This is a genomic window from Micromonospora sp. RTP1Z1 (assembly GCF_033804685.1).
Lineage (GTDB): Bacteria > Actinomycetota > Actinomycetes > Mycobacteriales > Micromonosporaceae > Micromonospora.
In genome coordinates this window covers 1-57076 of record NZ_JAPFQV010000020.1, presented here as the reverse complement: position 1 = coordinate 57076, position 57076 = coordinate 1, and the positions used below count along the sequence as shown (strand labels likewise).

The following is a 57076-nucleotide window of genomic DNA, read 5'->3' as shown; positions in this document are numbered from 1 at the left end:
CGGGGCGGCCGGCGCCTCGCTCGGCCTGCTGGCCGGCGGCTTCCTCACCGAACTGGCCGGTTGGCGGTCGATCTTCCTGATCAACCTGCCGATCGGGCTGCTGATCGTCGCCGGGGCGCTGCGGCGGGTACCCGCCGACCGGGGCCTCGGGCTGGCGGCGGGGCTGGACCTGACCGGCACGGTGCTGGTCACCGCCGGCCTGATGGCCACCGTGGTCGCCGTCGTCGGCACCGGCGAGCACGGCTGGACCTCGCCCCGGACCCTCGGCGCCGCCGGACTGGCCGTCGCCCTGCTCGGGGGGTTCGCGTTCCGGCAGGCGGTCGCCGCCGTCCCGCTGTTGCCGCCCCGGATCCTGCGGACGCCGGACCTGGTCGCCGCCAACCTGGTGCAGTTCCTGACCGTCGCCGCGTTCTTCGGCTTCCAGTTCCTGCTGGCCCTCGACCTGCAACTGGTCCTCGGCCTCGGCCCGGCCGCCACCGGGCTGGCCTTCCTGCCCACCCCGGTGCTGATCGCGGTGGTCTCGCTCGGCCTGGCCGGCCGGCTGATCGCCCGCTTCGGCGGGCGGGCGGTGCTGCTCACCGGACTGGGGCTCGCCGTCGTCGGCTTCCTGCTGCTGGCCCGACTGCCGGTTGACGGGCACTACCCGACCGAGGTGCTCCCCGCGACGCTGGTCTTCGGCGTGGCCGGCGGGCTGGCCCTGCCGGCGGTCACCACGCTCGCCATGGCCGGCGCGGCCCCGGCCGACGCCGGACTCGCCTCGGGGCTGGCCAACACCACCCAGCAGGTCGGCGGCGCGCTCGGGCTGGCCGCGCTGGCCACCCTCGCCGCCCACCGGGCTGGCGGGCTACGCGGCGCCGGCTGGTCCGAGGTGGAGGCCCTGGCCGGCGGCTACCGGGCGGCGTTCGGCGCGGCCGCCGCGCTGGTCACGGTCGCGTTGCTGGTCGCCGTGGCCACCCTGCGCCGGGCATCCGTGCCGGCGCCCGCCCCGGCGCCCAGCCCGGCCCGCTGATCTGCCCGGCGCGGTCAGGCCGGAGCCCTGGCGGCACCCAGCACCGCGGCCAGCGCCGCCAGGGCCGCCGGATAGGCGAACGAGGGCCCGCCCGCGCCGAGCAGCTCGGTGCGGACACCGCGGTCATCCACCGGCAGCGGCACCACCCGGCCGCCCTGGCGGCGCACCACCTCCCGGTGGAACGGCAGCCCCGGGTCCTCCATCGCCAGCACCGGCCGGCCGGCGTCCCGGAGCACCGTGGTGAGCAGGACGAGGGCCTGGACGTACCCGGTGGTGACCACGATCCGCTCCGGGTCGGCCAGCACGCCCCGGGCCCGACAACGCCGAAATCGGCCCGGTCCATCGGCACGGGATTGGAGCTTGGGGGCGGGCCGCCCGCCGGCCGATAATCGGGGTCATGACCGACTCCCGTCCCGCTGCCGCGCTGCGTGCCCTGCACCGCCCCGGCGACCCGTTGATCCTGCCGAACGCCTGGGACGCCGGGTCGGCCCGGGCGGTCGCGACCGCCGGTTTCCCGGCGGTCGCCACCAGCAGCGCCGCCGTCGCCGAGTCGCTCGGCCACGCCGACGGCGAGGCCACCCCGGTCGACGAGATGCTCGACGCGGTGGCCCGGGTGGTCCGATCGGTCCCGGTCCCGGTCACCGCCGACCTGGAGCGCGGGTACGGGCTGCGCCCGGTGGAGCTGGTCGACCGGCTGCTCGCCACCGGGGCGGCCGGGCTCAACCTGGAGGACTCCGACCCGCGTACGGGGGAGCTCTGCGACGTGGACGAGCAGGCCGGGCTGCTCGCGGCCGTCCGGGCGGCGGCCGGGCCGGACCTGGTGGTCAACGCCCGGGTGGACGTCTTCGTGCGCGCTGCCGGCGACCACGCCGCGGGGTTCGACGAGGCGGTCCGCCGGGCCCGGCGCTACCGGGCGGCCGGCGCCGACTGCGTCTACCCGATCGTGCTGGCCGACCCGGAGCTGATCGGGCGGTTCGTGGCGGCGGTCGGCGGCCCGGTGAACGTGCTGCTGCGCCCCGGCACGCCCGGGGTGGCGGAGCTGGCCCGGCTCGGGGTGGCCCGGGTCAGCCTCGGCTCCGGCGTGTACGCCGCCGCCCGCCGCCGCGCCGCCGCGATGCTGACCGCGCTGGCCGCCGGCGACGACCCGTTCGCCGGCTGACCGCCGCGTCGGGTTGCCCCGGACCGGTACGGGCGGCAAGGTGGGCGGATGAGCGGGGCGGACGAGACCCGGGACGGGGTCGCACTGACCAACCTGGACCAACCGCTGCTCGCCGGCGGCGACGTCAGCAAGCGGGACCTGGTCGACTACCTGGACGGGGTGCGTGACCGGATCCTGCCCGGCCTGCGGGACCGGCCGCTCTCGGTGATCCGGCTGCTGCGCGGGCAGGACCCGTTCATGCAGAAGAACCTGCCGAAGTACACCCCGGAGTGGGTCCGCCGCACGTCGGTCTGGGCGGAGGCGTCGCGCCGGCAGGTGTCGTACGCGCTCTGCGACGACCGGCGCACCCTGCTCTGGTTCGCCAACCAGCGGGCGATCGAGTACCACCCGACGCTGGGCACGGCGAGCCACCTCGACCGTCCGACCCATCTGGTGCTCGACCTCGACCCGCCGGAGGGGGACGCGTTCGGCACGGTCGTCCGGGCCGCCGAGCTGGTCCGGCGGGCGCTCGCCGGGGTCGGCCTGACCGGAGCGGTGAAGACCAGCGGCGCGAAGGGCCTGCACGTCTTCGTGCCGGTCGTCGGGGAGACCACCGCGGAGGAGACGGCCGCGGCCACCCGGGCCCTCGCCGTGCACACCGAGCGGCTCGACCCGGCGCTGGCCACCACCGCCTTCATCCGGGAGGACCGGGGCGGCCGGGTCTTCGTCGACCCGACCCGGGCCGGCGGGGCGACGGTGGTCGCCGCGTACAGCCCCCGGATCCGGCCCGGACTGCCGGTCTCGTTCCCGGTGGCCTGGGACGACCTGCCCGCGGTGACGCCGGCCGACTTCACCGTGCGGACGGTCCCGGCGCTGGTCGCCGAGCAGGATCCGTGGGCCGCGGCGATGCCCGCGCCGCAGCGGCTCCCCGACGACCTGGTGGCCGAGGGGCGAACCATCCCGGTGGCCCGGGTGCAGGCCATGCACGAGGGCAGGCGCCGGGCCCGGGCCCGCCGGGAGGGCGGCTGAGAACCCGCCCCACCCGAACTGGTCCTCCCGGACGACCGAACCGCGCCGGCCGGGGCGCTGCCGAGGTCAGACCGGCGGGCCGGGCGGCTCGATCCCCGGCTGGCCCGCGACGCTGGCGTTGAGCGGGTCCGCGAGCAGTTTGTCGAAGGCCAGTTCGGCGGCGCCGATCAGGGGGGCGTCGCCGCCGAGCGCCGCCGCCCGCAGCCGTACGTGCTCGCGGGAGGCGGGCAGCGCCATTTCGTCCAGGCGGCGGCGGACCGTGTCCGCGCCGGCGGTGTAGACCTCGCGCAGGTAACCGCCGAACACGACGGTGTCCGGGTTGACCACGTTGACCAGGTTGGCCACGCCGAAGCCGAGCCAGTCGGCGACCTGCTGGACCGCCGCCCGGGCGGTGGGCTCGCCGTCGGCGGCCGCGTGCAGGACCTCGGCGACCGCGCCGCGCTCCGCCGGGTCCCGGCCGGCGTGCCGCAGCAGCGCCGCCTCGGCGATCTCGGTCTCCCAGCAGCCGCGTGAGCCGCACCCACAGGGCAGGCCGTCCCGGTTGACCACCATGTGGCCGACCTTGCCGCTGTGCCCCCGGTGGCCGACGACCAGCCGGCCGCCGATGATGATGCCGGCGCTGACGCCGAGGTCCCCGTGCAGGTAGATGAGGTCGTTGATGCCGGCCGCCACGCCTCGCACGTGTTCGGCGAGGCCGGCGAGGTCGGCCATGTCGGCGGCGACGAAACCCGGGCCGGCGGCGAACTCGGCCCCGAGCGCGGTGCCGAGCGTCTCGTCGGCGCCCCCGACGCGGATCCGTCCGTCGGGGTCGCGGGTGGTGTCGGTCACGGCAACCACGCCGCCCACGAACACGGCGTCCGGGGCGACGGAGCGTTCCATGTCGCGGACCATGTCGGCCAGTGGGCCGACGGCGTCGAAGGACGACATGCCGCAGGGGCGGCCGACCGCGCGCAGGTCGAGGATGCGACCGCCGAGGCCGATGCGGGCGGCACGCAGCCGGTCCGCCTCGATGGTCAGCGCGTGCGCGTAGACGCGGTCGGAGCGGGGGCTCACCACCAGCGAGGGACGCCCGGCGCGGCGGGCGGTGGTCGGCGCCTCCTCGGTGACGAGGCCGGTGGCGGCGAGGTCGGCCGCCAGCGCGCCGATGGTGCTGCGGTTGAGGCCGAGCCGGCTGGTCAGCTCGGCCCGGGAGGTCGGACCGTGCACGTGGACGTGGCGCAGCAGGGCACCGAGGTTCTGCCGGCGGATCTCCTCCTGGCTGGCGCCGGGCACCGACGGCTCGGGGAACGCCGGGTTGCGGCCGGGCCGGGGGACGCCGGACCGCACGGGTGTCGCCACGGTCGGGCCTCCTTCCGGGTCGGTCGTCGGGCGCCATGACGACGAAGGGTCCCGGAATGAGGATTCCGGGACCCGACGGTCGTTGCTAACCAGCCTGTGGTGCTTACTTGGTGAGCGGCGAGAGCTTCGGGTCGTTCGCGTACGCCTCAGCCGCGTTCGCCTTGGTGACGGCGACCGGCGGGAGCAGGTACGTGTCCACGACCTTGCTGCCGTTGTTGTAGGACTTGGTGTCGTTCACCTCGGGGGCGTTACCGGCCTGCAGGGACTTCACCATGGTGATGGTCTGCTTGACCAGGGTCCGGGTGTCCTTGTTGATCGTCATGTACTGCTCGCCAGCCATGATCGACTTGACCGACTCGACCTCGGAGTCCTGGCCGGTGACGACCGGGACGGTCTTGCCGGCACCCTTGATCGAGGTGATGATCGCGCGGCCCAGCGTGTCGTTCGGGGAGAGCACGCCGTCCAGCTCCTTGCTGCCGTAGGTCGAGGTCAGCAGCTGGTCCATGCGGGCCTGCGCACCCTCGGCCTTCCAGCCCTGGATGGCGGTCTGCTTGACGTCGGTCTGCTTCGAGGCGACGACAACGTTGCCCTTTTCGATCTCCGGCTTGAGCACGCTCATCGCGCCGTTGAAGAAGACACCGGCGTTGTTGTCGTCCGGCGAGCCGGAGAAGAGCTCGATGTTGTACGGGCCGTTCGGCTTCTTGGCCTTCATGCCGTCCAGCAGGGCCTGGCCCTGGAGCTGGCCGACCTTGAAGTTGTCGAACGCGACGTAGTAGTCGAGGTCCGGCGTGTTGGTGATCAGCCGGTCGTACGCGATGACCTTCACGCCGGCGGCGTGCGCGGCGGCGACCTGGGTCGACAGCTGCGCGGCGTCGGTCGCGCCGATGACGATGACCTTGGCGCCCTTGGTGACCATGGCGGTGATCTGCGCCTGCTGGTCGGCGACGGTGGTCGACGCGCCCGCGTACTGCACGTCGCTCTTGAAGCCGGCCTCCTTCAGGCCGTTGGTGAACAGGTCACCGGCGAGAACCCAGTTCTCGGAGGTCTTGGACGGCAGGGCGACACCGATCAGGGAGTCCGCCGCGAAGCCCTTGGCCTGGGCGCCCGAGTCGCCGGACTTTGCATCACGGCCGGAGCCGCAGGCGGTCAGAGCCAGCGCCGCGATGGCGCCAACGGCCACCGACTTGCCAATGAGATTGCGCATAACTAGGCAGTGCCCTTCTAAAGAGAGGTGATACGGGGGAGAGGTCGGTGGCCGTCAGCCGGGCACCGACGTCCGGGCGGGCTCGTGGTCCGCTGCGGACGATGACGTGGGCCTGGCGGGTGCGTCACGGCGGAACGTTCGGGTGATGCTGCCGATGACGGAGAAGCGTCCCTGGCTCTTGTTGTAGACGTCGAGCGCGACGGCCAGCAGCAGGACCAGGCCCTTGATGATCTGAACGCGGTCGGTGCCGACGCCCAGAAGCTGCAGGCCGTTGTTGAGCACGGCCATGACCAGACCACCGACGATCGAGCCGCTGATGGTGCCGATACCGCCGGAGACGGCCGCGCCACCGATGAAGACCGCGGCGATCGCGTCCAGTTCCCAGCCGTTGCCGTCCTGCGGCCCGGAGGCCGCCGAACGGGCCACGAAGATCATGCCGGCCAGTGCGGCCAGGACCGACATGTTCATCATGACGAGGAAGTTGACCCGCTTCAGCTTCACGCCGGAGAGCTCGGCTGCCCGGGAGTTGCCGCCGACCGCGTAGATGTGCCGGCCGCCCGGGGTGTTGCGGGTGTAGAAGGAGTAGGCGATGACCAGCGCCACCAGGATGATCCCGGAGACCGGGAAGCTGGTGCCGACGCGGCCGCTGGCGAAGCGCAGGGCGGCGAAGACGATCACGCCGACCATGACGGCCATCCGCAGCACCGAGATCCACATCGGGGCGGGATCGGCGTCCATCTCCCGGCGGGTCTTGCGAGACTGGAACTCGCGCCACACCACGGCCACGCACGCCGCCAGGCCGAGCAGCAGCGTCAGGTTGTTGTAGCCCGTGCTCGGCCCGACCTCGGGCAGGAACCCGGAGCCGATCACCCGGAAGCCCTCGGGCACCGGGATCGTGTTCGCGTTGCCGATGAACTGGTTGCCGCCGCGGAAGAGCAGCATGCCGGCCAGGGTGACGATGAACGCCGGCACCCCGATGTAGGCCACCCAGAAGCCCTGCCAGGCGCCGATCACCGCGCCGATCGCGAGGCCGAAGAGGATGGCGACGGGCCAGGGCAGCGACCATTCCGCCATCGACTTGGCCACCAGGATGCCGGCGATGGCGGCGACCGAACCGACCGACAGGTCGATGTGCCCGGCGACGATCACCATCAGCATGCCGATGGCCAGGATGAGGATGTACGAGTTCTGCTGGAACAGCGCGATCAGGTTGTCCGATCGCAGGGTCAGGCCGTCGGTCAGGATCTGGAACAGGACGACGATCGCGACCAGGGTGAAGATCATCCCGAACTGACGGGCGTTGGACGTGGTGCCTCCGAAGAGGTTCTTCTGCAGGTCCTTGAATCGGCTCATCGTGTCTGCATCTTCTTCGTCGAGGTCATCTGCTTCATGAGGGTCTCCGGGTCCGCGTCCTCCCGGGCGATCTCGCCGGTGATGGAGCCTTCGAACACGGTGTAGATGCGGTCGCAGAGCCCGATCAACTCAGGCAGTTCCGAGGAGATGACGACGACGCCCTTCCCCTGGTCGGCGAGCCGCTGGATGATGCCGTAGATCTCGTACTTCGCGCCCACGTCGATGCCGCGGGTCGGTTCGTCGAGGATCAGCAGGTCCGGGTCCGTGAACATCCACTTCGCCAGCACGACCTTCTGCTGGTTGCCGCCCGAGAGCTTGGAGACGCTCTCGTCGACCGTCGGGGCCTTGGTCCGCAGTTCCCTGCGGTACGCCTCGGCCGCCTGGTACTCCTCGACCTGGTCGAGGACGCCGTGGTGCGTGATCTTGGACAGCTTGGCGGCCACCGTGGACGCCTTGATGTCGTCGAGCAGGTTGAGGCCGATCGCCTTGCGGTCCTCGCTGACGTACGCGAGCCCGTGGGCGATCGCGTCCGCCACCGACTTCAGCACGATCTGCTTGCCGTCCTTGACGACCGTGCCCGACTCGTACACGCCGTACGAGCGGCCGAAGACGCTCATCGCCAGCTCGGTGCGGCCCGCACCCATCAGGCCGGCGAAGCCGACGATCTCGCCGCGGCGGACGACGAAGTTCTCGTTCTTGCAGACCTGCCGCTCGGCGGAGATCGGGTGCCGGACGTTCCAGTCGCGGACCTCGAAGAAGACCTCGCCGATCTTCGGCGTGTGGTCCGGGAACCGGCTGCTCAGCTCGCGGCCGACCATGCCCCGCACGATCCGGTCCTCGTCGACGCCGTCCGCCTTGATGTTCAAGGTCTCGACCGTCCTGCCGTCGCGCAGGATGGTGATCTCGTCGGCGATCGCCTCGATCTCGTTCAGCTTGTGCGAGATCATGATCGAGGTGATGCCGCGCGAGCGGAAGCCGCGCAGCAGGTCCAGCAGGTGCCGGGAGTCGGCCTCGTTCAGCGCGGCGGTCGGCTCGTCCAGGATGAGCAGCTTCACGTCCTTGGCGAACGCCTTGGCGATCTCCACCAGCTGCTGCTTGCCGACACCGATGTCCTTGACCAGCGTGTCCGGGTTCTCCTGCAGGCCGACCCGGGCCATCAGGTCCAGCGCCATCCGGTTCGCGGACTTCCAGTCGATCGCACCGCGCTTGCGCGGCTCGTTGCCGAGGAAGATGTTCTCGGCGATCGACATGTGCGGGATGAGTGCGAGCTCCTGGTGGATGATCACGATGCCCGCGTGCTCGCTCGCCCGGATGTCGGAGAAGCGGGTCTCTTTGCTCTGGTAGAAGATCTGACCGTCGTAGGTGCCGTACGGGTAGACCCCGCTGAGGACCTTCATCAGCGTGGACTTGCCGGCACCGTTCTCACCGCAGATGGCGTGGATCTCGCCGGCGCGCACCAACAGGTTGACGTCGGAGAGGGCCTTGACTCCGGGAAACTCTTTGGTGATGGAACGCATCTCCAAGAGGATGGGCGCGTCGTTCATCGGTCGCACCACCTCGCCAACGTCATGGATGCCTCCGGGGGGATGGCTTCAACGTTTTTGTTGTCGACGGCAACGTATTCCGGTCTGAAGGCCATTCGCAAGTGCTGGGAGGCGTACGCAGGTAACAATCCGGCAATGTTGGTGTGCGCTGCGTCACCAAGCCGTCACGCAGCCCTCACCAGCCACTGCGGCATCCCACGCCCCGTCCGCCGGGCCCCACCGGCGTGCGGGCGGCGGGGACCGGGCGCATCGTCCGGCGGTCGGGCAGACGTGTCACACGAGAAACGCCCCGGCGTTCGCCGGGGCGTTTCTCGTTCGTTTTGTTGTGCCCCCGGCAGGATTCGAACCTGCGCCACCGCCTCCGGAGGGCGGTGCTCTATCCCCTGAGCTACGGGGGCTCAGCGACCCGAGAAGAGTAGCAAACCCCCTCCGGGATCGCCCAATTGGTATCTGGCGGCCCGCGATGCGTCGCTACGGGGTGCCGAACTCCGCCCGGCACCCCTCCCGGCACCGATCGCCGGCCCGGTCGGGCGGAGCTGGTCAGGCGGCGACCAGGGCGCGGCCGCAGCTGGGCAGCGGGTGCAGGACGATTCTGCGGGGCAGCCGGCGCGGCCACTCGTTCCTCGGCCAGGAGCCGTCCACGATCAGGTGCACCGTCCGCTCCTCGGCGCCGCTCAGCCGCAGCACGAAGTCGCGGGGGAGCGGCGGGTCGACCGAGGGCGTGGTGATCATGAAGCGCACCCGGCCCCGGGACGAGACCGCGGAGACCACGTCCGCCGCCGGCATGGTGCCGCGCAGCCGTACCCGGCCGATCCAGTAGACCTCGGCGAGGTGTTCCTGGGCGGCACGGGTGATGACCGCGTACTCGCCGCGTACCCACCGCTCGACTGCGCCGACGCAGAGCCCGCAGGCACGCTCCCGGGGCTCCCGCGGACCCAACCCCCAGGCCCGCAGGTACGCCCCGACCGTGCCGGCGTCCATGGTCAGGTCGAACCGGCGCTGGATGAGGGTGGTCAGGCTCTGTCGCGTCCAGAGCTCCTCGTCCAGGCCGACCTCGTCGGGGTGGACGCCCCGCAGCACGTCGATCAGTTCGAGTTCCTGTTCGCGGCTGAGCGTTCCCGACTCGCCCTGCCGCTGTCCGCGACGGACGGCTGCCACCGCCCCGTCACCGCCGATGGTGTGGCGCCGGCACCAGCTGGTGACCGAACGCCCTGCGTCTCTGAGTGCAACCCCCACGTCCTGCGCAACGAGCCCGAATCGCAACTGGTCACGATATGTGTGGAGAAAAGTATCCAAGCAACGTAATCGGTCGGACAACCCAAACCGTTATAAAGCGGCATAACTGGACGCGTGCCCGCTGGAGACGCCGAGGCCCGCGTCGCGGACGACGCGGGCCTCGGTGCGGGACGTACGACGGGTCAGCCGCCCAGGCGCTTGAGCGCCGCCTGGAGGTTCGTGAGATCCGTCTGCTGGGTGTTCTTCATGGTCTGCGCGACCTTCAGCACGTCGTCGTCGTGACCCTCGTCGAGGATGCCCTGGATCATGTGGATCCCGCCGAGGTGGTGCCGGATCATCATCTGGAGGAAGAGCAGGTCGAACTCGTGCCCGCGCGCCTCGCTCAGCTTCGTGATCTCCGCCGGGGTGGCCATGCCGGGCATCAGCCCGTCCTTCACCGACCCGGCGCCGTCCGGCATCCAGGCCATCGCCGGCTGGTCGCCGGTCGGGTCCAGCTTCCACAACCGCAGCCAGGTCTGCATGGTGCCGATCTCACCCTGCTGACCGGTGGCGATGTCGCCACCGACCTGGCGTACCTCGGTGTCCTGGCCCTGCTGGAAGGCCATCAGCCCCATCTGCACCGCCTGGGCGTGGTGGGTGCTCATGTCCCGGGCGAAACCCGCCTCGGCCGAGTTCTGGCCCGGCCGGGTGACGGTCGGGGTGAGCAGGCCGCCCGCGTACCCGAGGAGGAGGCCGACCACGACGGCGGCGGCCAACGCCAGCGTGCCGAAGCGGCGCGCGGACCCCCGGCCGCCGTCGGCGGTGACCGGGGTCTCGTCGGGCGCGGTGTCCGTCGTGACGGGAGCAGTCATCGGTGTCCTTACTGAGTCGGCTGCTCAGGCGTCTGCTGGCCGAGGTCACGCGGCGTGGTGCCGGTCGCGGTGACGCCCTGGGCGCAGTTGGCGTTCGGGCCCTCGATGGAGGCGTTGACCCGCAGCGTCTTGATGAACTCGTCGATCCGGCTGTCGTCGGCGTTGTCCACCTTGAGCTGGTAGCCCCAGGCCTGCAGCGAGATCGGCTTGTCCAGCCCGTCGAACGGGCTGAGCATCAGCTTCTCCTTGCCCTGGACCTTGGACTTGAGCTTGGCCACCTGGTCCGCCGACAGGTCCGGGCGGTAGGTGATCCAGACCGTGCCGTGCTCCAGGCTGTGCACCGCGTGCTCGTTGGCGATCGGGGCGTCGTAGACGTCGCCCATGCAGTTCTGCCAGGCCGGGTTGTGCGGTCCGGCGACCGGCGGGAGGACGTCGTACTTGATCACGCCCTGCTGGTGCTTGCCACCCTCGACGAGCGCCTTGTCCTTCTTGCGGAAGTCGACGATGCCGCTGATCGCGTCCGCCCGCTTGTCCCACGGCTTGGAGCCCTGGATCGACGCGTACGCGCCGTAGCCGATGATGCCGGCCGCGAGTACGCCGACGGCGACGAAGAGCGCGATCGGACCCCACGAGCGGCCCTGGCTCACCTTGACCGGCGCGATCGGCTTGCGGCCCTTGCCGCCGGCGGTCTGCCGCGGGGTGCCCTTGCCGGCCCCGGCCTTGCCGCCGGACGGCTTGTCGGCAGCGGCCGGCCGGCCGGCGGCCGGCTTCTTGCCGGTGCTGACCACGGTCGGACGGCGTTCCGGGCCACCCGGGGTGCTGATGCTCATCGTTCCTCGTCAGGTCGGTCGGGCAGGGAGCCGGCGGGCAGGTTCACATGCTGGGTCGCCGCCGCGGTGCCCGAGTCTACCCCCGATAACATGGTTCGGTGACTCCCGCAGAACTCGCCGAGGTCGTCCTCTCCGCAGCCCACGCCGTCTTCATCGACCGGGGGCTGGATCCGTCCGCGCTGCCCGCGCAGACCGTCGTCGAGCGACCCCGCAACCCCGAGCACGGCGACTACGCCTCGACGCTGGCGCTGCAGCTCAGCAAGAAGGTGGGTGTGCCCCCGCGGGAGCTGGCCGCCGCCCTGGCCGAGCGGCTCGGTCGGACGCCGGGCATCAAGTCGGTGGAGATCGCCGGCCCGGGCTTCCTCAACATCCGGCTCGACGCGGCCGCCGCCGGGCAGCTCGCCAAGGTGATCGTCGAGGCCGGCCCGGAGTACGGCCGCAGCGACACCCTCGCCGGTCAGAAGATCAACCTGGAGTTCGTCTCGGCGAACCCGACCGGCCCGGTGCACATCGGCGGGGTCCGCTGGGCCGCCGTCGGCGACGCGCTCAGCCGGCTGCTCCGCGCCACCGGGGCGGAGGTCGGCACCGAGTACTACTTCAACGACGCCGGCTCCCAGATCGACCGGTTCGCCCGGTCCCTGCTCGCCGCCGCCAAGGGCGAGCCGGCCCCGGAGGACGGCTACGGCGGGGCGTACCTCGCGGAGATCGCCGACGAGGTGGTCGAGCGCCGGCCGGACGTGCGGGAAAAGGACGACGCGGCCGCTCAGGAGGTGTTCCGGGTCGAGGGCGTCGCGCTGATGTTCGACGAGATCCGCTCCTCGCTGCGGCAGTTCGGGGTCGAGTTCGACACCTACTTCAACGAGAAGGACCTGCACGACCGGGGCGAGCTGGACCTCGCCCTCAACCGGCTGCGCGAGCAGGGGCACGTCTACGAGGCCGACGGCGCGACCTGGCTGCGCACCACCGACTTCGGCGACGACAAGGACCGGGTGCTGCGCAAGTCCAACGGCGAGTGGACCTACTTCGCCGCCGACTGCGCGTACTACCTCGACAAGCGCGAGCGCGGCTTCGAGCGCGTCGTGATCATGCTGGGTGCCGACCATCACGGCTACCTCGGCCGGATGAAGGCGATGGCCGCCTGCTTCGGCGACGACCCGGAGCGCAACCTGGAGATCCTCATCGGCCAGCTGGTCAACCTGGTCCGGGACGGCGTCCCGGTGCGGATGAGCAAGCGGGCCGGCACCGTGGTCACCCTGGAGGACCTGGTCGACGCGATCGGGGTGGACGCCGCCCGGTACGCGCTCGCCCGCTACTCCAGCGACTCGCCGATCGACATCGACGTCGAGCTGTGGACCCGGGCCACCCGCGACAACCCGATCTACTACGTGCAGTACGTCGCGGCGCGGACGGCCGGCGTGGCCCGCAATGCCGCCGAGGTCGGCCTGACCCGGGGCGACGCCGACGACTTCCGGCCCGAGCTGCTGGCCCACGAGAAGGAGAACGAGCTGCTCAAGGCGCTCGCCGAGTTCCCCGCCGTGGTCGCCACCGCCGCCGAGCTGCGCCAGCCGCACCGGGTGGCCCACTACCTCGAGGAGAGCGTGGCGCAGTCGTACCACCGGTTCTACGACAACTGCCGGGTGCTGCCCCAGGGCGATGAGGAGATCACCGACCAGCACCGGGCCCGGCTCTGGCTCAACGACGCCACCCGCACGGTGATCGCCAACGGCCTGCACCTGCTCGGCGTCTCGGCCCCCGAGAGGATGTAGCTTCCCCATGCGTGCTCATGAGGCCGGTGCCCTGCACGGTGACATCGGCAGCCGGCCACCCTGGCTGCGTCCGCCGGGCGAGGTCAACGCCCTGGTGCCGCAGCTCTGGCCGCGCAACGTCACCCGGGCCGCCGACGGCGCGCTCGCCGTCGCGGGGCTCGGCGTCCGCGACCTCGCCGCGGAGTACGGCACCCCGGTGTACGTGCTGGACGAGGACGACCTGCGGTCGCGCTGCCGGGAGTTCCGGGCCGCCTTCCCGGACGCCGACGTCTACTACGCCGGCAAGGCGTTCCTCTGCCGGGCGGTGGTCCGGATGATCGCCGAGGAGGGCATGTTCCTCGACGTCTGCACCGGCGGCGAGCTGGCCACCGCACTGTCGGCCGGGATGCCGCCGGAGCGGATCGGCTTCCACGGCAACAACAAGTCCGTGGCCGAGCTGGGCCGGGCGCTGGACGCCGGGGTGGGCCGGATCATCCTCGACTCGTTCGCCGAGATCGACCGGCTCACCGCGCTGGCCCGCGCGCGGGGGGTACGCCCCAGGGTGCTGATCCGGGTCACCGTCGGCGTGGAGGCGCACACCCACGAGTTCATCGCCACCGCGCACGAGGACCAGAAGTTCGGCTTCTCCCTCGCCGGCGGGGCGGCGGCCGCCGCCGCGTTCCAGGTCATCGACGAGGACGTGCTGGAGCTGCGCGGGCTGCACTCGCACATCGGCTCGCAGATCTTCGACGCCAACGGCTTCGAGGTCTCCGCCCGCCGGGTGCTCGGCCTCCAGGCGCAGATCCGCGACGCCCGCGGGGTGGAGCTGCCCGAGCTGGACCTGGGCGGCGGCTTCGGCATCGCGTACACCACCCAGGACGACCCGGCTTCCCCGCCCGACCTGGCCAAGCGGCTCCGCAAGATCGTGGACGGGGAGTGCGCGGCCGAGCAGCTGGCCGTGCCGCACCTCTCCATCGAGCCCGGCCGGGCCATCGTCGGGCCCGCCGTCTTCACCCTCTACGAGGTCGGCACGGTCAAGGACGTCGATGGCATCCGGACGTACGTGAGCGTGGACGGCGGGATGAGCGACAACATCCGGACCGCGCTCTACGACGCGTCGTACTCGGCGACGATGGCGAACCGGGCCTCGACGGCGGAGCCGATGCTCGCCCGCGTGGTGGGAAAGCACTGTGAGTCCGGGGACATCGTGGTGAAGGATGAATTCCTGCCCGCCGACGTGCAGCCCGGAGATCTTGTCGCGGTGCCCGGCACCGGGGCCTACTGCCGGAGCATGGCCAGCAACTACAACCATGTCCCGCGGCCCCCGGTCGTCGCCGTCCGCGACGGCCGGGCCCGTCTGGTCGTTCGACGGGAGACCGAAGAGGACCTGCTCGCATTGGATGTCGGATGAGCTCACCTGTGCGCCTGGCGCTGCTCGGCTGCGGCACCGTCGGCAGCAACGTGGTGCGGCTGCTGCACGAGCAGTCGGCCGACCTCGCCGCCCGGATCGGCGCCCCGCTGGAGATCGCCGGCATCGCCGTCCGCCGGCTCGGCCGGGACCGCGGCGACCTGCCCGTCGACCCCGCCCTCTTCACCACCGACCCGCTCGGCCTGATCAAGCGGGACGACGTCGACATCGTGGTGGAGGTCGTCGGCGGCATCGAGCCGGCCCGGGGCTGGCTGGTCGAGGCGTTGCGCGCCGGCAAGAGCGTGGTCACCGCCAACAAGGCGCTGCTCGCCGAGGACGGCGCGACGCTGCACGACGCGGCCGCCGAGGGCGGGGCCGACCTCTACTACGAGGCGTCCGTCGCGGGTGCGATCCCGCTGCTGCGCCCGCTGCGCGAGTCGCTGCACGGCGACCGGATCAACCGGGTCACCGGCATCGTCAACGGCACCACCAACTTCATCCTCTCCGCGATGGACGCCACCGGCGCCGGCTTCGCCGAGGCCCTGGAGGAGGCCACCGAGCTCGGGTACGCCGAGGCGGACCCGACGGCCGACGTGGAGGGCTTCGACGCCGCCGCCAAGGCCGCCATCCTCGCGTCGCTGGCGTTCCACACCAGGGTCGGCGCCGCCGACGTGCACCGCGAGGGCATCACCGAGGTGACCGCCGCCGACGTGGCCAGCGCCAAGGCGATGGGCTGCACCATCAAGCTGCTCTGCATCGCCGCCCGGGGCGCGGACGCCGCCGGCCGGGAGTCGGTCAGCGTCCGGGTGCACCCGGCGATGATCCCGCTCAGCCACCCGCTGGCCGGCGTCGGCGACGCGTTCAACGCGGTCTTCGTCGAGGCGGAGGCGGCCGGGCAGCTGATGTTCTACGGCCGTGGGGCGGGCGGCGCGCCGACCGCCAGCGCCGTCCTCGGCGACCTGGTGGCCGTGGCCCGCAACCGGCTCGCCGGGGTGCACGCGGCCAGCGAGTCGGCGTACGCGGACCTGGCCGTGCGGCCGATGGGGGAGGCGCTGACCCGCTACCACATCAGCCTCGACGTGGCCGACCGTCCCGGTGTGCTGGAGGCGGTGGCCGGGGTGTTCGCCCGGCACGAGGTCTCCATCGCCACGGTGCGGCAGGGCCCGGCGGGCGGCGGCCCGGCCGGCCGGGGCCAGGACGCCGAGCTGGTCATCGTCACGCACGTGGCGCCGGACGCCGCGCTCGCGGCCACCGTCCGCGCGCTGCGCGGGCTGGAGATCGTCCGCTCGGTGACGAGCGTGCTGCGGGTCGAGGGCGGCCAGTAGGCCATGTCCCGTCAGGTGGTTGAGGGCGGGTGCGCCGGGCGGCGGCCCGGGACGCTGGTCCAGGCTTGACGGGCGACAGGGCCGGTAGAGGCGAGGAGAGCGACATGTGGCGGGGTCTGATCGAGACGTACCGGGACCGGCTGCCGGTCACCGACGCCACCCCGGTCGTCACCCTGCACGAGGGGAACACCCCGCTGCTGCCGGCGCCGGTGCTCTCCACCCGGCTCGGCGCGGACGTCTGGCTCAAGGTCGAGGGGGCCAACCCGACCGGCTCGTTCAAGGACCGCGGCATGACCCTCGCGGTCTCCAAGGCGGTCGAGGCCGGTGACAAGGCGATCATCTGCGCCTCCACTGGCAACACCAGCGCCTCCGCCGCCGCCTACGCGGCCCGCGCCGGGATCACCTGCGCCGTGCTGGTACCGCAGGGCAAGATCGCGCTGGGCAAGCTGGCCCAGGCGCTGGTGCACGGCGCCAAGCTGCTCCAGGTCCAGGGCAACTTCGACGACTGCCTGGCGTTGGCCGGGAAGCTCGCCCAGGACTACCCGGTGGCCCTGGTCAACTCGGTGAACATCGACCGGTTGCACGGGCAGAAGACCGCCGCCTTCGAGATCGTCGAGGCGCTCGGCGACGCCCCCGACATCCACTGCCTGCCGGTGGGCAACGCCGGCAACGTCTCCGCGTACTGGATGGGCTACTCGGAGGAGCTGCGCGACGGCAACGCCACGAGGGCTCCGAAGATGTACGGCTTCCAGGCGGCCGGCGCGGCGCCCATCGTCACCGGGCAGGTGGTGCCGGAGCCGTCCACCATCGCCACCGCCATCCGGATCGGCAACCCGGCGAGCTGGAGCAAGGCGGTCGACGCCCGGGACGCCTCGGACGGCCTGATCGCCGCGGTGACCGACCGGGAGATCCTGTCGGCGTACCGGCTGCTGGCCCGGGAGGTCGGCGTCTTCGTCGAGCTGGGCAGCGCGGCCAGCGTTGCCGGGCTGCTCCAGCAGGCGGCGGCCGGCCGGGTCCCGCCCGGCTCCACGGTGGTCTGCACGGTCACCGGCCACGGCCTCAAGGACCCCGAGTGGGCCATCTCCACCGCGCCGGCCCCCGTCACCATCGCCAACGACCCCCTCGCCGCCGCCCGCTCCCTCGACCTCGCCTGACCCACCCCGCCGCGTCGCCGCGGGGGTGGGTGGGGGAGGGGATGATCGGTCGGGCAGACTTTGCCCACCCCGCAACCCTTCCTCAAAAGTGAGCCACGCCGATGTCGCTGCTCGCCAGATTCAGCCTCGCCAACCGGGGGCTGGTGCTCCTCATCGCGCTGGTGACCACGGCGTTCGGGGCGTACGCCGTGCCGTCGCTGAAGCAGCAGCTGCTGCCGTCGCTGGAGTTCCCCGCCGCGTTCATCGTGGCGGCGTACCCGGGCGCCGCGCCGGAGATCGTCGAGTCCCAGGTCACCGAACCGATCGAGAGCAGCCTCCAGGGCATCCCGGGGCTGGACAAGGTCACCTCCACCTCCCGCGAGGGCTCCACCACCATCCAGGTGCAGTACGAGTTCGGCACCGACCTGGACGACGTGGTGAACAAGATGCAGACCGCGCTGAACCGGATCGACGCCCAGCTGCCCCAGGGGGTGGACCCGCAAGTCCTCGCCGGCAGCACCGACGACCTGCCCGCCGTGGTGGTCGCCGCGACCGGTGCCGACGACGAGCGGGCCCTCGCGGAGAAGCTGCGCCAGACCGTCGTACCGGAGCTGGAAGGCCTGGACGGGGTCCGCACGGTCGCGGTGACCGGCACCCGCGACCAGGTCGTCCTGATCACCCCAGACCCGGCGAAGCTGGCGGCGGCCCGGCTGGCGCCTACCGCGATCGCCCAGGCGCTGAAGACCAACGGCGTCGCGGTGCCGGCCGGCGCGGTCGCCGACGGGAGCCGGTCGCTTCCCGTCCAGGTCGGCACCCCGGTCCGGACGGTCGAGGACCTGCGCGGCATCGTCCTGGCCACCGCCCCCGCCCTGCCGGTCCGCCTCGGCGACGTGGCGCGGGTCGAGCAGCAGCTCGCCCCGGCCACCGCGATCACCCGGACCAACGGCAAGCTCAGCCTGGGCATCGCCGTCACCGCCAGTCCCGACGGCAACGCCGTGGCGATCTCCCACGAGATCCGGGACCGGCTCGACGACCTGAAGGCGGCCTCCGGCGCGGACCTGACCGTCGTCTTCGACCAGGCCCCGTTCGTCGAGCGGTCCATCGACAGCCTGACCACCGAGGGCCTGCTCGGCCTGCTGATGGCGGTGGTGGTGATCCTGGTCTTCCTGCTGTCCGTCCGCTCCACGCTGGTCACCGCGGTCTCCATCCCGCTGTCGGTGCTGGTCGCGCTGATCGCGCTCTGGGCCGGCGACTACTCGCTCAACCTGCTCACCCTCGGCGCGCTGACCATCGCCGTCGGCCGGGTGGTCGACGACTCCATCGTGGTGCTGGAAAACATCAAGCGGCACCTGGAGTACGGCGAGCCGAAGCGGGAAGCCATCCTCGGCGCGGTCCGCGAGGTGGCCGGGGCGGTGACCGCCTCCACGCTCACCACGGTCGCCGTCTTCGCGCCGATCGCGCTGGTGGGCGGCTTCATCGGGCAGCTCTTCGCGCCGTTCGCGATCACCGTGACGGTCGCCCTGGTCGCCTCCCTGCTGGTCTCGCTCACCGTGATCCGGGTGCTCGCCTACGGGTTCCTGAAGCCGCGCCGGGGCGGCGCGGACGACGCGGCGGCGCGCCGCGCCGCCGAGGAGAAGGAGCTGCGCAGCCCGCTGCAGCGGGCGTACCTGCCGGCGATCGGGTTCGCCACCCGGTCCCGGAAGACCCGCTGGATCACCGTCGGGTTGGGGCTGCTCGTGCTGCTCGGCACCTTCGGGCTCGCGCAGAAGCTGGAGACCAACTTCCTGGACGACTCCGGCCAGGACACCCTGAACATCACCCAGGAGCTGCCGGCCGGCACCGGCCTGGCCGGCACCGACCAGGCGGCCGCGAAGGTCGAGGCGGTGCTGGCGCGTACCGAGGGCGTGCGGACGTACCAGGTGAGCGCGGGCGGCAGCGACCAGCCGTGGGCGGGCGGCGGTGGCAACAACACCGCCACCTTCTCGGTCGCGCTCGACGCGGGCACCGACGCGGCGAAGGTCAAGCGGACCCTGCGCGGGGAGTTCGACGCCCTCGGCCCCGACGCCGGCGAGCTGAGCTTCGGCGCCGGGCAGAGCACCTCCGCCAACCAGCTCGAGGTGGTCGTGCAGGCCGCCGACGCCGAGGCGCTTACCCGGGCCGCCGAGGCCGCCCGCGACGCGATGGCCGGCACGCCGGGGGTCGAGGACGTCTCCACCAGCCTGGCCGAGCGGGTGCCCCGGATCGAGGTCACCGTCGACCGCGTCGCCGCGGCCCGCGCCGGGCTGACCGAGGCGGCGGTGGGGCAGCTCGTCGCCCAGGCATATCGGGGCGCGCCGCTGGGCCAGGTCAGCCTCGACGGGGCGCAGCAGGACGTGGTGCTGAGCACCGGGGCCCGCCCGCCGGTGAGCGTGGCCGAGCTGCGGGCGCTGCCGGTCGGCCGGGTCAGGCTGGACGACGTCGCCGACGTCAACCAGGTCGAGGGGCCGCAGCAGGTCACCCGGATCGACGGTGAGCGCAGCGTCTCCGTCACCGGTACGGCCACCGGCTCCAACCTGGGCGCCACCACCCAGGAGCTGCAGAAGCGGCTGGACGCGCTGGACGTACCCGGCGCGACGTTCACCGTGGGTGGGGTCAGCGCGGACCAGAAGGAGGCCTTCGCCGACCTGGGGCTGGCCGTGCTGGCCGCGATCGCGATCGTCTTCCTGATCATGGTGGGCACGTTCCGCAGCCTGACCCAGGCGCTGATCCTGCTGATCTCCATCCCGTTCGCCGCCACCGGCGCGATCGGGCTGCTGCTGGCCACCGGGACGCCGCTGGGCGTGCCGGCGCTGATCGGCGTCCTGATGCTGGTCGGCATCGTGGTCACCAACGCGATCGTGCTGCTCGACCTGATCAACCAGTACCGGGCCCAGGGGAGGGGCGTGACCGAGGCGGTCGTCGAGGGGGGTCGGCGCCGGCTGCGCCCGATCCTGATGACCGCGGTCGCCACCATCTTCGCGCTGCTGCCGATGGCCTTCGGGCTCACCGGCGAGGGCGGCTTCATCTCGCAGCCCCTCGCGGTGGTGGTGATCGGCGGCCTGCTCAGCTCGACGCTGCTGACCCTGATCCTGGTGCCGACGCTGTACACGATGGTGGAGCGCACCAAGGAGTCGCTGCGGGAGCGGCGGGCACGCCGTACCGGTGGCACCGAAGTAGGCGGGCCGGCTCCGGACGTGGCCCCGGCCACCGACGGGGCCGTCGCCGACGACCAGCGGGCGGGGGCCGGGGCGGACGCGCCGGCCCGGCGACCGTCGGCGGCGTTGATCGGCGGAACGGACCAGTTCGAGGTGCTGCGTCTGCCGAAGAGCCGCCGGTCGCCGCTGCCGCCCACCGATTGAGCGGGTGACCTGGAGACGCCCCCGGCAGGCCAGCCTGCCGGGGGCGTCGCCGTGTCCGGGTCCGGCGGGTGGATCACCCCCTGTGGCGACCTGCGTCGAATGTGTGACGCTGTGCCGTCGGTGGGTTGTTGCATACTGAGTATCGGATCGCTCCGGGTGGGGCGACCGTCCGGAGCGGGGGCGGGGGCCATGGCGGAAGGTGCGGGCCGATGGGGCCGGCGGGCCGTGCTGCGCCGTACCGCCCTGCTGGCCGGTGGCGCCGCGCTGGGCGCCGCCGCCACCTCCCAGACCAGCCGGATCGCCGACCGGCGGCTCCCGCTCGCCGGCGGCCCGGCCAGCGCCACCCTCGGCAGCGGGCACCAGCAGGTCGGCTCCGGCGCGGTCGAGGTCATCTGGGGGGTACGCACCACCGACCGGCTGGTCGCGCTCACCTTCGACGACGGCCCGCTGCCACAGTGGACGCCGATGGTGCTGGACGCGCTGGACCGGCTCGCCGTGCCGGCGACGTTCTTCCTGGTCGGGGCGCGGGTCCGGGAGCACGCCGCGCTGCTGCGTGGCCGGCTGGGCCGGCACGAGGTGGGCAACCACAGCTGGGCCCACCACGATCTGGCCCGGCTCGACGCGCACGCCGCCTACGACGACCTGCGGCGCAGCCACGACGCGATCGCCGAGGTGGCCGGGGTGGCGCCCCGGCTGGTCCGACCGCCATGGGGGCACCTCGGCGGGGCGGTGCTGCACGCCGCCGCCCGGCTCGACTACCGGCTGGTGCTCTGGACGCTGCAGATGGTCGAGGGCGAGTTCCCGCACGACCCGGCCGGCCACGCCCGGCGGATCGTCGCCGACGTGCAGCCCGGCACCATCCTGCTCGGCCACGACGTGGGGACGGAGCGGCGGTTGGTCGCGCTCCGCGGGCTGCCCGACATGATCACCGGACTGCGCGCCCGCGGCTACACCTTCGTGACGGTCTCCCAGCTGCTCGGTCACGCCACGGTCGTCTGACCGGCCCGATAGGGTTCCGGCGTGTCACCCACGCTCGCGGTCCTCGTCCGCAACCGCGACTTCCGCAACCTCTTCCTCGCCGAGCTGGTGGTCTTCGGAGCCGACTGGTTCGTCATGGTGCCCCTGCTGGTGCTCCTGCCCCAGCTGACCGGCAGCGGGGTATGGGGCGCGCTGGTGCTCGCCGTGGACACCGGCACGGTGGCGCTGCTGCTGCCGTACACCGGCACCATCGCGGACCGGTTCGACCGCCGGAAGATCATGATGGTGGCCAACGTCGCCGCCCTGGTCGGCGTCCTGCTGCTGCTCGGCGTCCACAGCGCCGGCACGGCGTGGCTGGCGATGGTGGCGATCGGTGCCGTCGCGGTGGCGAAGGCCTTCTACTCGCCGGCCGCCCAGGCCGCCCTGCCCAACGTGCTCGACCCCGACGATCTCGCCGCCGGCAACGCCGTCGCCGGTTCCGCCTGGGGCACCATGACGGTCGTCGGCGCATCGCTCGGCGGCATGCTGAGCGCGGCCGCCGGCCCGTACGCCTGCTTCTGGGTGGCGGCGGTCGGCCTGGCGCTCGCGGCGTGCCTGGCCGCGCTGATCCGCCGGCCGTTGCAGTCCGCCCGCGAGCCCGGCGGCCCGGTGCAGCGCACCTGGCCGGCGATCCGCGAGGCGCTGCGCTACATCGGCCACCGGCCCCGGGTGCTGGCGCTGGTCACCGTGAAGTCGGCGGTCGGGCTTGGCAACGGGGTGCTGACCGTGTTTCCGCTGCTCGCCGGCGTGTACGGGGTCGGCGCGGTCGGCACCGGCCTGCTCTTCGCCTCACGGGGCGCGGGCGCCCTGGTCGGGCCGATCCTGATGCGGCGGGTGCTCACCAAGCGCGCCTGGCTGCTGCCGGGCCTGGCCCTGTCGATGTCCCTGTACGGCGTGGCCTATCTGGGCGCCTCGGCGGTCAGCTGGTTCCCGCTGGTGCTGGTGCTGGTCTTCCTCGCCCACTTCGGCGGCGGCAGCAACTGGGTGCTGTCCAACTACGCCCTCCAGGGCGAGGTGCCGGACCGCCTGCGCGGCCGGGTGTTCGCCACCGACATGATGCTGGCGACGCTGGCCATCTCGGTCAGCCAGCTGGTGGTGGCCCTGGTGGTGGACACCGTGAACGAGCGGACGGTGCTGGCGGGCTGTGGCCTGGTCACCCTGGTGTACGCGCTCGGCTGGCGACTGGCCACCCGGCGGCTCTCCCTCACCGATCCGGCGACCGAGCCGGAGTCCACCCCCGCCTCCTGACCGCTCCGGCCCGCCGCCCCGGGTCAGTCGCGGTCGGTGCCCGCCGACGCCGGGGCGGGGACGTCCGGCCCGCCCCACTGCTGCGGCGCCGGGTCACCGGCCCCCGGCTGCCAGCCGCTCCACGGGGTCGCCGGCGCGGCCGTCGCCCGCCGTCCGGCGAGGACGGCGGCGACGAGCAGGCCCAGCCCGGCCGGGTGCAGCAGCGCACCCAGCGGCCCGATCACCAGGGTCAGCCGGCTCGCCTGGACGGCGCTCCAGCCGCCGGCGACCAGGTGGGGCAGCGCCAGCACCCAGGCCAGGTTGAGCAACGCCCCGAGCAGGAGCACCGCCGTTCCGGCGAACAACAGCCCCCGTGGGCCGCGGGGCAGCCGCCGGTTCACCAGCGCCAGCACGAGGCCGGTCGCCAGCACGAGCAGGGTGGGGAGCTGGGCGAGCAGCTGCCAACCCGAGTAACCCAGAAACCGCATGTGGCCTCCCGCCGTCGGTGGATCGGCGTCAGGCTAATGGAATCGCGCGATTCCCATGGGTCGGGCGGTCCGCCGTGATGTCGGTCCCGAGCCATAGCATGAGCCGGTGCCGACGACTTTCACCTCCGGTCCCGTCCGGGTCCGGGTGCCCGCGACCAGCGCGAACCTGGGCCCGGGTTTCGACGCGCTCGGCCTGGCCCTCGGGCTGTACGACGACGTGGCGGCCGAGGTGACCCCGGGCGGCGTCCGCGTGACGGTGACCGGTGAGGGCGCCGGTGAGCTGCCCGAGGGCGAGCGGCACCTGGTCGCCACGGCCATGCGGGCCGCCTTCGACGTACTGGGCGGGCAGCCGCCGGGCCTCGCGCTGGAGTGCGTCAACCGGATCCCGCAGGCCCGCGGCCTGGGCTCTTCCTCGGCGGCCATCGTCGCGGGTGTGCTGCTGGCCCGCGCGCTGGTCGCCGACGGTGCCGAGCGGCTCGACGACGACGCGGTGCTGCGGCTGGCCGCCGAGCTCGAGGGGCACCCCGACAACGTGGCGCCCTGCCTGCGTGGCGGCTTCACCATCGCCTGGACCGAGCCGTCCGGGGCACGTGCGGTGTCGCTGGCGGTCGCCGACGGCGTCCGGCCGACCGTCTTGGTGCCCGCGCAACGCGGCTTGACGGCCACCGCCCGGGCGGCGCTGCCGGCCACCGTGCCGCACGCCGACGCCGCGCTGAACGCCGGCCGGGCGGCGCTGCTGGTGCACGCGCTGACCGTGGCGCCGGCGCTGTTGCTGCCGGCCACCGTCGACCGGCTGCACCAGGAATACCGCGCCGAGGGGATGCCGGGGACGGCGACGCTGGTCAGCGCCCTGCGTGGGGTCGGTGTGGCGGCTGTGGTCAGTGGGGCCGGGCCGACCGTGCTGGCCCTGACCGAGGTGTCGGAGGGCTTCGACCCGGGAACAGACTGGCGGCTCTGGCAGTTGCCGATAGACGTCAGCGGTGCACGGGTTGCCCGGGGTAGACTTGGACACGCCGAGCGGGACCCTGTTGCCGCAGGTCGTAAGAGTTGATTACGCTCTAGACTCAGCACAGCCGCGAAGCATGCGATCTCCTGCGGGTCGGCGCACCCCCGAAGCTCTCGGCGGTCAGCCCGTCACCCCTGCCAAGGCCCACGCCGCACCGCAGTTTCCACAGGTCGCCGCAGACGGCGAGACCTGCTCACCGACGTTGGTGAGTCGGGAAACCGACCGGCTGCTGTGTCACAGACTCCCGCGACGCGTCAATGCGAGGCGGGTGCACCGAGGCCGCCCGGCCACCTGGTTTTCGACTCCGGGCAGTCCCGGCCTATCGAGGGAAGGAATCCATTGAGCGACACCACCGACGTGACGTCGGATGTTTCCAACGTCGCTGGCGATGCCACCACCGCCGCCCCCACACGCCGTCGGCGCAGCGGTACCGGCCTGTCGGCGATGCTGCTGCCGGAGCTGCAGAGCCTGGCCGCGTCGCTCGGTATCTCGGGTACGGCTCGCATGCGTAAGGGCGAGCTGATCAGCGCGATCACCGAGCGGCAGGGCGGCGCCGCCGCCGGGACCCCTCGACCGCGGGCCGAGGTCGCTGCTGCGGCCGCTCCCGCCCGGGAAGAGGTGCACGCCGAGGTGCGGGAGGAGCGGGCCGACACCGAGCGCCGCCCCGCCGAGCAGGCTCCGGCGGCCGAGGCGACCGAGGGTCGCACCCGGACCCGTCGTGGCCGAGCCGCGACGACGACCGAGGCGCGCACCGAGGAGGTTCCGGCCGAGACCGGCGAGCGGGTCGAGCGCGGCGAGGGCCGCGGCGGTCGCGAGCGCGGTGCCGAGCGGACCGAGCGCGGTGCCGAGCGGACCGAGCGCGGTGCCGAGCGGACCGAGCGCGGTGCCGAGCGGACCGAGCGCGGTGCCGAGCGGACCGAGCGTGGCGGCGAGCGTGCCGAGCGGACCGAGCGCGGTGCCGAGCGGACCGAGCGGACCGAGCGCGGTGCCGAGCGGACCGAGCGCGGTGCCGAGCGCGGCGGCGAGCGGGGCGGTGACCGGACCGAGCGCGGTGAGCGCGGGGGCGACCGGGCCGAGCGCAACGAGCGGGGCGAGCGCGCCGAGCGGGGCGACCGTAACGAGCGCAACGACCGGGGCGACCGCAACGACCGTAACGACCGTGGCCCGCGGGCCGAGCGGGACAACGACTCCGACGACGACGGCGAGGGCGGCGGCCGGCGCGGCCGGCGCAGCCGGTTCCGGGACCGTCGACGCGGCCGGGGCGACCGGGTCGACGGCGGCGGCGACAGTGGCGGCCGCGAGCCGCAGGTCAGCGAGGACGACGTGCTCGTCCCGGTGGCCGGCATCATCGACGTGCTCGACAACTACGCCTTCGTCCGGACCACCGGCTACCTGGCCGGCCCGAACGACGTCTACGTCTCGATGTCCCAGATCAAGAAGTACGGCCTGCGCCGCGGTGACGCCATCACGGGCGCCGTGCGGGCCGCCCGGGACACGCGGGACGGCGAGCAGCGTCGCGACAAGTACAACCCGCTGGTCCGGCTGGACACCATCAACGGGATGGAGCCGGAGGAGGCGCGGCGTCGGCCGGAGTTCTACAAGCTGACTCCGCTGTACCCGCAGGAGCGGCTGCGGCTGGAGACCGAGCCGCACATCCTCACCACCCGGGTGATCGACCTGGTCATGCCGATCGGTAAGGGCCAGCGGGCGCTGATCGTGTCGCCGCCGAAGGCGGGTAAGACGATGGTGCTGCAGGCGATCGCGAACGCGATCACCCGCAACAACCCGGAGTGCCACCTGATGGTGGTGCTGGTCGACGAGCGGCCGGAAGAGGTCACCGACATGACCCGGTCGGTGAAGGGCGAGGTCATCGCGGCCACGTTCGACCGTCCGCCGCAGGACCACACCACGGTGGCGGAGCTGGCGATCGAGCGGGCGAAGCGTCTGGTCGAGCTGGGACACGACGTCGTCGTGCTGCTCGACTCGGTGACCCGGCTCGGTCGGTCGTACAACCTGGCGGCGCCGGCCAGCGGCCGGATCATGTCGGGTGGTATCGACTCCACCGCGCTCTACCCGCCGAAGCGGTTCCTCGGTGCGGCCCGCAACATCGAGAACGGTGGCTCGCTGACCATCCTCGCCACCGCGCTGGTGGAGACCGGGTCCATGGCGGACACGGTCATCTTCGAGGAGTTCAAGGGCACCGGTAACGCCGAGCTCAAGCTGGACCGGAAGATCGCCGACAAGCGGGTCTTCCCGGCGATCGACATCAACCCCTCCGGCACCCGCAAGGAGGAGGTCCTGCTCGCGCCGGAGGAGCTGGCGATCATCCACAAGCTCCGGAAGGTGCTCCACTCGCTGGATTCGCAGGCGGCGCTGGACCTGCTGCTGGACCGGCTCAAGCAGTCCCGGACCAACATCGAGTTCCTGATGCAGATCGCGAAGTCCACGCCGGGGGAGTGACACCAGCCCGGTAGGAGCGATGAGAAGGGCACGGCCTTGCGGCCGTGCCCTTCTCCGCGTCCGGGCCGCCGAGATGCGGCGGCCCGATGGCACGCGCGGGTCCGCCGCCGAGCGGCCCCACTGTGGATCGTCTCGGGCCTGAACCGGCAGGGCGACACCGGCGGCGGCCGGTCAGAAGTCGCCCTCGGCGACCTGGAACACGGTCAGGCCGAGCGACCGCCACATCCGTACCACCTGCATCCGGTCGTCGAAGACGCCGACCACCCGGTACCGCTCCCTGATCTCCCGTTCGTAGATCTCCCGCTTGACGATCGCGTCCTTGCGGTGGTCGCCGATCGCCCGCAGGTGCAGCACCAGGTAGGGGATCCGGACGTGCCGGGCCAGCCAGGCCTCCGTGTCGGCCCGGGCCGAGGCGTCCCGCCCGGAGCAGAAGACCACCCCGTGGCCGGCGGTGTGCATCGCCCGCACCGCCGCGATCACCGCCTCGTTCGGTGCGTCCTCGCCCACCCGGGCCATGTCGTACGGGCTGCGGGAGACGTTCAGCGCCACCGTGCCGTCGATGTCCACCAGCACGATCGCCGGCGGCTCGGGGTGGGGCGGGTGGACCGCGGCCGGCGTGCCCGTGCGGGCCGTCGGCACCGGCAGCGGCAGCGGGCGGTTGGCCAGGTAGCGGTCGTGCAGCCGGCGGATCGCCGCCTCGCCGACCCGGTCGGACTCCGGCCGCTCGGCGTCCCGGCGCAGGCACTCCTCCAGCGGTACGTCGGTGAAGTCGTGCACCTCGAACGCGGCGCCGAACCGCTCGGCCAGCTCCGCCCAGTCCCGCAGCGTCCGGGCCCGCAGGTTGGTGTCGTCCACGCAGACGCTCACCCGGGCCGCCAGGAGCGCCTCCACCTGGGCCCGCTGGGCCTTGGTGACCTGCCCCTCGGCCCACTGGGTGAAGAGTCGCTCGCCGTGCATCATCCGGCGCAGGTCGTCCCGGTTGACCCGGACCACACCGGGCTGGAGCCGGCGGGCGAAGGTCGTCTTGCCGGAGGCCGGCAGGCCCCGGGTCGCGATCAGGCGAAACATCCCTCCCACCCCCGGTTCGTCCGGTCCCGGTCCCGCGCCGGGGTCTCACGGTACGACCTGGCGAATGCCCGCGGGCGGGGCGGGAATGCGTACGGAGAGGCGAGCGTTACGCCTGCCGGACCACGTGTGCGGCCCGCTCGCCGGGTCGGCCGACGCCCATGGCACACTGGTCAATCGGCCACCGGTTCCGGTTCACGCCCGAGCCCGTCGTGTACGACGGGGAGAGATCGACGGCGACCCGGCGACCATCCACGAAAGGACCGAGGCGACATGAAGCCCAACATCCACCCGGAGTACGTGACCACCGAGGTTACCTGTTCCTGCGGTAACGTCTTCACGACCCGCAGCACCGCCAAGGGCGGCGCCATCCACGCCGAGACCTGCAGCGCCTGCCACCCGTTCTACACCGGTAAGCAGCGCGTTCTCGACACCGCCGGTCGGGTCGCGAAGTTCCAGCAGAAGTACGCCAAGGTTCAGGCCAAGAAGGCCAAGTAGCTTCACCGACGACGCCCGTGTCCGGCTCCGTGCCGGGCGCGGGCGTTCGTCCGTCTTCGCTGGTTTCCGCCCGTCCCGCCCGTGTCGTCGAAGGAGCACCCGCAGCATGAGCAGTGAGCGCCTGGCCGCCCTCCTCGACGAGTACGCCGAGCTGGAGAAGCGGCTCGCCGACCCGGCCATCCACGCCGACCAGGGCACCGCCCGGCGGGTGGGTCGCCGCTACGCCGAGCTGGTGCCCCTGTACAAGGCGGCCGACGAGCTGGAGCAGGCCCGGGCCGACCTGGTCGCCGCCCGCGAGCTGGCCGCCGAGGACCCGGCGTTCGCCGTCGAGGCCGAGTCGATCGCGGTGACCCTGCCGGCGCTGGAGGAGCGGCTGGCGGAGCTGCTGATCCCGCGCGACCCGCACGACGCCAAGGATGTGATCGTCGAGATCAAGGCCGGCGAGGGCGGCGAGGAGTCGGCCCTGTTCGCCGGCGACCTGCTGCGGATGTACACCCGCTACGCGGAGCGGCACGGCTGGCTCACCGAGGTGATCGACGCGCAGGACTCCGACCTCGGCGGCGTCAAGGACGTCTCGCTGGCGATCAAGACCAAGGGCGTGCCCGAGGGCGGCAACGGCGTCTGGTCCCGGCTCAAGTGGGAGGGCGGCGTGCACCGGGTGCAGCGGGTCCCGGTCACCGAGTCGCAGGGCCGGATCCACACCAGCGCGGCCGGCGTGCTGGTGCTGCCGGAGGCCGAGGACGTCGACGTCACCGTCGACCCGAACGACCTGCGGATCGACGTGTTCCGCTCGTCGGGGCCGGGCGGCCAGTCGGTCAACACCACCGACTCTGCGGTCCGGATCACGCACGTGCCCACCGGGATCGTGGTCTCCTGCCAGAACGAGAAGTCCCAGCTGCAGAACCGGGAACAGGCGATGCGGATCCTGCGCGCCCGGCTGCTCGCGGCGGCTCAGGAGCAGGCCAACGTGGCCGCCTCGGACGCCCGCAAGGCGCAGGTCAGGACGGTGGACCGCTCGGAGCGGATCCGCACCTACAACTACCCGCAGAACCGGATCACCGATCACCGGATCGGCTACACCGCGTACAACCTCGACCTGGCTCTCGCCGGCGAGCTGGACGGCGTGCTCGACGCCCTGGCGGGGGCCGACCGCACCGCCCGCCTCGCCGGGGAAACCGAACTCACCCGCCGCTGACCTCCGGCCCGCCCCGGACCGGGGCGGGTGAGGAAGCGCGGAGGCGGGACTTGGCCCGGAGCATCTCCCGGTCGGCCAGCTCGAAGGCGCTGCCGAGGGACTCCCGCAGGCTCGCGCCGGAGCCGCTCACCTCCGCGAAGCCGATGCTCACCCCGACCGGCGTGCCGGGCACCAGGGACTCCCAGTCCTCGGTGCGGACCGCCGCGTCGATCCGGCGGGCCACCTCGGCCGCCTCCGACATCCCGGCCCCGGCCAGCACCACCACGAACTCGTCACCGCCGTAGCGGGCGACGAAGTCACCCCGCCGCATCACCCGGTTGATCACTCCGGCGATCCGCTGGAGGACCAGGTCACCCGAATGGTGGCCGTGCCGGGTGTTGACCGCCTTGAAGCCGTCCAGGTCGCAGATGCCGATCACCACCCGCTCACCCCTGGCCACCACCGCCCCGATGTACCGCTCCAGGCGACGCCGGTTGGGCAGCCCGGTCAGCGGGTCGGTGAGCGCCTCGCCCTCGTACCGGGCCGCCTCCCGGCGCATCTCCTCGTGGTCGATCCGGGCGGCGATCCCGTCGATGTAGACGTCGCGCAGCCGGTCGTTGCGTTGCGCCGCCAGCCGGAACGCGTGCCGGTCGGCCCGGTGCGCGGCGGCGTGGTCGCCGGCCCGGGCCAGGGCGATGCTGCGCAGCCGGGCCGGTTCGGCGGCGCCGAGCGTCTCGGCCGAGACCTGAGCGGCCTCCAGCCGGGTCACCGCCTCGATTGGCCGTCCGTCGGCGACGGCCAGACAGATCTGGCCGAGCTGGCGCATGTCCCGTGCCCGGGCGCTGTCGGCGCCGTGCCCGAGCAGCCGGACCGGGTCGGCGTCCGTGCCGGACTCCACCCGGTCGCCGAGGGCCGCCCGGCGGGCCGCCGCGTAGCCGTACGCGGCCAGGCTGCTCGGCCGCAGGTTGCCGGCGCGCCCGGCGCGCTGGAACCGGTTGAGGTCCCCGGCGACGTCCCGGAGCACCCGCAGGCAGCCGTCGCTGTCCCCGTTGTGGTCCAGCGCGACCGCGTTGCGCAGCCGGATGCCGGGGGCGGCGAACGTCTCCTCCGGGATGCCGGCGGCCAGCCCGACCTGGCGGGCCCGCTCGATCGCCCCGAGGGCATGACCGTGGAAGCTGAGGTAGGAGTAGGCCATCGCCAGGTCGTGCCAGCCCCAGGCGATGTCCCGGTCCGGGTCGTCGACGGTGCCCAGCCAGCGGGAGGCCTTGACCAGGTGGGTGACGCAGCGGTCCAGTGCCCCCTGGTGGTGCGCGGCCAGCGCGGCCAGCGCGTTGAGGTGCCCGCGCAGGTAGGGCTCGGCCAGGTCGCGGGTGGCGTTGGACGCTTCCTCGATGGCCCGGGTGAACTCCGCCGTCCGGCCGAGATTGATCAGGGCGGAGAGGCGCTGCACCAGGGCGTCGGCGCGGGTGGTTCGGGTCGCTGGTCGTGCGGATGACCCGGTCGAGCAGGGCGCAGGCCTCCGCCGAGCGGCTCACCTCCTGCAACGCCCGGGCATGCCTGAGGGCGTCAACCTGGTCGTCGACCCGGTCGAGCCAGCCCACCCGCGACCTCCCTGTCGGTGTGCGTCCGGCCGCACCCGCTCGTGATGTGTCCCGCGACGCTTCATGATTATGTCGTGACCTCTTTCCCGCAACACCCGTCCGAAGGGACAGAACGCGAGCGGCCCTCGCCGGCGATGGCCCGGGCGGCCCGCACCCTGGCCGAGGCGGGGGTCGAGGCGCCCCGGGCGGAGGCCGAGATGCTCGCCGCGTACGTGCTGGGAGTGCCCCGGGGTGGGCTGGCGCTGGCCGACGGGTTCACCCCCGACGACCTCGGCCGATTCAACGCGCTGGTCGGCCGGCGGGCCGCCCGGGAGCCGTTGCAGCACCTCACCGGAGTCGCCGGCTTCCGGCACCTGGAGCTGGCGGTCGGTCCGGGGGTCTTCGTGCCCCGGCCGGAAACCGAGCTGCTCGCCGGCTGGGGCGTCGAGCAGGGGCGAGGGCAGAGCGCGCCGCTGGTGGTCGACCTCTGCAGCGGCTCCGGCGCGATCGCCCTCTCCGTCGCCCAGGAGCTGCCGGACGCCCGGGTGGTGGCGGTGGAGCGGTCCCCGGCGGCGCTGGCGTGGCTGCGGCGCAACGCCGCTGAGCGGGCCGCCGCGGGGGACACCCCGATCGAGGTGGTGGACGCCGACGTCACCGACCCGGAGCTGCTGGCCGAGCTGGTCGGCCGGGTAGACGTGCTGCTCTGCAATCCGCCGTACGTGCCCCGGTCGGTGGCGGTGCCGCCGGAGGTGGCCGGGCACGACCCGGACCAGGCGGTCTTCGCCGGGGCGGACGGGCTGGCGGTGATCCGGCCGGTGATCGGCCGGGTGGCCGAGCTGTTGCGCCCCGGCGGGGTGCTCGGCGTCGAGCACGACGACACGCACGGCACGGCGGTGCCCGAGCTGCTCGCCGCGGACGGCCGGTTCGCCGGCGTGGAGGAGCACCGGGACCTGGTCGACCGGCCCCGATTCGCCACCGCGTCCCGGCGGGCGGACGGCCGGCACGCCGTTGGCGGCCCGGCGTGGCAGACTGGCTCCTCGTGATGCTCTACGACTGTCGGTCGCCCGCCGACCGGGACCGCGGCATCGCCGCTGCCATCGAGGCGGTCAAGAACGGTGAACTGGTCGTCCTGCCGACCGACACGGTCTACGGGATCGGCGCGGACGCGTTCACCCCGTACGCGGTGAAGGCGCTCGCGGACGCCAAGGGCGGCTCGCGGCAGGCGCCGCCGGTGCTGATCGGATCGCGGCACACCCTCGACGGCCTGGTCTTCTCGCTGCCCCGCTCGGCCCGGGAGCTGGTCGAGGCGTTCTGGCCGGGCGCGCTGACCATCGTGGTGGAGCATTCGCCGAGCCTGTCCTGGGACCTGGGCGACTCCAGCGGGACGGTGGCGGTGCGGATGCCGCTGCACCCGGTGGCGCTGGAGGTGCTGCGGGAGACCGGCCCGATGGCGGTGGCGTCGGCGAACAAGGTCGGCCAGCCGGCCGCGGTCACCGCCGAGGAGGCGCGGGAACAGCTGGGCTACACGGTCCGCGCCTACCTGGAGGCCGGGCCCGCCCCGGACCCGGTGCCGAGCACCGTAGTCGACCTCACCGGCGAGGTGCCCCGGGTGCTGCGTCAGGGCGCGGTCCCGTTGGAGAAGCTGCGCGACGTGGTGCCGGACATCCTCGACGAGCGGGGGGTCTGAGTGCCGCCGTTCACCGTCCTGCACGTCTGCATGGGCAACATCTGCCGTTCCCCGATGGCCGAGCGGTTGCTGGTGCTCGCCGTGCGGGAGCGGCTGGGCCGGCTGGGGGTCGACCCGACCCGCGCCGACGAGGTGCTGCACAGCCACAGCGCCGGCACCGGGGGCTGGCACGCGGGCGAGGGGATGAATCCGCCGGCTGCCCGGCAGGTGGTGTCGCGCGGCGGTGACGTGGACGGGTTCGCCGCCCGCAAGCTCCGGTCGGACCTCATCGACGCCGCCGACCTGGTCCTCACCGCCACCGCCGACCAGCTGGAGTACGTGGTGGCGCTGCGACCGGACGCGGCTGAGCGCACCTTCGTGCTCGGCGAGTTCGGCCGGCTGCTGGCCGCCGTGGACGCCGCCGGGCTGCCCCCGGTCGAGGCCACCCCGGACGCCGTCTACGCCCGCGGGGTGGCCCTGGCGGCCGCCGCCGACGCGGCTCGGCAGGGGGCCTCCCCGCTGCCCGCCGACGACCTCGACGACCCGTGGGGTCGCGGCGACCAGTGCTTCAGCCGGGTCGCCGACGAGATCGAGGAGACGGTCCACCCGCTGGCCGGCGCGCTGCTGCCCTGAGCCGTCCGGACCCCGACCGTTGGGGTTTCTGTCCACCTTCATCCTTCTCCGCGAAATTCCTGCGTGTTTTGGGGAAGAAGGCGGCATAACCGCTGTTTCCGGTCATTCTGAACGGGTCCGAACGTGGCCGGCTCCTGCGGGGAGAGCTGATGAACCGGGCCCATCTCGACAAGTTGTTCACCGTCATGCTCGCCGGCGCACTCGCCGGGCTGGTCCTGGCGGCGGCCGCGCTGCCGCTCGCGCTGGTGTTCGGGCTCGGCTTCAAGGGACTGATGCCCTACTCGGAGCTGCCCGAGTCGCTGCGCACGCCGCAGCCGGCGCAGCGGTCCAACCTGTACGCCAACGACGGCCGCACCCTGATCACCTCCTTCTACGTGGAGGACCGGATGGACGTGCCGGTGAGCGAGGTGGCCCCGGTGATGCGACAGGCCATCGTGGCCGCCGAGGACGTCCGCTTCTACCAGCACCACGGGGTCGACGTCCGCGGCGTGGTCCGGGCCTTCACCGTCAACCAGCGCGACGGAAAGACCCGGCAGGGCGCGTCCACGCTGACCATGCAGTACGTCCGCAACGCGCTGGCCAGCGACCCCCGGTTGACCGAGGAGCAGCGGTCCCGGGCCACCGAGATCAGCGCCGGTCGCAAGATCCGGGAGATGCGCTACGCGCTGACCCTGGAGCGCGAGCTGAACAAGGACCAGATCCTCACCCGGTACCTGAACATCGCCTACTTCGGCGCCGGCGCGTACGGCGTCGCGGCGGCCAGCAAGCGGTACTTCTCCACCGACCCGGCGAACCTCACCCTGCCCCAGGCGGCGCTGCTCGCCGGGCTGGTCCGCTCGCCCGACGCCGACGACCCGATCAACGGGGACGCCGACGCGGCACTGCGTCGCCGGGCGTACGTGCTGGACCGGATGGTGGCGACCGGCCAGGTCGCCGCCGCCGACGCCGCCGGGGCCAAGGGCGAGCAGCTCAACCTGGTGCCCAGCGCGACGCCGAACGACTGCGCCGCCGTGCCCGCGGCGCACAACGACTGGGGCTACTTCTGCGACTGGTTCACCCAGTGGTGGAAGGCCCAGCCGGCCTTCGGCGGGTCCGCCGACGAGCGGCAGCGGACGCTGCGCCGCGGCGGCTTCCGGATCGTCTCCTCGCTCGACGCGGACGTGCAGCGGAAGGCCACCGAGCAGGTGCTGCGGATCTACCCCGTCGACAACAAGCGGGCCGCGCCGACCGCGGTGGTCCAGCCGGGCACCGGCCGGGTGCTGGCCATGGCGGTGAACCGGAGGTTCAGCGTGGCGGCCAACCCGCCCGGTCAGCCGAACTATCCGAACACCGTCAACCAGCTCGTGGCCGGCGGCGGGGGCATCGTCGGCTACCAGGCCGGCTCGACGTTCAAGCTCTTCGCCCTGCTGGCCGCTCTGGAGTCGGGGCTGCCGCTGGCCACCACCTTCGACGCGCCGGCCCGGATCGTCACCGACTACTCGGTCGACGGCGGTTCAGCCAGCTGCGGCGGCTACTGGTGCCCGAGCAACGCCAACCCGGCGTGGATGGACGGCGACCGCACCATGTGGAGCGCCTTCGGCCGCTCGGTGAACACCTACTTCGTCTGGCTGACCGAGAAGGTGGGCGCGGAGCGGGTGGTGGAGATGGCGGAGCGGCTCGGCATCGTGCTGCGCGCGAAGGAGGACGCCGGGCTGGCCCGCTACGGGGCGAAGGGGTGGGGGCCGTTCACCCTCGGCGTCGTCGCCACCACCCCGCTCGACCTCGCCAACGCGTACGCCACCGTGGCGGCCGAGGGGACCTGGTGCGCGCCGACGCCGGTCACCTCGATCAGCGACGGCGCCGGCCGAAAGGTGGCAGCCGGGGACCCGGACTGCCGGCAGGTGCTCGACACCGAGGTGGCCCGGGCGGCGGCGGACGCGGCCCGCTGCCCGGTCGGCGACCAGTCGATGTACCGGCGCTGCGACGGCGGCACCGCCGAGGAACTTCAGCCGGGGCTGCGCCGGCCGCTGGGCGGCAAGACCGGCAGCTCGGACCGGAACGCCACGGAGACGGTGGTGGCCTTCACCCCGCAGCTCGCGGTCGCCACCATCGCCGCCAACCCGGACGACCCCCGGGACGCGGTCGGCGGCGGGGTGCAGACCCGGCAGATCGCCGCCGTGGGTCAGCTGCTCGCCTACGCCCTCCGCGACCAGCCCGTCCTCGACTTCGTCCCCCCGAGCCAAACCACCGCCTACCAGCGAACCGCCCCCCGCGCCGGCAACTAACCCCCACCCCCACCCCGCGCCGATCTTGCACTTCGTGTCCCGGCAAAAGGGGCAGAAAGTGCGAATCCGCCCACGGTCCGCTCCCGGACGTCGGTGTAGGCGGTGCCACCACTCAGGGTCGCTGGGCAGCGGCTCGGCCGGGGCGTCCGCCCGCTCGCCGTCGACCAGCGGGTCTCCACCTCCGCGTCGCGCACCTTGGCCAGTGCCAGCGCGGCCTCGAAGCCGGCCTGGCCGAGCGAGTGCAGCAGGACCCGTGGCTCCGGTGACGAGGCATTGCACGACTCCCGGTGTGCGGCCCCATAGACTCCTTCGCTGTGGAGAACGCGAGCGACACCTTCTGGGGACCGGACTTCCAGCAGCTCAGCGCCGTCGATCCGGAGATCGCCGGGGTGGTGCTGGGCGAGCTGGAGCGGCTGCGTGGCGGCCTGCAGCTGATCGCCAGCGAGAACCTGACGTCCCCGGCGGTGCTCGCCGCGCTCGGTTCGACGCTGACCAACAAGTACGCCGAGGGCTACCCGGGCCGGCGCTACTACGGCGGTTGCGCCGAGGTGGACCGGGCCGAGGAGATCGGCATCGCCCGGGCGAAGGAGCTCTTCGGCGCCGAGCACGCCAACCTCCAGCCGCACTCGGGCGCCAGCGCCAACCTGGCCGCGTACGCGGCGCTGGTGCAGCCGGGGGACACCGTGCTGGCGATGGACCTGCCGCACGGCGGGCATCTCACCCACGGCAGCCGGGTGAACTTCTCCGGCAAGTGGTTCCACCCCGTCGGCTACACCGTCCGGCCGGACACCGAGCTGATCGACTACGACGAGGTGCGCGACCTGGCCCTGGCGCACCGGCCGAAGATGATCATCTGTGGCGCCACCGCCTATCCGCGGCTGATCGACTTCGCCCGGTTCCGGGAGATCGCCGACGAGGTCGACGCGTACCTGATGGTGGACGCGGCGCACTTCATCGGGCTGGTCGCCGGGCGGGCCATCCCGTCGCCGGTGCCGTACGCCGACGTCGTCTGCTTCACCACCCACAAGGTGCTGCGCGGCCCGCGTGGCGGCATGATCCTCTGCCGGGAGTCGCTGGCGCCCCGGATCGACAAGGCGGTCTTCCCGTTCACCCAGGGTGGCCCGCTGATGCACGCCGTCGCGGCCAAGGCGGTCGCGTTGCGCGAGGCCGCGCAACCCGATTTCCGGGCGTACGCCTCCCAGGTGGTGAGCAACGCCCAGGCGCTCGCGGACGGGCTGGCCGCCGAGGGCATGCGCGCGGTCTCCGGCGGCACCGACACCCACCTGGCCCTGATCGACCTGCGCGAGGTCGGGGTGACCGGCGCCGAGGCGGAGGCCCGCTGCGACGCCGCGTCGGTCACGCTGAACAAGAACGCGATCCCGTACGACCCGCAGCCGCCGATGGTCGCCTCGGGCATCCGGGTGGGCTCCCCGAGCGTCACCACGCAGGGCATGCGCGAGGGGGAGATGCGGCAGGTGGCCGCGCTGATCGCCCGCGCGGTCCGGACCGATCCGGCCGGCCCCGGGGCCGCCGACGAGCTGACCCGGATCGCCGCCGACGTGGCCGAGCTGGTCGCCGCCTTCCCGGCGTACCCCCGTGGCTGAGCCCGGCGCGCGCGCGCCGGAGGCGACCGCCGACCGGGGCTGGCGGCTGCGCCACCTGCCGGTGCTGGTGATCGCCTCGGCGGTGCTGGGCGCGCTGGCCGCGGTGGTCGGCGGGGTGACCGGCGGGGCGGACGCGGCGCTGGGCGCGGCGGCCGGGGTGGCCGTGACCGCGGTCAGCTACACCCTCACCACGGTCGTGCTGGCCTGGGCCGACGCCCGCGACCCGCAGCTGGTGCTGCCGTTCGGACTGGGCCTGTACGCGGCCAAGTTCACCCTGCTCGGGGCGGTGATGGTCGGGGTGGCGTCGACCGGTTGGTCGGGGCTGATCCCGCTGTGCCTGGGCATCGCCGCCGGGGTGGCGGTCTGGACCGCCGTGCACATCTGGTGGCTGACCACTGTGCACGCCCGGCGGGTCCGGCACTGATCCGACCACCGCCGTCCCAACTTTCGGAAGGCGCGCCGGTTTGTCCGCGGTCGGTCATTCTCTCAGTGGCGGGAGGGGAGTAGCGTGCCTCCAGACGACTTCGCCCGCCCGTGTCCCACACAACCATGTTGTGCGGGGGGTGAGGCACAACCTCGTCCCCCCGGCTGATATCGTTCGCCCCGTCATGGCCGGTGACCAGAAACCCCCCAACACTGGCGGCACGGACGACATTCCGTCCGGTGCCGGTCAGGGTTGGACCGCGCTCAGCTACCTCATCGGAGGCATGCTCGTGTGGGGTTTCATCGGCTGGCTGGTCGACCAGTGGCTCGGTTCCGGAGGCATCGCCACCGGGATCGGCGTCGTGCTCGGCATGGCCGGGGGGATCATCCTGGTCGTCCGCCGACTCGGCACGCCTACTTAGGAAGGGACGCGGTGTTCGGACAGGCGAACGTCCTGGCAGCGGGCCAGGCGGAATTCCCACCCAGTGTGGAGGACTTCTACCTGCCCAGCATCCTGCCCTGGGGTGCGCACGACTCGTTCTGGTTCACCAAGATCACGGCCATGGTCTGGATCGCCGTCGGCGTTCTGATCATCTTCTTCCTGGCCAGCTACCGGAACCCGCAGCTGGTGCCGACGAAGAAGCAGTGGTTCGCCGAGTCGATCTACGGCTTCGTGCGGAACAACATCGCGGTCGAGATGATCGGGCACGCGGGGGTGCGGTTCGCGCCGTACTTCACCACGCTCTTCTGCTTCGTCCTGCTGACGAACGCGTTCGCGATCATCCCGTTCTTCCAGATCTCGCCGAACTCGCACATCGCCTTCCCGGCCTTCCTCGCCGTGATCAGCTACGTGCTCTTCAACTACATCGGCATCCGGCACCACGGCTTCGTGAAGTACTTCAAGAACTCTCTGATCCCGCCGGCGCCCTGGTACATCCTGCCGCTGCTGATCCCGATCGAGTTCTTCTCGACCTTCCTCGTCCGGCCGTTCTCGCTGGCCGTCCGTCTCTTCGCGAACATGTTCGCCGGCCACATGCTCCTGCTGGTCTTCACGCTCGGCGGCTTCGCGATGCTCAGCGCCAACGCCTGGCTGGCGCCGGTCTCGGTGCTCTCCTGGGTGATGACCATCGCGCTCACCTTCCTCGAATTCCTGGTGATCGTCCTGCAGGCGTACGTCTTCACCGTGCTGACCGCGAGTTACGTGCAGGGCGCGCTCGCCGAGGAACACTGATCCACTTCGCACCAACCGTTGTCGTCCCCGCGTGACCGTCACGCGTGATAACCAGGAGGAACCAACCAATGGACGTTCTCGCCGCGCAAGGTGTAGTTGGCAGCACCGCCGCCATCGGCTACGGTCTCGCGGCCATCGGCCCGGGCATCGGTGTCGGCCTGGTCTTCGCCGCCTACATCCAGTCGACCGCCCGTCAGCCGGAGTCGTCCCGGATGACCCTGCCGTACGTCTGGATCGGCTTCGCCGTCATCGAGGCGCTCGCGCTGCTGGGCATCGCCTTCGGCTTCATCTGGCAGGGCACGCTTTCCGCCTAATCCCGCCCTTAGACCGGGAGGTTTTACATGTTCTTCCTCGCCGCTGAGGGTGGTGGAGCGACCCACAACCCGATCATCCCTGCCTGGCAGGAGATCGTGGTCGGTGGGATCGCCTTCATCCTGCTCTGCTACGTGCTGATGAAGTTCGTCTTCCCGCGCATGGAGCAGACGTTCCAGGCCCGGGTCGACGCGATCGAGGGCGGCATCAAGCGTGCCGAGGCCGCCCAGGCCGAGGCCAACCAGCTGCTCGAGCAGTACCGGGCGCAGCTCGCCGAGGCACGTACCGACGCCGCCAAGATCCGCGACGACGCCCGGGCCGACGCCGAGGGCATCCGTCAGGACGTCCTCGCCAAGGCCCGAGAGGAGTCCGACCGGATCATCGCGGCCGGCAAGGAGCAGCTCGCCGCCGAGCGGGCCACCATCGTGCGCGAGCTGCGCACCGAGGTCGGCACCATCGCGGTGGACCTGGCCAGCAAGATCGTCGGCGAGTCGCTCGCCGACGAGGCGCGGCGCAAGGGCACCGTGGACCGGTTCCTGAGCGGTCTCGAGAGCGCGGGGGCCCGCTGATGCAGGCCGCCAGCCGGGAGTCGTACAGGGTCGCGGCCGAGCGCCTCGACGCGTACGTCCGCGGCGCGGAGCCGTCGGCGGTGGCCTCCACCGCCGACGACATCCTCTCCGTCGCCACCCTGCTGCGGCGTGAGCCGCGGCTGCGCCGGGCGCTGTCGGACCCGGGCCGCTCCGGCGAGGACCGTGCCGGGCTGCTGGCGGGCGTCGTGGGCGGCAAGGTCGGCGCCGACGCGCTCGACCTGCTGACCACGCTGGCCTCCGGCCGTTGGTCGGCGCCGTCGGAACTGCTCGACGGCACTGAGCGGCTCGGCGTCGAGGCGCTGCTGGCCAGCGCCGACAAGGCCGGTGACCTCGGCGAGGTCGAGGACGAGCTGTTCCGCTTCGGTCAGGTCGTCTCCGGTCAGTCGACGCTCTCCAACGCGCTCTCCGACCCGATCGCCCCGGTCGAGCGGCGGGCCACCCTGGCCCGCGACCTGCTTGCCGGCCAGGCCCGCCCGGTCACCGTCCGTCTCGTCGAGGCGGCGCTCGGCGGCTTCGGGGGACGCTCCTTCACCGGAGCGCTCACCCGGCTGGTCGAGCTGGCCGCCGACCGGCGGGACCGTCAGGTCGCGTACGTGACCGTGGCGGCTCCGTTGAGTGACGAGGAGGAGCGACGCCTCGGTGCCCGCCTCTCCGGGATGTACGGTCGAGAGGTTTCCGTCAAGCAGACGGTCGACCCCCAGGTGCTCGGTGGGGTGAGCGTGCGGGTCGGTTCCGACCTGTACGACGGCACCGTCCTGCGCAGCCTCAACGAGACCCGCAACGCGCTCGCGAAGCGCTGACCAGCGTCTCCGCAGCCCTGATTCGACGCCATCGGACCGGTCGGTACTAGGTATCCCGGGCCCCTGATACTTAAGGAAGCAGAGGATGGCCGAGCTGACCATCTCGACGGAGGAGATCCGCGGCGCCCTGGAGCGCTACGTCTCTTCCTACTCGTCCGACGTCTCTCGCGAGGAGGTCGGGACCGTCTCCGACACCGGCGACGGAATCGCCCACGTCGAGGGCCTGCCCTCGACCATGACCAACGAGCTCCTGGAGTTCGAGGACGGCACGCTCGGCGTGGCGCTGAACCTCGACGTCCGGGAGATCGGTGTCGTCGTTCTCGGTGACTCCGCGAAGCTCGAGGAGGGGCAGCGCGTCAAGCGCACCGGCCGGGTGCTCTCCGTTCCGGTCGGCGACGCCTTCCTCGGCCGCGTGGTCAACGCCCTCGGCCAGCCGATCGACGCCCTCGGCGACATCTCGAACGAGGGCTTCCGCGAGCTCGAGCTCCAGGCCCCGAACGTGATGTCCCGGCAGTCTGTCTCCGAGCCGCTGCAGACCGGTATCAAGGCGGTCGACGCCATGACCCCGGTCGGTCGGGGCCAGCGGCAGCTGATCATCGGTGACCGCAAGACCGGTAAGACCACGGTCGCCCTGGACACCATCCTCAACCAGCGGGACAACTGGCGCTCCGGCGACCCGAAGAAGCAGGTCCGCTGCATCTACGTCGCCATCGGCCAGAAGGCCTCCACGATCGCCTCGATCAAGGGCATCCTGGAGGAGGCGGGCGCGATGGAGTACACCACCATCGTCGCCTCCCCGGCTTCCGACCCGGCCGGCTTCAAGTACCTCGCCCCGTACACCGGCTCGTCCATCGGGCAGCACTGGATGTACGGCGGCAAGCACGTCCTGATCGTCTTCGACGACCTGAGCAAGCAGGCCGAGGCGTACCGCGCCGTGTCACTGCTGCTGCGTCGCCCGCCGGGCCGCGAGGCGTACCCGGGTGACGTCTTCTACCTGCACTCCCGCCTGCTGGAGCGCTGCGCGAAGCTCTCCGACGAGCTGGGCGGCGGCTCGATGACCGGCCTGCCGATCATCGAGACGAAGGCCAACGACATCTCGGCCTTCATCCCGACGAACGTCATCTCCATCACCGACGGCCAGATCTTCCTCGAGACCGACCTGTTCAACCAGGGCGTCAGGCCGGCCATCAACGTCGGCACCTCGGTCTCCCGGGTCGGTGGCGCCGCGCAGGTGAAGCCGATGAAGAAGGTCGCCGGTTCGCTCCGCCTCAACCTGGCCCAGTTCCGCGAGCTGGAGGCGTTCGCCGCCTTCGCCTCCGACCTGGACAAGGCCTCCCGCGCCCAGTTGGAGCGCGGCTCCCGCCTGGTCGAGCTGCTCAAGCAGCCGAACTACTCGCCGTACCCCGTGCAGGAGCAGGTCGTCTCCGTCTGGGCCGGCACCGAGGGCAAGCTGGACGACATCCCGGTGGGCGAGGTCCGGCGCTTCGAGTCGGAGTTCCTCCAGTACCTGCGCCACAAGCACGAGGGCGTCCTGGCGGCGATCGCCGACAACACGTGGGGCGACGACATCATCGGCTCGCTGGACTCGGCCATCACCGAGTTCAAGCAGATCTTCCTGGGCAAGGAGGACGAGCGTCGGGTCAACGAGGCGCCGGCCAAGCCGCTGGAGGGCGAGGAGAACCGCGAGACGGTGACCCGCTTCCGGGACGGCTCGACCGACCGCCCGGTAGAGAGCTGACCCATGGCGGCCCAGGTTCGCGTTCTTCGTCAGCGCATCCGCTCGGCGAAGGGGATGAAGAAGATCACCAAGGCGATGGAGCTCGTGGCGACTAGCCGGATCGCCAAGTCCCAGGCCCGGGTCCAGGCGTCCCTGCCGTACGCCCAGGCCATCACCGGCGTGCTCACGGCGCTGGCGTCCAACGCGCGGATCGACCATCCGCTGCTCACCCCGCGCGAGCGGGTGCGGCGGGCGGGCGTCCTGGTCGTCACCAGCGACCGGGGCCTGGCCGGCGGCTACAGCTCCAACGCGATCAAGACCGCGGAGTCGCTGGTCGCCCGGCTCAAGGCCGACGGCAAGGAGCCCGCGCTCTACGTCATCGGCCGCAAGGGCGTCACGTTCTACCGGTTCCGCAACCGGGAGATCGCGGCGAGCTGGACGGGCTTCTCGGAGCAGCCGTCCTTCGCCGACGCCCGCGAGGTGGGCGAGACGCTGATCAAGGCGTTCTCGGCCGGCGCGGACGACGCGGATGGCCGCGCCGGGGCGGACGGGGTGCTCGGCATCGACGAGCTGCACATCGTCTACACCGAGTTCCACTCCCTGATGACCCAGACGCCGGTCGCGAAGATCATCGGCCCGATGCAGGTCGAGGACCGTCCGCGGTCCGAGGGGCTGCTGCCGGCGTACGAGTTCGAGCCGGAGGCGGAGGCGCTGCTCGACGCGCTGCTGCCGAAGTACATCAACACGCGGATCTACGCGGCGTTGATCGAGTCGGCGGCCAGCGAGTCGGCGGCCCGGCGGCGGGCGATGAAGGCCGCCACCGACAACGCCGAGGACATGATCGAGAAGTACACGCGTGAGATGAACACGGCCCGCCAGGCCGGGATCACCCAGGAGATCAGCGAGATCGTCGGCGGCGCGAACGCGCTGGCCGCGTCGGGAAGTGAAGTGTGATGACTGCACCAGTGGAGACCAAGACGGCCACGGGTCGCGTGGTCCGGGTCATCGGCCCGGTCGTCGACGCCGAGTTCCCGCGCGACGCCATGCCGGCCCTGTTCAACGCCCTGAAGGTGGACGTGAAGCTGGCCGGCGGCGAGAAGGTGCTGACCCTGGAGGTCGCCCAGCACCTGGGAGACAACCTGGTCCGCGCCATCTCGATGCAGCCGACCGACGGCCTGGTCCGCGGCACCGAGGTCAGCGACACCGGCTCGCCGATCAGCGTGCCGGTGGGTGACGCGGTCAAGGGTCACGTGTTCAACGCCATCGGCGAGTGCCTCAACCTGACCGAGGGCGAGGTGCTCCAGGCCGACGACCGGTGGGGCATCCACCGCAAGGCCCCGGCCTTCGCGGACCTGGAGCCGAAGACGGAGATGCTGGAGACCGGCATCAAGGTCATCGATCTGCTCGCCCCGTACGTCAAGGGCGGCAAGATCGGCCTGTTCGGTGGCGCCGGCGTGGGCAAGACGGTGCTCATCCAGGAGATGATCACCCGGGTCGCGAACAACTTCGGTGGCACGTCGGTCTTCGCCGGCGTGGGTGAGCGGACCCGTGAGGGCAACGACCTCATCGCCGAGATGACCGAGTCCGGCGTCATCGACAAGACCGCGCTGGTCTTCGGCCAGATGGACGAGCCCCCGGGTACCCGGCTGCGGGTCGCCCTCTCCGCGCTGACCATGGCGGAGTACTTCCGGGACGTCAAGAAGCAGGAGGTGCTGCTCTTCATCGACAACATCTTCCGCTTCACCCAGGCCGGTTCCGAGGTCTCCACCCTGCTCGGCCGCATGCCGAGCGCGGTGGGTTACCAGCCGACCCTGGCCGACGAGATGGGCGAGCTCCAGGAGCGGATCACCTCCGTCCGGGGTCAGGCCATCACCTCGATGCAGGCGATCTACGTACCGGCGGACGACTACACCGACCCGGCGCCGGCCACCACGTTCGCCCACCTCGACGCCACCACCAACCTGGAGCGGTCGATCTCCGACAAGGGCATCTACCCGGCGGTGGACCCGCTGGCGTCCTCGTCCCGGATTCTCGCCCCGGAGTTCGTCGGCGCCGAGCACTTCGAGGTGGCCACCGAGGTCAAGCGGATCCTGCAGCGCTACAAGGACCTGCAGGACATCATCGCCATCCTCGGTATCGAAGAGCTTTCCGAGGAGGACAAGATCACCGTGGCCCGGGCCCGGCGGATCGAGCGCTTCCTGTCGCAGAACACCTACGCCGCCGAGCAGTTCACCGGCGTGCCGGGCTCGACGGTTCCGATCGCCGAGACCATCCAGGCGTTCAAGAAGATCAGCGAGGGCGAGTACGACCACTTCCCCGAGCAGGCGTTCTTCATGTGCGGCGGTCTCGAGGACCTCGAGGCCAAGGCCAAGGAGCTGATGGCGGGTTAGACCTCGGTCACACCCAATGGAGGCCATCCCGGCGTTAGCCGGGGTGGCCTCCATCCTTTTGGGGGCAGGTAATAGCAGATGTCCGCTTCGGCGGCAAGCGGTTCCACGAGACCCGGGGTACCGTTCGTGGCACGACGCTCACATCCTGGGCGTCGATATATGCAACGAAACGGTCCCGTGCGCCCGTCTTCCAGTCGTGGGCGTGACGAATGGAGATGCTCGTGGGTAAGGCCGGCACGGACGGCGACGGCAAGCGGTCCTTCTGGCGGGGCGTTCCCCGGTGGGCCCGGGTGTGCACCGTCTTCGGCGTGGTCCTCATGCTGCTGAGCGGTGGCGTGCTGGCGGGCTACGAGGCGCTGCTGTCCCGCTACGAGGGGGCGGTCGGCAAGGGCGACCTCTTCGGCGACCAGGCGGCCGGCGCCCGGGAGCGCAAGAGCAACGTCAAGGGTCCGTTGAACATCCTGCTGGTGGGCATCGACCCCCGCAACCCGACGATGCCGCCGCTGGCGGACTCGATCATGATCCTGCATGTGCCGGCCGGGATGGACCGGGGCTACCTCTTCTCGCTGCCCCGGGACCTGCGGGTGGAGATCCCGAAGTTTCCCAAGGCGAACTACCCGGGCGGCACCGACAAGCTGAACGCGGCCATGTCGTACGGCAGCCGGATCCCGGGGCAGAACCCGGATGCCGCGCGCGGCTTCGAGCTGCTCGCGCAGACCGTGCAGCAGGTCACCGGAATCCCGCGCTTCGACGCCGGCGCGATCATCAACTTCACCGGCTTCAAGAAGATCGTCGACGCGATGGGCGGCGTCGACATGAACATCGAGCGGGACGTGCGCTCCGAGCACCGCAAGCCGGACGGCACCATGCGCGAGCTCAGGCCGGGCGGCGGGGGCTACCTCGGCCCGCAGGCGGAGTACAAGAAGGGCGACGCGCACCTCAACGGCTGGCAGGCGCTGGACTACGTGCGCCAGCGCTACCCGAAGAACGGCGTGCCGGACGCCGACTACGGCCGGCAGCGGCACCAGCAGCAGTTCATCAAGGCGATGGTCAACCAGGCGTTCAGCGCCGACGTGGTGACCAACCCGGTCAAGCTGGACCGGGTGATCCGGGCCGCTGGCCAGTCGCTGATCTTCAACGGCCGGGGCAACAGCGTGGTCGACTACGCGCTGGCCCTGAAGAACATCCGGTCCGACTCGATCGAGACCATCAAGCTGCCCGGCGGGGGCATCGGCACCGGCTCCGCGTACAAGGGTGAGCGGCTGCTGCCGACGGCGCAGGACTTCTTCACCGCCATCCGCACCGAGCGGGTGGACGCGTTCATGCTCGAGCATCCCGACTTCAAGCAGAAGAACAGTTAATTTGAGCGCGAGTGGGCCCCGGCGCACGCCGGGGCCGGCTGGCGTGGCACCGCAAGGCTCCCCGTGGTGCAGCTCTCGCCACCCGCGTTGGGTGGCCCTCAGGTACGCGACTAGACTTTCGGCAATTCGCCGCCGCAGCAAGGAGACAGCGTGGCACAGCAGCTTCACGTCGAGCTCGTAGCCGTCGAGGAGAAGGTCTGGTCCGGCGAGGCCGAGATGGTCGTCGCCCGGACGACCGAGGGTGAGCTGGGTGTGCTTCCGGGCCACGCTCCGCTGCTCGGCCAGCTCGCGGAGCCCAGCCAGGTCCGCATCAAGCAGGCCGGCGGCCAGCAGGTGGCGTACGACGTCGCCGGCGGTTTCCTCTCCGTGTCCGGTGAGGGCGTCACGGTCCTCGCCGAGAGCGCTACCCCCGCTACTCCGGCCCGCTGAGCCGACCCGCCGATGGAGATCGTGGAAGGGATCGGAATCGGCGTCGCGGTCGTGCTCGCCGCGCTTCTGATCCTCTTCATTCGGCGGACCCTCTTCACCCGCAGCGGAGGCATCATCCGGCTCAGCGTCCGGGTCTCCACGATCCTCGACGGCCGGGGCTGGTCGCCGGGCTTCGGCCGGTTCGCCGGCGATCAGCTGCGGTGGTACCGCATGTTCAGCTTCGCCCTCCGCCCCAAACGGGTGCTCTCCCGCAAAGGGCTGGCTGTGGAGCGCCGCCGGCTCCCGGAGGGGCAGGAGCGCCTCTCCATGCCCGCCGACTGGGTGATCCTCCGCTGTACCAGCAACCATGCGCCGGTGGAGATCGCGATGGCGCGGTCCACGGTCACCGGCTTCCTCTCCTGGCTCGAGGCCGCCCCGCCCGGGGCGGTCTCGCCGCGTATGGCCTCCCAGGACTGGCCCGCCGCCTGACTTCTGCTGGCTTCCCCTTCTAGTCCGCCGGCCGGATGTCGCTTGCGGTTCGTGGGTGGTTGCGGTGGGGGGTGTGGCCCGCCGTGCCCGGCTCCGGGCGGTCAGGGTCTGGTGGGTGTGGTTGCCGGCGGGTCGGGTCTCTGGTGTGGGTTGTCCGGTTTCTGGGTGTGACCGGTGGCATGCTGGCGGCGGAATGGTGGGGGGCCGGGGGTCGTTACATATCGCGTACGACCGAGTACCTGGCCCGCTCGACGGGCTGGTGGACGGGCCCCGGAATGATGGCGGGCCGGCGGTCGTTACATATGGTCCCGGCGCCGTGAAGAGGCCCCCGCCCCGCGGTCGGATCGGGCAGAGACTTTCCCCTTGAAACTTTGGGCGCCTGACGGTGCTTGTGTCCTGCTGACCCCCGTCGGCGGTGACGCCAACCCCCCAAGGAGCTTCATCGTGAACTCGATTCTGCGTAAGAGCGTGCTGGGTGTTGCTGGTCTGGCTTTCACCGGTGGTGTGTTCGCCGGTCCGATCGCCGCTCACGCCGACACGGGCCCGGTGGCCGGTAAGGCCGCCGCGGTGCAGGCTGACAAGCCGGACATGGGCAAGCTGATTCCGCATGGTGTGCAGGGCGCCCAGTCGAAGATCGCGCTGAACGGTGAGCAGACCGGGAATGTGAAGGCGATCATCGCGGCGACGAAGAAGGCGGGTCTGCCGGAGCGGGCCGCGGTCATCTCGATCGCCACGAGCTTGCAGGAGTCGAAGTTGGAGAACCTGGGTCATCTGGGTGACGCCAACGACCACGACTCGCTGGGCCTGTTCCAGCAGCGTCCGACCTCGGGTTGGGGTACGCCGGAGCAGATCACCGACCCCGAGTACGCGACGATGGCGTTCGAGAAGGGTCTGAAGCAGGTCGACGGGTGGCAGGACATGCCGCTGACGCAGGCCGCGCAGACGGTGCAGGTGTCGGCTTACCCGGACGCCTACGCCCAGTGGGAGCAGCAGGCCGCCGACCTCGTCGCCCAGCACTGGAACAGCTGACAACCGCACACGCGTGACATGCCGCTGGCCGGCACCCCAACACCGGGGTGCCGGCCAGCGGCATGTCCAGGTACCGCAGAACGACCGCGACCAGTGGACGGTCGAACCGCAACCACCGAAGTCAGTCGGTCGAGCCGACCAGCTCCACCTCGTACCCCTGCCCGTCGGCGAGGTAGGCGGCGTACGTCCCCGGGCCGCCCGCGTGCGGGTGCCGGTCCGGGAAGAGCAGGTCCCAGCCGTGATCGGGGGCGGCGGCGACCAGGGCGTCCACCGCGGCCGGGGTTCCGGCGTGGAAGGCCAGGTGGTTGAGCCCCGGCGCGAGCCGGTCGTGCACCTTGCCGGAGAGCCCGGGGGATTCCTCCAGCACCAGGTAGGTCGGGCCGAGCCGCCAGGACCGGCCGGCCGGCCAGTCCTGGAACGGCGTCCAACCCAGCTCGCCGAGGAGCCAGCCCCAGCTGCACCGGGCCACGTCGAGGTCCGGCACCCAGACCTCGACGTGGTGCAACGCGCCGACGGTCAGCGCTTCCCGCCCGGCACCCATAGCACATCTCCGTCCGGATTTGCCGTTCTTGACAGGATAAAGAGCAGATCGGAGAGCCGGTTGAGATACTTTGCCGGAAGGGGGCTGGTCCGGTCCGGGTCGTGCCCGACCAGGGCCCACGCCGCACGCTCGGCGCGTCGGGCGATCGTCCGTGCCACGTGCAGCAGCGCCGCGCCAGCGGTGCCGCCGGGGAGGATGAAGGAGTCGAGCTTGCTCAGGCGTGCGTTGTACTCGTCGCACCAGCCCTCGAGGCGCTCCACGTACTCCTCGGTGACCCGCAGCGGCGGGTACGCCGGGTCCGGCTCGACCGGGGTGGACAGGTCCGCGCCGACGTCGAACAGGTCGTTCTGGATCGACCCCAGCACCGCCCGCAGCTCGTCGTCGAGCTGCCCCAGCGCGAGTGCGACGCCGATCGCCGCGTTGCACTCGTCGACATCCGCGTACGCGGCGATCCGTGGATCGGTCTTCGGCACCTGCTCGTTGTTGCTCAGCCTGGTCATGCCGGCGTCGCCGGCCTTGGTGTAGATGCGCGTGAGGTGGACGGCCATGACGCACAGCCTACGGATACCGGACCTGACCATCCCGACTCGGCCGGATCAGGCCGGCTGGCCAGCCGGAGTGGGCCCGGGTGACGCCGGTGATCCGGCGGTCAGCGACGTCGACGTCATCCGGGTGCGCGGTGACGCGCGGTTGGCCGGCACGGTCCACGTCGTCGGGGCGAAGAACTCCGCGCTCAAGCTGATGGCGGCCGCGCTCCTCGCGCCCGGGCGGAGCGTGATCACCAACGTTCCCCGGATCACCGACATCGCCATCATGGGCGAGGTGCTGCGCCGGCTCGGCTGCGGCGTACGGTTCGGCGCCGACGACCCGGTCGATCCGATGGTGGCCCGCGGCGGGGTGGAGCGCTCCCGCTCGGTCGTCATCGACGTGCCGGCGCGGCCCGGCTCGGACGCCGACTACGACCTGGTCCGGCGGCTGCGCGCGTCGATCTGCGTGCTCGGTCCGCTGCTGGCCCGCCGGCGGTACGTGCGGGTGGCCCATCCCGGCGGGGACGCGATCGGCTCCCGCGGCCTGGACATGCACATCTCCGGGCTGACCCGGATGGGCGCGGACATCTCCGGTGAGCACGGCTTCGTCATCGCGTCCGCCCCGGACGGTCTGCACGGCGCGGAGATCGTGCTGGACTTCCCCAGCGTCGGCGCGACGGAGAACCTGGTGATGGCGGCGGTGCTGGCCCGGGGCGCCACGGTGATCGACAACGCCGCCCGGGAGCCGGAGATCGTCGACATCTGCTCGATGCTGATCCGGATGGGCGCCCGGATCGAGGGGGAGGGGACCTCGACCCTGCACATCGAGGGAGTGCCCGAGCTGCGCCCGGTGCGGCACGCCACGGTGGGGGACCGGATCGTCGCCGGGACCTGGGCGTTCGCCGCCGCGATGACCCGGGGGGACGTCACGGTGACCGGCACCGACCCGGCGTTCCTGGAGGTCGCGCTGGACAAGCTGGTCTCGGCCGGTGGCCTGGTGGAGACCCGCGGCGACGCCTTCCGGGTACGGATGGACGACCGCCCGACCGCGGTGGACGTGGTGACCCTGCCCTACCCGGGCTTCGCCACCGACCTGCTGCCGATGGCGATCGGGCTGGCCGCGGTGAGCGACGGGGCGTCGCTGATCACGGAGAACATCTTCGACGGCCGGTTCATGTTCGCCAACGAGATGATGCGGCTCGGCGCGGACATCAAGACCGACGGCCACCACGCCGTGGTACGTGGCCGGGACCGGCTCTCCGGCGCCCCGGTCCGCGCCACCGACATCCGGGCCGGCGCCGGCCTGATCATCGCCGGGCTCTGCGCCGACGGGGTCACCGAGGTCTCCCACGTGCATCACGTGGCCCGCGGCTATCCGGACTTCGTGGCCGACCTGCGGGCCCTCGGGATCGAGGTCGAGCGCGGCACGGTCCCGGACGAGCCGACCCTGGAGATCTGACCCCGGAGAGGGCTTAGCCGTCGTTCAGGCTCGCCGACTAGGGTGCTGGCAGGTACTCAATCGCAGCGAGGGAGAAAGCAGATGGCGGGTCGACTCGCGGTCGTCGGTGCCGGGCTGATGGGCTCGGGCATCGCCCAGGTGGCGGCGCAGGCGGGCTGGCAGGTGACGCTGCGGGACCTGGACGACGCGGCCACCAAGCGGGGCGTCGACGGCATCCGGAAGTCGCTGGAGAAGTTCGCCGAGAAGGGGAAGATCGAGGCGTCCGAGGTCGAGGCGGCGCTGGGTCGGATCACCCCGACCACGGACCTGGAGGCGGTCGCCGACGCGGACATCGTGGTCGAGGCGGTCTTCGAGCGGCTGGAGATCAAGCACGAGGTGTTCCGCGCGCTGGACAAGATCTGCAAGGCCGACGCGGTGCTGGCCACCAACACCTCGGCCATCCCGGTCACCCAGATCGCGGCGGTGACCGAGCGGCCGGAGTCGGTCGTCGGCACGCACTTCTTCTCCCCGGTGCCGATGATGAAGCTCTGCGAGCTGGTCCGCGGCTACAAGACCAGCGACGAGACGCTGGCGACGGTGAAGGCGTTCGCCGAGGAGATCGGCAAGACGGTCGTCGTGGTCAACCGGGACATCGCCGGCTTCGTCACCACCCGGCTGATCTCCGCGCTGGTCGTCGAGGCGGTCAAGCTGGTCGAGTCCGGCGTGGTCTCGGCGGAGGACCTGGACACCGCCTGCCGGCTCGGCTTCGGCCACGCCATGGGCCCGCTGGCCACCACCGACCTGACCGGCGTGGACGTGCTGCTGCACGCCTCGAAGAACATCTACACCGACACCGCCGACGAGAAGTTCTTCCCGCCGGAGCTGCTCCAGCGCATGGTCACCGCCGGTGACCTGGGCCGCAAGACCGGCAGGGGCTTCTACACGTACTGAGCCGGCCGCGCGGGCGGCGGGCGGCACCGTCCGTTGCCCGCGACCGGTCACGGCCGGGGCCGGCTGAGGGCGGCGCCGAGCAGGGCGAAGGCGTCCGGGATCACGGTGCCCCAGTAGGCGAAGTTGTGCCGGCCGTCCGCCCATGCCGCGCGTACCGGCGGCTCGGGCAGCTCCCCGGCCAGGGCGCGCACGTCGCGGAGGAAGTTGTCCTGCCGGCCGCACCAGAGGCCGACCGGGGTGCCGCGCAGCCGCGCCGCCCCGGTGAACACCGCGTCTCCGGGCCGGACCGCGGGGGAGAAGGCGGCCACCGCGCGCAACCATCCCGGGTACGCCTCGGCGAGCAGCAGCGCGCCGAAGCCCCCCATCGACCAGCCCCAGACTGCCGTCCGGTCGACGTCGAAGCCGCGCCGGGCGCACCAGGTGGGCACCTCCTCGCGCACCATCCGCTGCGGGTCGTCGGCCCCGGAGCGGCGCCAGGAGAGCCGGCCTCCGGTGGCACCGGCGAGCACGAAGGGCGGTGCGCCCCGGCGTACCGCGTCGGTGAGGAAGCGGGCGAGCCCGAAGCGCCCGAAGTCCCGGGGCGTGGCCGAGGCGCCGTGCAACACCAGGCACACGGGCAGGCCGCGGCCGTCGCCGTACCCCTCGGGGACGGCGGTCCAGAAGTCCACCTCGCGGCCCCGCGCGGCGGAGGCGATGCGGATCAGGCGTTCGTCTCCGGCCGGCGCGTCGGGAAGCGCGGGCACCGGCCCGGGGCGGGGGCGGGACAGTTCCCGGGCGGTGAGGCCGCCGAGCGCGGCCAGCGCCGCCGTGCCGGCGCCGGCCGCGAGCAGCCGGCGCCGGGTCAGAGGGTGAGCCATGCAGGCGAGTGTGACACCCGCCGGCCCGGCTGACCGCCCGGTTGCCCGGCGGGATCATGCCCGGGTGCTGCGGCGGCCGGCGGGTCCGCCGGGCGGCAGCTCAGCCGTCGCGCCGGGTGGTCCAGCGGAAGGTCCGCAGGCAGAGGATCAGGCCGACCACGCACCACGCGGCGAGCACCAGGGCGACCCGGCCCAGCTCGAACGAGCCGGCCGGCTCCTGGGTACCGAAGCTCTCCGGCAGGAAGACCGCGCGCAGGCCCTGGCACATCCACTTCAGCGGGAAGAACGCCGCCACCTGCTGCATCCAGCTGGGCAGCTCGGTGAAGACGAAGAACACCCCGGAGATGAACTGGAGCACCAGGGCGACCGGGGTGACCACGGCGGATCCGCTGCGTGCGGTGCGGGCCAGCGACGAGATGGCGATCCCGCACAGGGTGCAGGCGGTCACCCCCAGCACGGACACCCAGCCGAAGGTCAGCCACTTCGCCGCGGTGTCCGGCAGCTTGAGGTCGAACAGCGCCACGGCGACAGTCAGGAGCAGAGCGGTCTCGGCCACGCCGATCGCCACCACCATGATCACCTTGCCGGCGAACCACACCCACTTCGGCATCGGGGTGCCCCGGTAGCGCTTGAGCACGCCCCGGTCCCGCTCGATCGGGATCCAGATGCCGAGGTTCTGGAAGCTCACCGTCATCAGGCCGGTCGCGATCATGCCGGTGATGAAGTACTGGGTGAACTTGACCCCGCCGCCGATCTCGCCGCTGAAGATCGAGGCGAAGATCAGGATCATGATGATCGGGAAACCCATCGTGAAGACGACGGACTCCCGGCTGCGCAGGAACTGGGTGATCTCCAGCCGCCCCTGCCGCAGCGCGAGGGAGCCCGGACCGACCCGCCGGGCCGGGGCGGCGGCGACCGGGGCCGCCGGCTTCGTGGTGGTTGTCATCGGTGTCCGATCATCTTCAGGTAGACGTCTTCCAGGGTCGGTCGGGTCACCGTCAGGCCCGGGACCTCGCCGCCGTAGCGCGCGGCCAGCTCCGCCACCAGGGCCGTCGGCGTCGCGCTCTCCGTACGCTCCGGCGTCCCGTCCGGGGTACGCCAGGAGACCGTGGCCAGGGCCTCCTGCCGGTTGCCCAGCCGGTCCGGCGGGGCCACCTCGATCAACCGTCCGGCGGCGATCACGCCGACCCGGTCGGCGAGCGCCTCGGCCTCGTCCAGGTAGTGCGTGGTCAGCACGATGGTGGTGCCGGCGGCGGCCAGGTCCCGGATCAGCTCCCAGAACTCGCGCCGGGCCTCCGGGTCGAAGCCGGTGGTCGGTTCATCGAGGAAGAGCAGTTCGGGGTGGCCGATGATGCCCAGCGCCACGTCGAGGCGGCGCTTCTGGCCGCCGGAGAGGGTGTGGGTGCGGGCCTTCGCCTTCGCGCCGAGCCCCACCCGCTCGATCACCTTGTCCGGGTCGTCGCCGTCGGCGTAGAAGCCGGAGAAGTGCCGGACCACCTCGCCCACGGTCAGCTCGTCGAACTCGCCGGTGCCCTGGAGCACGATGCCGACCCGTGAGCGCCAGTCCTGGTCCGGGTGGGCCGGGTCGCTGCCCAGCACGGACACCTCGCCGGCGTCGCGCTGCCGGTAGCCCTCCAGGATCTCCACGGTGGTGGTCTTGCCCGCGCCGTTCGGGCCGAGCAGGGCGAACACCTCACCGCGGTGGACGTCGAGGTCCACTCCCGCCACCGCGACGTTGTCGCCGTACGCCTTGCGCAGTCCCCGTACGGAGATCGCGAGCTCGTCATCCATGCCGTCAAGTGTGCGACCTCGGCGCCAGCGCGGGGCGCCCGGGGTGTGGTGGTCGGGACCATGGCGCGCGCTCTGCCCCCGGACGTCCACGACATGGACCTGTGTGGTTTTCCACAGCCCGTTTTACTGAACGGTAACTTAGACTCCGGCCATGGACGAGAAGGCTCTCCCGGGCCGGCTGCCGGAGCGCGACCGCCCCTGGGTGATGCGCACCTACGCCGGGCACTCCTCCGCCGCGGCGACCAACGCGCTCTTCCGCCGCAACCTGGCGAAGGGGCAGACCGGCCTGTCGGTCGCCTTCGACCTGCCCACCCAGACCGGGTACGACCCGGACCACGAGCTGGCCACCGGCGAGGTGGGCCGGGTCGGCGTGCCGGTGGCGCACCTCGGCGACATGCGGGCCCTCTTCGACGGCATCCCGCTCGCCGGGATGAACACCTCGATGACCATCAACGCGCCGGCGATGTGGCTGCTCGGCCTCTACGGCACGGTCGCCGCCGAGCAGGGCGCCGAGCTGTCCCGCTGCGCCGGCACCACCCAGAACGACATCATCAAGGAGTACCTGTCCCGCGGGACGTACATCTTCCCGCCGGCGGCGTCGCTGCGGCTCACCGCCGACGTCATCGCGTACACGCTGCGCGAGATGCCGAAGTGGAACCCGGTCAACATCTGCTCGTACCACCTCCAGGAGGCCGGTGCGACGCCGGTGCAGGAGGTCGGCTTCGCGCTCGCCACCGCGGTCGCCGTGCTCGACGCGGTCCGCGACTCCGGCCAGGTGCCCGCCGAGCGGATGGGCGACGTCGTCCAGCGGATCTCCTTCTTCGTCAACGCCGGGGTGCGCTTCGTCGAGGAGAACGCCAAGATGCGCGCGTTCGGCGCGCTCTGGGACGAGATCACCCGGGAGCGGTACGGCGTCACCGACCCGAAGCAGCGCCGGTTCCGGTTCGGCGTCCAGGTCAACTCCCTCGGCCTGACCGAGGCCCAGCCGGAGAACAACATCCAGCGGATCGTGCTGGAGATGCTCGGCGTGACCCTCTCCCGCGACGCCCGGGCCCGCGCGGTGCAGCTGCCCGCCTGGAACGAGGCGCTCGGCCTGCCCCGCCCGTGGGACCAGCAGTGGTCGCTGCGGATGCAGCAGGTCCTGGCGTACGAGTCCGACCTGCTCGAATACCCCGACCTCTTCGAGGGTTCGCACGTGATGACCGCGCTGGTCGACGGGATCGTCACCGGGGCCCGGGTCGAGCTGGAGAAGGTGCTGGAGATGGGCGGCGTGGTGGCCGCCGTGGAGACCGGCTACCTCAAGAGCGCCCTGGTCGCCTCGCTGGCCGATCGGCGTCGGCGGATGGAGTCCGGCGCCGACGTGGTGATCGGCGTCAACCGGTTCACCGAGACCGAGTCGTCCCCGCTGACCGCGGCCGGCGCCGAGGCCGTCGAGCAGGTCGACCCCGCGGTCGAGGCGGCCGCCACCGCCTCCGTACGCGAATGGCGGTCCGGTCGGGACGGGCCGGCGGTCGACGCGGCACTGGCCCGGCTTCGCGCGGACGCCGCGACCACCACGAACCTGATGGCCGCCACGCTGGAGTGCGTGCGGGCCGGGGTGACCACCGGCGAGTGGGCGGGCGCGCTGCGCCAGGTCTTCGGCGAGTACCGGGCGCCGACGGGCCTCGCCGGCGGCGCCGGGGCCGGCGGCGACGCCGGGCTCGGGTCCGTCCGCGAGCGGGTCGCCGCCACCGCGCGCGAGCTGGGCAGCGGCCGGCTGCGGCTGCTGGTCGGCAAGCCCGGCCTGGACGGGCACTCCAACGGCGCCGAGCAGATCGCGGTACGCGCCCGCGACGCCGGCTTCGAGGTGGTCTACCAGGGAATCCGGCTGACCGCCGGGCAGATCGTCGCCGCCGCCGTCGAGGAGGACGTGGATCTGGTCGGCCTCTCGGTGCTCTCCGGCTCGCACCTGGCCGCCGTGCCGGCGGTGCTGGACGGCCTTCGGGCCGCCGGTCGGGGCGACCTGCCGGTGGTGGTCGGCGGCATCATCCCCGCCGGGGACGCGGAGGCGCTGCGGGCCGCCGGGGTGGCCCGGGTCTTCACCCCGAAGGACTTCGCGCTGACCGGCATCATCGATCAGCTCGTCACCGTCATCCGCGAGTCCAACGGCCTGCGCTGAGCCCTCGGGCCGCCGACTCGTGCCGGCCGGGTCAGCGGCTCTGGTAGGTCAGGCAGTCGGCCATGTCCATCGCCGGGCCGACGGTGATCGCCGGGGCGTGACACTCCAGGTCCGAGTTGTGCCGGCAGTCCGAGCGTGAGCAGGCGCCCACCTGCGCGACGAGCTGGTCGATTCCGCCGCGGACCGGCAGCTCCACGAAGGTGTGGCAGTGGGCGTGGTCGCTGCTGCCGATCGTGATGGCGAAGGCGTGGCAGTCGTTGGTGTGGTTGTAGGCGCAGGACGCGACGGCGCATTCCTGGACCCGGGGCATCTCCATCGCCGCGGTCATCGGTGACCTCCTTAGCTCTGGGTCCCATTTTAGGCATTTGACCGTTTCGCGCTCGGGCCTTTCCGGCGGTTGCGCGGCGTTCTGGTCCCGGTGGGCGGTCTGACCGCGCCCCGTGCCGGTTGCCTGGGGCGGGCTGGGACAGGCCCCGGAATGATGGCGGGCCGGCGGTCGTAGCAGGTCGACGGCTGGCAGGACATGCCGCTGACCCAGGCCGCCCAGACGGTGCAGGTGTCGGCCTACCCGGACGCCTACGCCCAGTGGGAGCAGCAGGCCGCCGACCTCGTCGGCCAGCACTGGAACAGCTGACAACCGAAGACGCTTGACAAGCCGCTGGCCGGCACCCCGAGACAGGGGTGCCGGCCAGCGGCGTATCCACGCGACCCAGGTCACAGGGCAACCACCACTCAGAGGGCGTCTTGGTCGGGTTGGATCTAATACACGCCGGTTGATGCCTTGCTGGGCTCGAGCGGAGCGGTTCGCGATGATCGATGTATGACGACTCCTCGCCGTCCGTATCGCACTGATCTGTCCGA

51 protein-coding genes, 1 tRNA gene and 1 pseudogene (1 of these 53 cut by a window edge) are annotated in these 57076 nt (G+C 72.1%); 35 read left to right on the top strand and 18 right to left on the bottom strand.

The genetic code is table 11. From position 1 onward, the window contains the following. Positions 1–1009, top strand: the 3' portion of a protein-coding gene (locus tag SLP03_RS12895; protein ID WP_319460807.1) for an MFS transporter. Its footprint begins 422 nt before the window's first position; 1009 of the gene's 1431 nt are visible here — the last part of the coding sequence; the start codon falls outside the window, past its left edge; the stop codon is at positions 1007–1009. 14 nt (positions 1010–1023) lie between these two features. Here the strand turns inward: SLP03_RS12895 and SLP03_RS12890 are convergent, their stop codons facing one another. Beyond that, a complete protein-coding gene (locus SLP03_RS12890; RefSeq protein WP_319460806.1) occupies positions 1024–1314 on the bottom strand; it encodes a hypothetical protein in 291 nt (96 codons plus the stop codon). Between the two features lie 92 nt (positions 1315–1406). Here SLP03_RS12890 and SLP03_RS12885 point away from each other — a divergent pair, with 92 nt between their 5' ends. Then, positions 1407–2168: an isocitrate lyase/phosphoenolpyruvate mutase family protein gene (locus SLP03_RS12885; RefSeq protein ID WP_319460805.1), complete on the top strand. Its 762-nt coding sequence runs from the start codon at positions 1407–1409 to the stop codon at positions 2166–2168. Positions 2169–2216: 48 nt separating this feature from the next. Further along, entirely contained in the window at positions 2217–3176 is a 960-nt protein-coding gene (locus tag SLP03_RS12880; RefSeq protein WP_319460804.1) for an ATP-dependent DNA ligase, read from the top strand. Between the two features lie 66 nt (positions 3177–3242). Here SLP03_RS12880 and SLP03_RS12875 read toward each other — a convergent pair whose 3' ends face one another. The 8 genes from SLP03_RS12875 to SLP03_RS12840 form a co-directional block, all read right to left on the bottom strand. Next, a complete protein-coding gene (locus SLP03_RS12875; RefSeq protein ID WP_413644514.1) occupies positions 3243–4502 on the bottom strand; it encodes an ROK family transcriptional regulator in 1260 nt (419 codons plus the stop codon). A 115-nt stretch (positions 4503–4617) separates the two neighbouring features. Further along, complete coding sequence (locus tag SLP03_RS12870) at positions 4618–5718, bottom strand: sugar-binding protein (RefSeq protein ID WP_319460803.1); 1101 nt, start codon at positions 5716–5718, stop codon at positions 4618–4620. Between the two features lie 54 nt (positions 5719–5772). After that, positions 5773–7071, bottom strand: a complete 1299-nt coding sequence (mmsB, locus tag SLP03_RS12865) for a multiple monosaccharide ABC transporter permease (protein WP_319460802.1) — start codon at positions 7069–7071, stop codon at positions 5773–5775. After that, the gene (mmsA, locus tag SLP03_RS12860; RefSeq protein WP_319460801.1) at positions 7068–8615 is read right to left on the bottom strand and encodes a multiple monosaccharide ABC transporter ATP-binding protein; all 1548 of its coding nucleotides are present in this window, start codon (positions 8613–8615) and stop codon (positions 7068–7070) included. Before mmsA ends, mmsB begins: the two co-directional genes overlap by 4 nt. A gap of 326 nt (positions 8616–8941) precedes the next feature. After that, a tRNA-Arg gene (locus SLP03_RS12855) sits at positions 8942–9013 on the bottom strand. Positions 9014–9155: 142 nt separating this feature from the next. Further along, positions 9156–9851 (bottom strand): winged helix-turn-helix domain-containing protein, encoded by a 696-nt coding sequence (locus SLP03_RS12850; RefSeq protein WP_319460837.1) that lies wholly within the window; start codon positions 9849–9851, stop codon positions 9156–9158. Between the two features lie 182 nt (positions 9852–10033). Continuing rightward, positions 10034–10702 carry a DUF305 domain-containing protein gene (locus SLP03_RS12845; RefSeq protein ID WP_319460800.1) on the bottom strand — a complete coding sequence of 223 codons (669 nt, stop codon included), beginning with the start codon at positions 10700–10702 and terminating at the stop codon, positions 10034–10036. Between the two features lie 8 nt (positions 10703–10710). After that, positions 10711–11532: a DUF3105 domain-containing protein gene (locus SLP03_RS12840; RefSeq protein ID WP_319460799.1), complete on the bottom strand. Its 822-nt coding sequence runs from the start codon at positions 11530–11532 to the stop codon at positions 10711–10713. A gap of 98 nt (positions 11533–11630) precedes the next feature. Between SLP03_RS12840 and argS the strand changes: the two genes are divergently transcribed. From argS to SLP03_RS12805, 7 genes are all read left to right on the top strand, one after another. Then, positions 11631–13298 carry an arginine--tRNA ligase gene (gene argS / locus SLP03_RS12835; RefSeq protein WP_319460798.1) on the top strand — a complete coding sequence of 556 codons (1668 nt, stop codon included), beginning with the start codon at positions 11631–11633 and terminating at the stop codon, positions 13296–13298. A 7-nt stretch (positions 13299–13305) separates the two neighbouring features. Further along, on the top strand, positions 13306–14688 hold the full coding sequence (gene lysA, locus SLP03_RS12830; protein WP_319460797.1) for a diaminopimelate decarboxylase: 1383 nt from the start codon (positions 13306–13308) through the stop codon (positions 14686–14688). Positions 14689–14696: 8 nt separating this feature from the next. Then, entirely contained in the window at positions 14697–16010 is a 1314-nt protein-coding gene (locus SLP03_RS12825) for a homoserine dehydrogenase (RefSeq protein ID WP_319460836.1), read from the top strand. Positions 16011–16114: 104 nt separating this feature from the next. Continuing rightward, entirely contained in the window at positions 16115–17164 is a 1050-nt protein-coding gene (gene thrC / locus SLP03_RS12820) for a threonine synthase (RefSeq protein ID WP_319460796.1), read from the top strand. Positions 17165–17265: 101 nt separating this feature from the next. Then, a complete protein-coding gene (locus SLP03_RS12815) occupies positions 17266–20520 on the top strand; it encodes an efflux RND transporter permease subunit (RefSeq protein WP_319460795.1) in 3255 nt (1084 codons plus the stop codon). Between the two features lie 189 nt (positions 20521–20709). Next, positions 20710–21519, top strand: coding sequence for a polysaccharide deacetylase family protein (locus SLP03_RS12810; RefSeq protein ID WP_319460794.1), 810 nt, complete (start codon positions 20710–20712; stop codon positions 21517–21519). A gap of 21 nt (positions 21520–21540) precedes the next feature. Next, a complete protein-coding gene (locus SLP03_RS12805; RefSeq protein ID WP_319460793.1) occupies positions 21541–22785 on the top strand; it encodes an MFS transporter in 1245 nt (414 codons plus the stop codon). Between the two features lie 23 nt (positions 22786–22808). Here SLP03_RS12805 and SLP03_RS12800 read toward each other — a convergent pair whose 3' ends face one another. Continuing rightward, a complete protein-coding gene (locus tag SLP03_RS12800) occupies positions 22809–23252 on the bottom strand; it encodes a hypothetical protein (RefSeq protein WP_319460792.1) in 444 nt (147 codons plus the stop codon). A gap of 106 nt (positions 23253–23358) precedes the next feature. Here SLP03_RS12800 and thrB point away from each other — a divergent pair, with 106 nt between their 5' ends. Both thrB and rho read left to right on the top strand, forming a co-directional pair. Beyond that, positions 23359–24303 carry a homoserine kinase gene (thrB, locus tag SLP03_RS12795; protein ID WP_319460791.1) on the top strand — a complete coding sequence of 315 codons (945 nt, stop codon included), beginning with the start codon at positions 23359–23361 and terminating at the stop codon, positions 24301–24303. 294 nt (positions 24304–24597) lie between these two features. After that, the gene (gene rho / locus SLP03_RS12790) at positions 24598–26718 is read left to right on the top strand and encodes a transcription termination factor Rho (RefSeq protein ID WP_319460790.1); all 2121 of its coding nucleotides are present in this window, start codon (positions 24598–24600) and stop codon (positions 26716–26718) included. 171 nt (positions 26719–26889) lie between these two features. Here the strand turns inward: rho and SLP03_RS12785 are convergent, their stop codons facing one another. Then, positions 26890–27786 (bottom strand): AAA family ATPase, encoded by an 897-nt coding sequence (locus tag SLP03_RS12785; protein WP_319460789.1) that lies wholly within the window; start codon positions 27784–27786, stop codon positions 26890–26892. Positions 27787–28056: 270 nt separating this feature from the next. Here SLP03_RS12785 and rpmE point away from each other — a divergent pair, with 270 nt between their 5' ends. Together rpmE and prfA are read left to right on the top strand one after the other, a co-directional pair. Then, positions 28057–28281 (top strand): 50S ribosomal protein L31, encoded by a 225-nt coding sequence (rpmE, locus tag SLP03_RS12780; protein ID WP_319460788.1) that lies wholly within the window; start codon positions 28057–28059, stop codon positions 28279–28281. A 106-nt stretch (positions 28282–28387) separates the two neighbouring features. After that, complete coding sequence (prfA, locus tag SLP03_RS12775) at positions 28388–29476, top strand: peptide chain release factor 1 (protein WP_319460787.1); 1089 nt, start codon at positions 28388–28390, stop codon at positions 29474–29476. On the opposite strand, the pseudogene SLP03_RS12770 reads toward prfA, so the two are convergent. Continuing rightward, positions 29463–31056: pseudogene (locus SLP03_RS12770) on the bottom strand (diguanylate cyclase). The gene prfA and the pseudogene SLP03_RS12770 overlap by 14 nt on opposite strands. 134 nt (positions 31057–31190) lie before the next feature. On the opposite strand from SLP03_RS12770, the gene prmC reads away from it, so the two are divergent. From prmC to SLP03_RS12680, 18 genes are all read left to right on the top strand, one after another. Further along, complete coding sequence (prmC, locus tag SLP03_RS12765) at positions 31191–32078, top strand: peptide chain release factor N(5)-glutamine methyltransferase (RefSeq protein ID WP_413644513.1); 888 nt, start codon at positions 31191–31193, stop codon at positions 32076–32078. Beyond that, positions 32078–32722 (top strand): L-threonylcarbamoyladenylate synthase, encoded by a 645-nt coding sequence (locus SLP03_RS12760; protein WP_319460835.1) that lies wholly within the window; start codon positions 32078–32080, stop codon positions 32720–32722. The genes prmC and SLP03_RS12760 overlap by 1 nt, the downstream gene beginning before the upstream one ends. Next, positions 32723–33334: a phosphotyrosine protein phosphatase gene (locus SLP03_RS12755; RefSeq protein WP_319460785.1), complete on the top strand. Its 612-nt coding sequence runs from the start codon at positions 32723–32725 to the stop codon at positions 33332–33334. Between the two features lie 149 nt (positions 33335–33483). Then, positions 33484–35598 (top strand): transglycosylase domain-containing protein, encoded by a 2115-nt coding sequence (locus SLP03_RS12750; RefSeq protein ID WP_319460784.1) that lies wholly within the window; start codon positions 33484–33486, stop codon positions 35596–35598. A 314-nt stretch (positions 35599–35912) separates the two neighbouring features. Beyond that, positions 35913–37202: a serine hydroxymethyltransferase gene (gene glyA / locus SLP03_RS12745; RefSeq protein WP_319460783.1), complete on the top strand. Its 1290-nt coding sequence runs from the start codon at positions 35913–35915 to the stop codon at positions 37200–37202. Further along, entirely contained in the window at positions 37195–37626 is a 432-nt protein-coding gene (locus SLP03_RS12740; RefSeq protein WP_319460782.1) for a hypothetical protein, read from the top strand. Before glyA ends, SLP03_RS12740 begins: the two co-directional genes overlap by 8 nt. Before the next feature lie 184 nt (positions 37627–37810). Continuing rightward, the gene (locus SLP03_RS12735; RefSeq protein ID WP_319460781.1) at positions 37811–38047 is read left to right on the top strand and encodes an AtpZ/AtpI family protein; all 237 of its coding nucleotides are present in this window, start codon (positions 37811–37813) and stop codon (positions 38045–38047) included. 11 nt (positions 38048–38058) lie between these two features. Next, positions 38059–38856 carry a F0F1 ATP synthase subunit A gene (atpB, locus tag SLP03_RS12730; RefSeq protein ID WP_319460780.1) on the top strand — a complete coding sequence of 266 codons (798 nt, stop codon included), beginning with the start codon at positions 38059–38061 and terminating at the stop codon, positions 38854–38856. A gap of 68 nt (positions 38857–38924) precedes the next feature. Beyond that, on the top strand, positions 38925–39170 hold the full coding sequence (locus SLP03_RS12725; RefSeq protein ID WP_319460779.1) for an ATP synthase F0 subunit C: 246 nt from the start codon (positions 38925–38927) through the stop codon (positions 39168–39170). A 27-nt stretch (positions 39171–39197) separates the two neighbouring features. Next, positions 39198–39737: a F0F1 ATP synthase subunit B gene (locus tag SLP03_RS12720; RefSeq protein ID WP_319460778.1), complete on the top strand. Its 540-nt coding sequence runs from the start codon at positions 39198–39200 to the stop codon at positions 39735–39737. Further along, the gene (locus SLP03_RS12715) at positions 39737–40558 is read left to right on the top strand and encodes a F0F1 ATP synthase subunit delta (protein ID WP_319460777.1); all 822 of its coding nucleotides are present in this window, start codon (positions 39737–39739) and stop codon (positions 40556–40558) included. Before SLP03_RS12720 ends, SLP03_RS12715 begins: the two co-directional genes overlap by 1 nt. A gap of 85 nt (positions 40559–40643) precedes the next feature. Further along, complete coding sequence (gene atpA / locus SLP03_RS12710; RefSeq protein WP_319460776.1) at positions 40644–42296, top strand: F0F1 ATP synthase subunit alpha; 1653 nt, start codon at positions 40644–40646, stop codon at positions 42294–42296. Between the two features lie 3 nt (positions 42297–42299). Continuing rightward, positions 42300–43229 carry a F0F1 ATP synthase subunit gamma gene (locus tag SLP03_RS12705; RefSeq protein WP_319460775.1) on the top strand — a complete coding sequence of 310 codons (930 nt, stop codon included), beginning with the start codon at positions 42300–42302 and terminating at the stop codon, positions 43227–43229. After that, positions 43229–44665 (top strand): F0F1 ATP synthase subunit beta, encoded by a 1437-nt coding sequence (gene atpD / locus SLP03_RS12700; protein WP_319460774.1) that lies wholly within the window; start codon positions 43229–43231, stop codon positions 44663–44665. The genes SLP03_RS12705 and atpD overlap by 1 nt, the downstream gene beginning before the upstream one ends. Before the next feature lie 215 nt (positions 44666–44880). Beyond that, positions 44881–46026, top strand: a complete 1146-nt coding sequence (locus SLP03_RS12695; RefSeq protein WP_319460834.1) for an LCP family protein — start codon at positions 44881–44883, stop codon at positions 46024–46026. A 150-nt stretch (positions 46027–46176) separates the two neighbouring features. Next, positions 46177–46455: a F0F1 ATP synthase subunit epsilon gene (locus tag SLP03_RS12690; RefSeq protein ID WP_319460773.1), complete on the top strand. Its 279-nt coding sequence runs from the start codon at positions 46177–46179 to the stop codon at positions 46453–46455. A 12-nt stretch (positions 46456–46467) separates the two neighbouring features. After that, positions 46468–46923 carry a DUF2550 domain-containing protein gene (locus SLP03_RS12685; protein WP_319460772.1) on the top strand — a complete coding sequence of 152 codons (456 nt, stop codon included), beginning with the start codon at positions 46468–46470 and terminating at the stop codon, positions 46921–46923. Positions 46924–47367: 444 nt separating this feature from the next. Next, positions 47368–47952 (top strand): hypothetical protein, encoded by a 585-nt coding sequence (locus tag SLP03_RS12680; protein ID WP_319460771.1) that lies wholly within the window; start codon positions 47368–47370, stop codon positions 47950–47952. Between the two features lie 121 nt (positions 47953–48073). On the opposite strand, the gene SLP03_RS12675 is transcribed toward SLP03_RS12680, so the two are convergent. Both SLP03_RS12675 and SLP03_RS12670 read right to left on the bottom strand, forming a co-directional pair. Next, positions 48074–48493 (bottom strand): VOC family protein, encoded by a 420-nt coding sequence (locus tag SLP03_RS12675; protein WP_319460770.1) that lies wholly within the window; start codon positions 48491–48493, stop codon positions 48074–48076. Beyond that, the gene (locus SLP03_RS12670) at positions 48469–49041 is read right to left on the bottom strand and encodes a cob(I)yrinic acid a,c-diamide adenosyltransferase (protein ID WP_319460769.1); all 573 of its coding nucleotides are present in this window, start codon (positions 49039–49041) and stop codon (positions 48469–48471) included. The genes SLP03_RS12675 and SLP03_RS12670 overlap by 25 nt, the downstream gene beginning before the upstream one ends. Here SLP03_RS12670 and murA point away from each other — a divergent pair. Both murA and SLP03_RS12660 read left to right on the top strand, forming a co-directional pair. Further along, the gene (gene murA, locus SLP03_RS12665; protein WP_319460768.1) at positions 49040–50479 is read left to right on the top strand and encodes a UDP-N-acetylglucosamine 1-carboxyvinyltransferase; all 1440 of its coding nucleotides are present in this window, start codon (positions 49040–49042) and stop codon (positions 50477–50479) included. The two genes, SLP03_RS12670 and murA, sit on opposite strands and share 2 nt — an antisense overlap. 81 nt (positions 50480–50560) lie before the next feature. Next, entirely contained in the window at positions 50561–51409 is an 849-nt protein-coding gene (locus tag SLP03_RS12660) for a 3-hydroxyacyl-CoA dehydrogenase family protein (protein WP_319460767.1), read from the top strand. A gap of 47 nt (positions 51410–51456) precedes the next feature. On the opposite strand, the gene SLP03_RS12655 is transcribed toward SLP03_RS12660, so the two are convergent. The 3 genes from SLP03_RS12655 to SLP03_RS12645 all read right to left on the bottom strand — a co-directional run bounded on the left by SLP03_RS12655 (position 51457) and on the right by SLP03_RS12645 (position 54057). Then, the gene (locus SLP03_RS12655) at positions 51457–52266 is read right to left on the bottom strand and encodes an alpha/beta hydrolase (protein ID WP_319460766.1); all 810 of its coding nucleotides are present in this window, start codon (positions 52264–52266) and stop codon (positions 51457–51459) included. A gap of 100 nt (positions 52267–52366) precedes the next feature. Then, the gene (locus SLP03_RS12650) at positions 52367–53212 is read right to left on the bottom strand and encodes an ABC transporter permease (protein WP_319460765.1); all 846 of its coding nucleotides are present in this window, start codon (positions 53210–53212) and stop codon (positions 52367–52369) included. Then, a complete protein-coding gene (locus SLP03_RS12645) occupies positions 53209–54057 on the bottom strand; it encodes an ABC transporter ATP-binding protein (protein ID WP_319460764.1) in 849 nt (282 codons plus the stop codon). The genes SLP03_RS12650 and SLP03_RS12645 overlap by 4 nt, the downstream gene beginning before the upstream one ends. A 151-nt stretch (positions 54058–54208) precedes the next feature. Between SLP03_RS12645 and SLP03_RS12640 the strand changes: the two genes are divergently transcribed. Beyond that, positions 54209–56215 (top strand): protein meaA, encoded by a 2007-nt coding sequence (locus tag SLP03_RS12640; RefSeq protein WP_319460763.1) that lies wholly within the window; start codon positions 54209–54211, stop codon positions 56213–56215. Between the two features lie 31 nt (positions 56216–56246). Here SLP03_RS12640 and SLP03_RS12635 read toward each other — a convergent pair whose 3' ends face one another. Continuing rightward, complete coding sequence (locus SLP03_RS12635; RefSeq protein WP_319460762.1) at positions 56247–56543, bottom strand: DUF1540 domain-containing protein; 297 nt, start codon at positions 56541–56543, stop codon at positions 56247–56249. Between the last annotated feature and the right edge of the window lie 533 nt (positions 56544–57076).

Coding starts and splice junctions, on each gene's coding strand:
- SLP03_RS12885 (WP_319460805.1), top strand. CDS start 1,407: ATGACCGACTCCCGTCCCGCTGCCGCGCTGCGTGCCCTGCACCGCCCC.
- SLP03_RS12880 (WP_319460804.1), top strand. CDS start 2,217: ATGAGCGGGGCGGACGAGACCCGGGACGGGGTCGCACTGACCAACCTG.
- SLP03_RS12870 (WP_319460803.1), bottom strand. CDS start 5,718: ATGCGCAATCTCATTGGCAAGTCGGTGGCCGTTGGCGCCATCGCGGCG.
- mmsB (WP_319460802.1), bottom strand. CDS start 7,071: ATGAGCCGATTCAAGGACCTGCAGAAGAACCTCTTCGGAGGCACCACG.
- mmsA (WP_319460801.1), bottom strand. CDS start 8,615: ATGAACGACGCGCCCATCCTCTTGGAGATGCGTTCCATCACCAAAGAG.
- SLP03_RS12845 (WP_319460800.1), bottom strand. CDS start 10,702: ATGACTGCTCCCGTCACGACGGACACCGCGCCCGACGAGACCCCGGTC.
- SLP03_RS12840 (WP_319460799.1), bottom strand. CDS start 11,532: ATGAGCATCAGCACCCCGGGTGGCCCGGAACGCCGTCCGACCGTGGTC.
- lysA (WP_319460797.1), top strand. CDS start 13,306: ATGCGTGCTCATGAGGCCGGTGCCCTGCACGGTGACATCGGCAGCCGG.
- thrC (WP_319460796.1), top strand. CDS start 16,115: ATGTGGCGGGGTCTGATCGAGACGTACCGGGACCGGCTGCCGGTCACC.
- SLP03_RS12815 (WP_319460795.1), top strand. CDS start 17,266: ATGTCGCTGCTCGCCAGATTCAGCCTCGCCAACCGGGGGCTGGTGCTC.
- SLP03_RS12810 (WP_319460794.1), top strand. CDS start 20,710: ATGGCGGAAGGTGCGGGCCGATGGGGCCGGCGGGCCGTGCTGCGCCGT.
- SLP03_RS12800 (WP_319460792.1), bottom strand. CDS start 23,252: ATGCGGTTTCTGGGTTACTCGGGTTGGCAGCTGCTCGCCCAGCTCCCC.
- SLP03_RS12785 (WP_319460789.1), bottom strand. CDS start 27,786: ATGTTTCGCCTGATCGCGACCCGGGGCCTGCCGGCCTCCGGCAAGACG.
- rpmE (WP_319460788.1), top strand. CDS start 28,057: ATGAAGCCCAACATCCACCCGGAGTACGTGACCACCGAGGTTACCTGT.
- prfA (WP_319460787.1), top strand. CDS start 28,388: ATGAGCAGTGAGCGCCTGGCCGCCCTCCTCGACGAGTACGCCGAGCTG.
- prmC (WP_413644513.1), top strand. CDS start 31,191: ATGGCCCGGGCGGCCCGCACCCTGGCCGAGGCGGGGGTCGAGGCGCCC.
- SLP03_RS12760 (WP_319460835.1), top strand. CDS start 32,078: ATGCTCTACGACTGTCGGTCGCCCGCCGACCGGGACCGCGGCATCGCC.
- SLP03_RS12750 (WP_319460784.1), top strand. CDS start 33,484: ATGAACCGGGCCCATCTCGACAAGTTGTTCACCGTCATGCTCGCCGGC.
- SLP03_RS12735 (WP_319460781.1), top strand. CDS start 37,811: ATGGCCGGTGACCAGAAACCCCCCAACACTGGCGGCACGGACGACATT.
- SLP03_RS12725 (WP_319460779.1), top strand. CDS start 38,925: ATGGACGTTCTCGCCGCGCAAGGTGTAGTTGGCAGCACCGCCGCCATC.
- SLP03_RS12720 (WP_319460778.1), top strand. CDS start 39,198: ATGTTCTTCCTCGCCGCTGAGGGTGGTGGAGCGACCCACAACCCGATC.
- SLP03_RS12715 (WP_319460777.1), top strand. CDS start 39,737: ATGCAGGCCGCCAGCCGGGAGTCGTACAGGGTCGCGGCCGAGCGCCTC.
- atpA (WP_319460776.1), top strand. CDS start 40,644: ATGGCCGAGCTGACCATCTCGACGGAGGAGATCCGCGGCGCCCTGGAG.
- SLP03_RS12705 (WP_319460775.1), top strand. CDS start 42,300: ATGGCGGCCCAGGTTCGCGTTCTTCGTCAGCGCATCCGCTCGGCGAAG.
- atpD (WP_319460774.1), top strand. CDS start 43,229: ATGACTGCACCAGTGGAGACCAAGACGGCCACGGGTCGCGTGGTCCGG.
- SLP03_RS12695 (WP_319460834.1), top strand. CDS start 44,881: ATGCTCGTGGGTAAGGCCGGCACGGACGGCGACGGCAAGCGGTCCTTC.
- SLP03_RS12685 (WP_319460772.1), top strand. CDS start 46,468: ATGGAGATCGTGGAAGGGATCGGAATCGGCGTCGCGGTCGTGCTCGCC.
- SLP03_RS12675 (WP_319460770.1), bottom strand. CDS start 48,493: ATGGGTGCCGGGCGGGAAGCGCTGACCGTCGGCGCGTTGCACCACGTC.
- murA (WP_319460768.1), top strand. CDS start 49,040: ATGACGCACAGCCTACGGATACCGGACCTGACCATCCCGACTCGGCCG.
- SLP03_RS12670 (WP_319460769.1), bottom strand. CDS start 49,041: ATGGCCGTCCACCTCACGCGCATCTACACCAAGGCCGGCGACGCCGGC.
- SLP03_RS12660 (WP_319460767.1), top strand. CDS start 50,561: ATGGCGGGTCGACTCGCGGTCGTCGGTGCCGGGCTGATGGGCTCGGGC.
- SLP03_RS12655 (WP_319460766.1), bottom strand. CDS start 52,266: ATGGCTCACCCTCTGACCCGGCGCCGGCTGCTCGCGGCCGGCGCCGGC.
- SLP03_RS12650 (WP_319460765.1), bottom strand. CDS start 53,212: ATGACAACCACCACGAAGCCGGCGGCCCCGGTCGCCGCCGCCCCGGCC.
- SLP03_RS12645 (WP_319460764.1), bottom strand. CDS start 54,057: ATGGATGACGAGCTCGCGATCTCCGTACGGGGACTGCGCAAGGCGTAC.
- SLP03_RS12640 (WP_319460763.1), top strand. CDS start 54,209: ATGGACGAGAAGGCTCTCCCGGGCCGGCTGCCGGAGCGCGACCGCCCC.
- SLP03_RS12635 (WP_319460762.1), bottom strand. CDS start 56,543: ATGACCGCGGCGATGGAGATGCCCCGGGTCCAGGAATGCGCCGTCGCG.